Origin of the sequence: Pseudomonas sp. NPDC087690, from assembly GCF_044743175.1 — a bacterium.
Classification (GTDB): Bacteria; Pseudomonadota; Gammaproteobacteria; order Pseudomonadales; family Pseudomonadaceae; genus Aquipseudomonas.
On the sequence record NZ_JBIUVX010000020.1, the window covers coordinates 48,197 to 97,938 of the forward strand.

Here is a 49,742-nt window from a genome sequence, read left to right on the forward strand (position 1 = left end):
CACCGTGTGGCGGAAAGCCTCGGCGTCGAGCCGCGTGAAGTGCGCGAGATGGAAAGTCGCCTGACCGGCCATGACATGGCCTTCGACCCGGCTGCTGAAGCCGACGACGACAGCGCTTTCCAGTCGCCGGCCAATTACCTGGAAGACCACCGGTACGACCCGGCGCGTCAACTGGAAGATGCCGACTGGAGCGACAACTCCAACAGCAACCTGCACGAAGCACTGGAAGTGCTGGACGAACGCAGCCGCGACATCCTCTACCAGCGCTGGCTGGCAGAAGAGAAAGCCACGCTGCACGACCTGGCGCAGAAGTACAACGTGTCGGCCGAGCGGATCCGTCAGCTCGAGAAGAGCGCGATGAACAAGCTCAAGTTGTCGATCGCCGCCTAACCGGCGAGCAGGCAATAAAAAACGCCCCGATCAGCGATGATCGGGGCGTTTTCATTTCTGCTTCGCCACAAACCAATGTAGGAGTGAGCCTGCTCGCGATAGCGGTGTGACAGTCAGCATTGCCGTCACTGATGGACCGCTATCGCGAGCAGGCTCACTCCTACATTTAGATCCTCGGTGTTATCGAGACCAAGGCGCCCGCCGAGAATCATTCAGCCCCAGCAAATAACTATCCCCACCCAACTGACTCATCTGCTGCCGAATCCACCCGGCCCGACGCGACACATAAGCGGTCGGATGGCTGGCACTCCAGACGCGTGGGTTTGGCAGTACGGCAGCCAGATAACTCGCCTGCTGCCGGGACAGCGACTTCGCGCTCACGCCAAAGTGATGGCGGGCCGCAGCCTCGGCACCAAACACCCCGTCACCCCACTCGACGCTGTTCAGGTACACCTCAAGAATCCGCTGCTTGGGCCAGAACACTTCGATCAGCGCGGTAAACCACGCCTCCAGACCTTTACGCAGATAACTGCGACCGGCCCAGAGAAACAGGTTCTTCGACACTTGCTGACTCAAGGTGCTGGCGCCGCGAATTGAACCGCCGAGTTCGTTGTGGGCCAGCGCTGCCTGGATCGCACTGAAGTCAAAACCCCAGTGCTCAGGAAATTTCTGATCCTCGCCAGCCATCACCGCTACCTTGAGATCATCGGAGATCTCGTCCCACGGCTTCCAGGTTCGCTGCAGATCAATCGGCTCGCCATCGACCCAGGATTCGACCTTGCGCTCGACCATCAGCGCCGTGCCCGGCGGCGGCACGAAGCGAAACACCAGCACCAGCAATACGCTGCCGCCCGCGAACCAGAGCAGGGCCTTCGTGAGACGACGGAAAATAGTACGCAGCATAGAGATGGCTTGGCCGAACCCGTGGAGCGGGCCATTATACAGACCCTGCCGATCGAGTCTGACTGGAGTTCCCCATGCTGCGTGGCTTTTTGATGCTGGCCGCTTTTTTCGGTTTCACCGGAGTCGCTTTGGGCGCATTCGCTGCCCATGGTCTGAAAAACCGCCTGACGCCGGAGTATCTGGCGATTTTCCACACCGGCGTTACCTATCAATTGGTGCACACCCTGGCACTGTTCGGTGTGGCGCTGTTGGCCACGCAGATACAAGGGCGACTGGTTGCTTGGGCTGGCGTGTCGTTCGCCGCCGGCATCCTGCTGTTCTCCGGCAGCCTGTACGTGCTGACCATGACCGGTATCAGCAAGCTTGGCATCATCACCCCGTTCGGTGGCCTGGCATTTCTGGCCGGTTGGGTTTGCCTCGGGCTGGCCGCCTGGCGCTTGCAACCAACCGCTTGACGCTTGGTGCTGACCTTTAGGTCATGATCGGGCTAGAATGCCTGCCCCTAAAAATGATGGCGGCGTTGCGCATGCGCATTCAGTTGAACGGTGAATCCCTTGAACTGCCCGACGGCGAGACCGTTGCGGCCCTGATCACTCGTCTGGAACTGACCGGACGTCGAGTGGCAGTCGAACTCAATCTGGATATCGTCCCGCGCAGCCAGCATGCCGTCACCACGCTCAACGACGGCGACAACGTCGAAGTCGTGCACGCCATCGGCGGCGGCTGACCGGGCGGCCCGTACGGGCACAGAATTCTGCAAGACCCTCACCCCTAAAGAGGATTCCCCATGAGCATCGTTCGTAGCGACAAGCCTTTTGTTCTGGCCGGTCGTACTTACCAGTCGCGTTTGCTGGTTGGTACCGGCAAGTACCGTGACATGGAAGAAACCCGTCAGGCCATCGAAGCCTCGGGTGCCGAGATCGTCACCTTCGCCGTGCGCCGCACCAACCTGGGCCAGATCGAGGGCGAGCCGAACCTGCTCGATGTGCTGTCGCCGGAGCGCTACACCTTCCTGCCGAACACCGCCGGTTGCTACGACGCCATCGAAGCCGTGCGCACCTGCCGCCTGGCCCGTGAGCTGCTCGACGGCCACAACCTGGTGAAGCTGGAAGTGCTGGCTGACCAGAAGACCCTGTTCCCGAACGTCATCGAAACCCTCAAAGCCGCGGAAACGCTGGTCAAGGAAGGTTTTGACGTGATGGTCTACACCAGCGATGACCCGATCATCGCCCGGCAACTCGCGGAAATCGGCTGCATCGCAGTGATGCCGCTGGCCGGCCTGATCGGTTCCGGCCTAGGGATCTGCAATCCGTACAACCTGCAGATCATCCTCGAAGAAGCCAAGATTCCTGTGCTTGTCGATGCCGGTGTCGGTACTGCCTCCGACGCGACCATCGCCATGGAACTGGGTTGCGATGCGGTGCTGATGAACTCGGCCATCGCCCACGCCCAGCAGCCGGTGATGATGGCTGAAGCCATGAAACACGCCATCGTTGCAGGCCGTCTGGCCTACCTCGCTGGCCGTATGCCGAAAAAACTCTATGCCAGCGCCTCTTCGCCGCTGGATGGTCTGATCAAGTAAGAGCCATTGATGACTGAATCGAACGACACGCCTATCCAGACGGAAGAAGGCGACGAGCGCCAACACCGCCGCATCAAGAGTTTCGTGATGCGCGCCGGGCGCATGACCGAAGGCCAGCAACGCGGTCTGGATCAGGGCGCGCCGCTGTACGTGCTGCCGCTGGCCGACGCGCCGGTGGATTACGATCAAGTGTTCGGCCGTTCGGCACCGCGCTCGCTGGAGATCGGTTTCGGCATGGGCCACTCGCTGCTGGAAATGGCCGCGGCGGCACCGGAGCAGGATTTCATCGGCGTTGAAGTGCACCGTCCGGGTGTCGGCGCGCTGCTCAATGGCGTGCTGACTCAGGGCCTGACCAACCTGCGGGTCTACGATTGCGACGCGATCGAAGTGCTCAACCGCTGCATCGCCGACAACAGCCTCGATCGCCTGATGCTGTTTTTCCCGGACCCGTGGCACAAGAGCCGTCACCACAAGCGTCGTATCGTTCAGGCCTCGTTCGCTGAACTGGTGCGCAGCAAGTTGAAGGTCGGCGGCATTCTGCACATGGCCACCGACTGGGAACCGTACGCCGAATACATGCTGGAAGTGATGAACGTCGCCCCGGGCTACCGCAACCTCGCCGAAGACGGCAAGTGCGTACCGCGCCCGGCCGAACGCCCGATCACCAAGTTCGAACGCCGCGGCGAACGTCTTGGCCATGGCGTGTGGGATCTGAAGTTCGAAAAACAGTCCTGAGTCCTAGGCAATACCCCCCTGTAGGAGCTGCGGCACGCTGCGATTTTTTGATCCTGGTTTTCAAGATCAAAAGATCGCAGCGTGCCGCAGCTCCTACAGTTGTTTCTGGAGTTTGCTCAAGTTTGGCTATGATCCGCCGAAAGCTCGAGGCCCCCATTTGTAAAGGACGACAAATCTTGAAAGCCATTTTTGCCTGCACGCTGGTTCTGGGTCTCATTTGTTGCGCAGCGTGCGAACGGGTAGTCAGCCCCGAGGAATACTTCGCGAGTGCGCAGAGAACGGCGGCAAAGATCGAGCGCGACGCCAATGACCGGATCAAGCGTGAGGCCGCCGGGGAAAGCGTGCAATACACCCCTGAACAGTTGCGCGTTGCCGAAGGTGATCTCGAGGCTCTTGTGGACAACCTCAAGCATGCGTCGGGCGGCGGGCACACGCTGGCCACCTATGTTCTGGCCAGCCTGCAGGACAACCCGATGTTTTCCGAGCAGACGCGCTTACAGACCTGTGGTCTTTATCAGCGGGCCATGGATGATGGATTGTTAGCGGCTGCGGTGGGCTATTACCATTTGTGCGACAAAGCGTATGAACGATTTGATGCGCAAAATCCTGATCATTTGAAATTCTTGCAGTCTCTCGAGCAGTTGCTGCTCAAGCCTGATACGCATGCTGACGACTATCCGTTGCAGGCCAAACGTTCGCTGTGTTTCGAAGAACACGGGGCGCCTGCCGGCAAGGTCGGGCCGATGGCCGCCATGCGCGCCCGCGCAGCTGGCTTGGTATTGTCCGAAGACCAGTTTCGGGCTGAGGCCTACTACATACTCGCGTTGACTCGTGTGAACGGCAGCGATATGCGCGACAGCGGCAATATCGAACACTTCGATAAAGCGATAGCGCTGGGCTGCAAGGATTCCGTTGGCCTCAAGGCGATCCTTCAGGCGCAGAGCCGCTTATCGAAGAGTCATTGAACCAAGGCCCAATAGTGGGAGCGAGCCTGCTCGCGAAAGCGGTCTGACAATCAACGATGTTGTTGGATGTTAAGACGCCTTCGCGAACAGGTTCGCTCTCACAGTTGTTTGTGTATTAGGAGATTACAGGGGCGCAAGAAATCGAGCGGGCACCTGCTCTGTCAACCAGACGCCATTTTCGGCCTGATAGAACTTGAAGCCTTCTTCCTGCATCTGCTTGGTGGCGACTGCGAGGACCACTACGCTGCCGTAGCGTTGACCTACGGAAGTGGCAGTGGCGATCTCTTCCGAAAGATGCACGTGATGGCGTGATCCAGGGATCAAACCTTGTTCATTGATCGAATCGAGAAAACGCGTCGCGGTGCCGTGATACAGCGTTTGCGGTGGGGGTTTCTCGTCGAACTGCAACTCGACAGTCTTCGTCGAGTGGCCCTGAACAGCGCGGATGCACAAGCCGTCAGTAGAAATCGCAAAACGCTTTTTGTCGCTACTTGCCACCACCGTTTCAATCAAATCGCGATCGAGGTTACGACCGTCACGCGCAGCGCCATTAATCAGTGCGTCGATATCTGCCCAGCCATCCGAATCCAGCGTAAGACCAATCGCTTGAGGCTCGTGACGCAACACGAAGCTGAGAAACTTGCTTGTCTCGTCCAGCGTTTTTTTACTCATGAACGTCCCTGACTAACAGTAAAAAAGGAAGAACCACGCGCTGTAGGAGCTGCGGCACGCTGCGATCTTTTGATCTGATCGTTCCCACGCGAAGCGTAGGAACGCTCAATCGGCTGGCAAGTCAGCGGCGATCAGCAACCACGCCGATCAGCACCAGTACCACCAGCAGCACCGGCGCCAGGCTGTAGTTGTTGAACTGGCTCAAACCCTTGACCACCCACGGCGTGGCGTAGATCAGCGCCGCGCCGCTGCCGATCACGCACAGCAGCGACATCAGCGGTACGCGCAAGGCGCCGGCGATGCTGCCCAGGCGTTGCTCGACCCAGCCTTTGAAGTCAGCGCCGAACAGCACCAGCAGGCAGCCGACCAGCGCCAGGGCGATTTCCGAGAGGTTGCTGCGGCTCCAGCGGGAGACGGTGGCGAGCAGGTCGAGTATCAAATCCATGCGTTTTCCCTTAGCACTGAAATCAGTTCAGAAATTGTTGCAGCAAATCGTTGAGGAACAGCTGTCCGCGCTCGGTGGCCGCCAGACGTGACGGTTCGACCTGCAACAGACCGCTTTGTTCTGCCGCTGCCCGGCCCTCGGCGAGGCTTTCCAGTGACAGGCCAGTGCGCTGCGGATACAGGCGCGATTCGACGCCTGCGGTCAGGCGCAAAGCGTTCATCAGAAACTCGAACGGCATCTCGTCATTGCTCAGCGCTTTTTCGCCAGCCTGAAAGCTTTTCGCCGGATTCAGGTAGTCCTTTGGCAAACGGGTCTTCCAGGTACGCACGATGCGTCCGTCCGGATGGCTCAGCTTGCCATGCGCACCGGCGCCAATGCCGATGAAGTCGCCAAAACTCCAGTAATTGAGGTTATGCCGCGCCGGGCGCCCGGCCAGGGCATAAGCCGACACTTCGTATTGCGCGTAACCGTGCTCGGCCAGCAGCGCCTGCCCGGCTTCCTGAATGTCCCACAGCGTATCGTCCTCCGGCAGCACTGGCGGCTGGTTCCAGAACACGGTGTTCGGTTCCAGTGTCAGCTGATACCAGGAGATGTGCGTCGGATTCAGCGCGATGGCCTGACGCAGATCGCTCAAGGCATCGTCCAGCGATTGATCGGGCAAACCGTGCATCAAGTCGAGGTTGAAGTTATCGAACCCGGCCTGACGCGCCATGCCGGCCGCACGTACCGCTTCGTCACCGTTGTGAATCCGCCCCAGCGCCTTGAGTTTTTCCTGCTGGAAGCTCTGGATACCGATCGACAGGCGATTGATCCCCAGCTTGCGGTACGCGACGAACTTCTCCTGCTCGAAGGTGCCCGGATTGGCTTCCAGGGTGATTTCGATGTCACCGGCAAACGGAATGCGCTGCTCGACGCCTTCGAGTAAACGCCCAAGGGCTTCGGCGCTGAACAGGCTCGGCGTGCCGCCACCAAAGAAGATCGAGCTGATTTCGCGGCCGTAAACAGCGTGCAGATCCTGATCGAGGTCGGCCAGCAAGGCGTCGACGTATTCCTGCTCCGGCAACACCGGGCTGGCGGTGTGCGAGTTGAAATCGCAATACGGGCATTTGCGCACACACCACGGGATGTGGATGTACAACGCCAGGGGCGGTAGCGTCGGCAAGGGCGCCCGAGGCGAGGAGGCGGCGCCGCCGACAATCAGCGACGACGCAGAAGAGTCACGGGTCATTTCAAGCCCAGACGCTGGCGCAGCAGATCCATTGCTCGGGCGCGGTGGCTGATCTGGTTCTTGTCGGCCGGGCTCAGTTCGGCGCTGGACACATCGCGCTCCGGCACCCAGAACAGCGGGTCATAACCGAAACCGTGTTCGCCACTGGCAGCGGTCAGAATCCGTCCGTGCCACAGGCCTTCGCAGAGGATTGGCAGCGGATCATCGGCGTGGCGCACCAGCGCCAATACGCAGACGAACTGCGCGCCGCGTTCTGCTTCCGGGACGTCTTTCAAGGCATCGAGCAGTTTCGCGTTGTTCGCCGCATCGCCTTTGCCATCGGCATAGCGCGCCGAATAGATGCCCGGCGCACCGCCGAGGAAATCCACCGCCAGACCGGAATCATCGGCCAGCGCCGGCAAACCGGAAATGCGTGCGGCATTGCGCGCCTTGAGGATCGCGTTCTCGACGAACGACAAGCCGGTTTCTTCCGGCTCGACCTTGCTCCACTCGCCAATCGAGCGCAGTTGCACCGAGTCGCCGAGCATGGCCTGGAGTTCTTTGAGTTTGCCGGCGTTATGGCTGGCCAGTACGAGCTGCTTGATGTTCATCATTCGCCGGGAAAGAGTTCTTGGTTGAAATTGATGGTGTTGATCTTGTCGCCGTTCTGCACCTTGATTTCAAAGGTGCGGGTTTCCTGCTGTTCCACCGGATACTGGGCGATGTAGTAGATCGCGCCCTGTTCGGTGATCTGGCGGAAATTCAGCGGCACGCTGTTGCTGGTCAAGTCTTTGACCGTGCCGGTGACGTTGGCGATCAACGGTTTGCCGTCCTTGATTACCGAGACATTGATCACGCCCTGATGCTTGCTGCGGATCAGCTCCGCGGCCTTGGCGATGTCCGGTTGCAGGAACGTCGAGTTGAAGGTGTTGTAGTGCACCGTGACGTCGCCAAAGGTTTCCTTGCGTTCGCCCTTGATGACGTCGGCCGCCAGAGCGCTGGCGCTCAGGCAGGCAGTCAATAACAACAACGCTAAACGACCCATGATCGTCTCCTCGAAATGACGGGATTCAGACCGCGACTTTGTGGTCTGCAAGCTGCGGGCTGCTGACGCGGTAGATACCGATCTCACCTAACAGATTAGGCCATAGCTTACTGGCCCACCCGTGGCGGTGCTGTTGATCCACGGCAAGCCGATCAATGACCTTTGCATCACGTTCGCGGCAAAGTTCTTCAAAGTCTTCGAAGGTGCAGAAGTGGATGTTCGGCGTGTTGTACCAGGTGTACGGCAGAAACTCGGAGACCGGCATGCGGCCCTTGCTCGCCAGGTACCAGCGGCAGCGCCAGTGACCGAAGTTCGGGAAGGTGATGATGCATTGGCGACCGACCCGGAGCATTTCGTCGAGGATCTTGTCCGGGTAGTGCACGGCTTGCAGGGCCTGGGTCATGACGACGATGTCGAAACTGTTGCTGGCGAAGTTGCCCAACCCCTTGTCCAGATCCTGCTCGATAACGTTGACGCCTTTGGCCACGCACTCGGCGATGTTGTCGGCGTCGTTTTCCAGGCCATAACCGGTGACGTTCTTGTTGTCGCGCAACCAGGTCAGCAACTCGCCGTCACCGCAGCCCAAGTCGAGGACGCGGCTGCCGGCGGGGATCCATTCCTGGATGATTTCCAGATCAGCTCTCATGGCTTTCTCACAGCGTGATGCGGTTCATGTAATTGCCGAACGCCTGCAAGTAGCGCGGGATCGGAATCAGGAAGGCGTCGTGGCCCTGCGGCGCATCGATCTCCAGATAGCTGACGTCCTTGCGCGCCGCCATCAACGCATCCACCAGCTCCCGCGAGCGGGCCGGAGAGAAGCGCCAGTCGGTGGTGAACGACATCACGCAGAATTTGGCCGTGGCGTTTTCGAAGGTTTTTGCCAGGTTATCGTCGAAGTTCGCCGCCGGATCGAAGTAGTCCAGCGCCTTGGTCATCAACAGATAGGTGTTGGCGTCGAAGCGTCCGGAGAACTCTTCGCCCTGATAACGCAGGTAGCTTTCGACCTGGAATTCGACACTGTGGAAGTCGTAGTTGAGCTTCTCGCTCTTCAGGCCACGGCCGAATTTCTCGCCCATGGAATCGTCGGACAGGTAAGTGATGTGGCCGACCATGCGTGCGAGCATCAAACCGCGCTTGGGGATCACGCCGGCTTCCTGGAACGAACCGCCGTGGAATTCCGGGTCCGTCAGGATCGCCTGGCGGGCGACTTCGTTGAAGGCGATGTTCTGCGCCGACAGCTTCGGTGCCGAGGCGATGGCCAGGCAGTGCCGCACGCGATCCGGGTAAGTGATGGTCCATTGCAACGCCTGCATGCCGCCCAGGCTACCGCCGATCACCGCCGCCCACTGGCCGATGCCGAGCAGATCAGCGAGGCGAGCCTGGCTGTGCACCCAGTCTTCCACGGTGAGTACCGGGAAGTCGGCGCCGAACGGTTTGCCGGTCTCCGGGTTGATGCTGCTCGGGCCGGTGGAGCCGTTGCAGCCGCCCAGATTATTCAGGCTGACCACGAAGAACTTGTTGGTGTCGATCGGTTTGCCGGGGCCGATGCAGCTGTCCCACCAACCGGGTTTACGGTCGTCGACGCTGTGATAGCCAGCGGCGTGGTGGTGACCGGACAAGGCGTGGCAAATCAGTACGGCGTTGCTCGCTTGCGCGTTCAGCGTGCCGTAGGTTTCGTAGATCAGGTCATAGGCGGCCAGCGAACGGCCACAGGCCAGCGCTAGCGGTTCGCTGAAGTGCGCGGTTTGCGGCGTCACCAGACCAACAGAATCGGGGGGAAAGGCAGTTGGCATCGACCCTGCTCTCGTTGAAATGAGGCGTAAGTCTAAAGACCGGGGGGGTTAGCGGCAAGCGGCCCTCACCCTAGCCCTATCCCAGAGGTAGAGGGAACCGACCGAGGTGTTCTTTTGAGTTACGCCGACCTGATCTATCGAGTCGAACTCAGGCCTTGAAAACCACCAAAATCGGCTCCCTCTCACGGAGGAAGTGGGGGCTGACTGGGGTGGATGTTCGAGATACGCCGACGTGGGATATCGAGTCGAACTCAAGCTTTGAGAACAGCATAGATCGGCTCCCTCTCCAGGGGGAGAGGGCTGGGGTGAGGGGCACAGACGCCGCGAAACTCAAGACAAGCGCCCAACCAACCCAGGCAAATCCGGCAACTTCTTCGGCGAGCAGATCTTCACCCGCTTCTGCCGGTTCAACTCACCACTGAGCAAACTGACCTGGCTCTTCGAAACGCCAAATGCCTTGGCCAGAAAGCCCATCAGGTGAGCATTGGCCTTGCCCTCGACCGGCGGCGCAGTCAGCCGAATCTTCAGACGATCGCCGTGCAGCCCGGCGAAGTCATCGCTGCGGGCTGCCGGTTGCAGGTGACACTCGAGGATCAAGTCGTCACCGTCCCATCGAAACCAGCTCACATCAGCAGACGGAGGATTTCCGGCATCATCGTCATCGCCGCCAGATTGTTGATCACCAGCATGTCGATCAGCTTCAGCGCCAGGAAGGCGAAGATCGGCGACAGATCCAGACCGCCGAGATTCGGCAGGATTTTGCGGAACGGCGCCAATGCCGGTTCGCAGATCTGATTAACCAGTTCAGCCCCCGGATTGTGGCTGCCCGGCGCGACCCACGAGAGGATCACGCTGATGATCAGGGCGAAGAAGAAGATCTTCAGGAACAGCGCGGTCACCCCGATCAGCGACCAGATCACCAGTTGCAGCGGGTTACCGGTGGTGCCGTAAGTCAGCAGCAGGGTCAGCGCCATCAGCGCCAGTTGCACCAGAATCGCCAAGACCAGCGACGACATGTCGAGGCCGAACAGGCTCGGGATGATCCGGCGCAGTGGCTTGAGCAGCGGCTGGGTGGCTTTGACGATGAACTGGCACAGCGGGTTGTAGAAGTTCGCCCGTACCAGTTGCAGAACGAAGCGCAGCAGCACGATCAGCAAATACAGACTGCCGAGGGTTTGCAGCACGTAAACCGCTGCAGTGTTCAATCCAATCATGTAAGGCTCCTTATTTGCCCAGTTGTTCGGCCATTTCGGCCGAGCGGTGCGCGGCGGCGCCGAGTGCGGTTTCGACCAGGGCTTCAAAGCCATTGGCCTGGAATGATTTGATCGCGGCTTCGGTTGTGCCGTTTGGCGAAGTCACGCGACGGCGCAGTTCGGCGGCGTCGACATCGCTGGAAACCGCCATGTGTGCGGCGCCCAAGGCGGTCTGCAGAGTCAGTTGTTCAGCGATGTCCTTCGGCAGGCCGAGTTTGACGCCGGCAGCGGTCATGGCTTCGATCAGCAGGAAGAAGTACGCCGGGCCGGAACCGGAAACCGCAGTGACCGCGTCCAGTTGCTGTTCTTCATTCAGCCACAGGGCAATGCCCACGGCGGACAGCAGCTCTTCGGCTTGCTGACGTTGTTCGGCGGTCACTTCGCTGGTCGCATACAAACCGCTGACACCCTGACGCAGCAGCGCCGGGGTGTTCGGCATGCAGCGCACGATCGGCTGTTCGCCCAACCACGCGGTCATGCTCGCGCAGGTGATACCAGCGGCAATCGACACCACCAGTTGATTCGGTTTCAGGCTCGGGCGAATCGCTTCGCACACGGCTTTCATCGCCTGCGGCTTGACCGCCAGCACGATCACATCGACGCCGTCGATGGCCTGGGCGTTATCGGCAAAGGTTTCGATGCCGTGTTCGGCGCTGACTTTGGTGCGGGTTTCTTCACCGGGGTCGCTGGCACGGATCTGCCCGGCTTCCAGCCCCTTGGCACGGAGGCCGCCAATCAGACTGGCCGCCATGTTGCCCGCACCGATAAACGCAATACGTGTGTTGCTCATGTGTGGTCCTTATCTGGAATCGTTCAAGATTGGGAATAATCGCGGGCGCCGAACAGGGCCGTACCGATACGCACCCAAGTGGCGCCTTGGGCAATGGCCGACTCGAGGTCGTGGCTCATGCCCATGGAAAGTGTGTCGAGCGGCAGATCGAGGCTTGCCTGCAATTTCTGCACGGCGGCGAAGGCCGCGTCCTGCTCGGCGCGATCTTCGGTTGGCTCGGGAATTGCCATCAAGCCGCGCAGCTTCAGCCGAGGCAGGGCGCTGATGGCTTCGGCCAGCGCCGGCAGATCCGCCGGGGTGCAGCCGGATTTACTGGCTTCACCGCTGACATTGACCTGAATGCAGATGTTCAGCGGCGGCAGTTCAGCCGGGCGCTGTTCGGACAAGCGTTGAGCGATTTTCAGGCGATCCACGGAGTGCACCCAGTCGAAATGCTCGGCAATCGCACGAGTCTTGTTCGATTGAATGGGGCCGATGAAGTGCCAGATCAAGGGCAGGTCGGCCAGTTCGAGCTGTTTGCCCAAAGCTTCCTGCAGGTAGTTCTCACCAAAGTCACGCAGGCCGGCGGCATACGCTTCGCGCAACGCCTCGGCGGGTTTGGTTTTGCTCACGGCGAGCAACTGAATGCTGTTTTCGTCGCGGTTCGCAGCGTTGGCTGCTGCCTGGATGCGCGAACCAACCTGAAGAATGTTGTCTGCTATCGTGGACATCAAGAGGCGCCGGCGGTCTGAAGGTTCGCGGCATTCTACTGGAATTTGAGGAGCGCTATGGATATCACTGAACTGCTGGCCTTCAGCGCCAAACAGGGAGCTTCCGACCTGCACCTGTCGGCCGGTCTGCCGCCGATGATCCGTGTCGATGGCGATGTGCGGCGGATCAATCTGCCGGCGCTGGATCACAAGCAAGTGCACGAATTGATCTACGACATCATGAACGACACCCAGCGGGTCGACTTCGAGAAACATCTGGAAACCGACTTTTCTTTCGAAGTCCCCGGTGTCGCGCGTTTTCGAGTTAACGCTTTCAACCAGAACCGTGGTGCCGGCGCGGTGTTTCGGACCATTCCGTCGAAAGTGCTGAGCATGGACGACCTCGGCATGGGCGATGTCTTTCGCAAGATCACCGACGCCCCGCGCGGGCTGGTGCTGGTCACCGGGCCGACCGGTTCGGGCAAGTCGACCACGCTGGCGGCGATGATCGATTACCTCAATACCCACCGGCATCACCACATCCTCACCATTGAAGACCCGATCGAATTCGTTCACGAATCGCGCAGATGCCTGATCAATCAACGTGAAGTCCATCGTGATACCCGCAGTTTCGCCACCGCTTTGCGCTCGGCGCTACGTGAAGACCCGGATGTGATCCTGGTCGGCGAGATGCGTGACCTGGAAACCATTCGCCTGGCGTTGACCGCTGCGGAAACCGGGCATCTGGTGTTCGGCACGCTGCACACCACCTCAGCGGCGAAAACCATTGACCGGGTGGTCGACGTATTCCCCGGTGACGAGAAGTCGATGGTGCGTTCGATGCTGTCGGAGTCGCTACTGGCGGTAGTCTCGCAGACGCTGATCAAGAAGATCGGCGGCGGGCGCGTGGCGGCCCACGAGATCATGCTGGGGACGTCGGCGATCCGTAACCTGATCCGTGAGGACAAGGTCGCGCAGATGTATTCGGCAATTCAGACCGGTGGGTCGTTGGGCATGCAGACACTGGACATGTGCCTGAAGGATCTGGTGACCAAGGGCTTGATCAGCCGCGAGCATGCGCGGGAGAAGGCGCGTACACCGGATAATTTCTGAGGGAGTGATCGTTCCCACGCTCTGCGTGGGAATGCAGCCCGGGACGCTCTGCGTCCCTGCCGAAGCGGACGCGGAGCGTCCATTGAGGCATTCCCACGCGGAGCGTGGGAACGATCGGTTGGTGTTAGCGCTGAACCACGCGCAGCTGGCTCTGTTCTTTCGGCAACACACGCTTGGCCACCACGTAGTGCTGCTGCCAGTACGGCTTGTTCAGCGTGTCGATGCTCACCGCTTTGCCACGACGCGGTGCGTGGATGAAGCGGTCGTTGCCCAGGTAGATGGCAACGTGGTTGACCCGACGGCTCTTGATGTTGAAGAAAATCAGGTCGCCCGGCTTCAGATCCTTGCGTTCGACTTTCTCGCCGTGGCCGCTGGCCATGGCATTCGAGGTGCGTGGCAGGTCGAACGTGGCGTCGTTGAACGCGTATTTCACCAGACCGCTGCAATCGAAGCCTTTACTTGGGCTGCTGCCGCCCCAACGATAAGGCGTACCGAGGACGTTTACCGCACGGCTCAGCACGTTGCTGCTTTCCTTGCTCGCCATCGGTGGCACCAGCTTGTTGTGGCTCTTGCTGCTCAGCGTGGTGGTTTTGCTTTTGCTGCTTTTGCTCGATGGAGCCGAAGCATGGGATTTAGGAGTAAAGCCGTTAACGTTAGGAAGACGTTGCTCACGATTGGTGGCGTGGGCGGCCAGTGGCATTAATAGGCAGATGGTCAGCCATGTCTTGAAAAATGGTCGCATTAGGCGTGGCTCTTCAGTGATAGCGCGCAACTTTATAACAGAGTTTTTTTTCATTCCGAGTCCGTTGGTCGATTCAGTTGGCAGCCAACGGAACCAAATAAGCGGCAAATGGACGCAATTGTCGGACAGAAGTCAGGTGCTATAAGGCTTTGACGGTAGCAACGGTAACATTTGCCGTACGTCGGCTACCTGTAAAAAAGTCACAAAGAATTCAAGAATATTTATCTATCGTGTGAATCGAGGTCTTCATGAACCGCTATCAACAAATTGCACAGCCGCAAGATACACACAGCAAAGTCATCGGCTATCTGCTGTGGATTTTCGGTTTTACCGGCGCTCACCGCTTCTATTACGGCAAGCCAGTGACCGGGACGATCTGGTTCTTCACCTTCGGTCTGCTGGGGATTGGCTGGTTGATCGACCTGTTCCTGATCCCGGCGATGGATCGCGAGGCGGATCTGCGTTTTACCGCAGGGCCGATCGAATACAACGTGGCGTGGATTCTGCTGACGTTTCTCGGAGCATTGGGTGTGCACCGGATGTATCAGGGGAAATGGATCAGCGGACTGATTTATCTGCTGACGGGCGGGTTGTTCTTTCTGGGGGTGCTGTATGACTTCTGGACGCTGAATGATCAGGTGTCGGTGCGTAACGCTGAAGGCAGAGGCGCCTTCCAGTAAAGCTTCGCGAGCAGGCTCGCTCCCACAGGGGATTCGTGTCGTTCACAGATCCAATGTGGGAGGGAGCCTGCTCGCGATCGGCTCAACCCGGTATCAAGCCTGGTGACTGATCCGCCCATCCACCAGCGTGTAGCGAACCACACCCGGCAAAGTGTGCCCAATGAACGGGCAATTCTCACCCTTCGACAACCAGCCTTCACCGGCCACCGTCGAAGCCTGCGGATCGAACAGGACGATATCCGCCGCCCCTCCCACCGCCAGTTTGCCCGCCGGCAAGCGCAGCGCTTCAGCCGGGCCAGCGCTCAAACGCGCCAGCAAGGTCGGCAGATCCAGCAAGCCATCCTCCACCAGCGTCATCGCCAATGGCAGCAACAGCTCAACACTGCTGATGCCCGGTTCGGTCGCGCCGAACGGTGCCAATTTGGCGTCACGTTCGTGCGGCTGGTGATGGCTGGAAATCGCCGACACCACGCCGGACTTCACTGCTTCACGCAGGCCATCACGGTCAGCACGCGTACGCAGCGGCGGCTGCACGTGATACAGGCTGCTGAAGTCGATCAGCGCTTCGTCCGTCAGAATCAGCTGATACAACGCCACATCCGCCGTTACCTTCAAACCGCGAGCCTGCGCCTGCGCGATCAAGGCAACGCCGCGAGCGCTGGTCAATTGGCTGAAGTGCGCACGCACGCCGGTCTGCTCGACCAGCAGCAGATCACGGGCCAATGCCACGGTTTCAGCGGTTTCCGGAATCCCGGGCAAGCCGAGGAAACTGGCTACTGCGCCTTCATGGGCCAGACCACCCTCGGCCAGATCATGATCCTGCGAGTTGAAAATCACCGTCAGGTCGAAAGTCGCCGCGTATTCCAGCGCCCGGCACAGGGTGCGGGTGTTGCGGAAACTCTCCAGACCGTTGCCGAACGCCACACAACCGGCGTCGCGCAGCGCCACCAGTTCTGCCAGTTGCTCGCCGTCCAGACCTTTGCTCAGCGCACCAATCGGGAACACCTTGGTGTTGCCGGCTTCGCGCGCGCGGTCGAGGATCAGTTCGGCCACGGCGGAGGTGTCGAGCACCGGTTTGGTTTTCGGCGGGCAGCACAGGCTGGTCACGCCACCGGCCGCAGCAGCGCGGGTTTCGCTGATGATTGAGCCTTTGCGGCTGTAGCCCGGCTCGCGCAGGGCCACATTCAGATCGACGAGGCCCGGAGCAGCGACAAGGCCTTGGGCATCAATGGTTTCTACTGCCGTGAAACCCGCTGGGGCCGCGCCGAGGGCGACGATCTTGCAGGCTTCAACGTGAATGTCGGTGATTTGATCCAGGCCGCTGCTTGGATCGATGACGCGTGCGCCGAGAATGCTGAGCTTCACTGGGCGTTCTCCTGCTCGAATTGGCGCTGGGCCGTTTGCCCGCTCATGGCCATGGACAGCACAGCCATACGAATCGCGATGCCGTAGGTCACCTGATTGAGGATCACCGAGTGCGGGCCGTCGGCCACGGCGGACTCGATTTCCACCCCGCGGTTGATCGGCCCCGGGTGCATGACGATGCAATCGGGTTTGGCCCCGGCCAGACGCGCGGTGGTCAGGCCGAACAGGCGGTAGAACTCGCCCTCGCTCGGCAACAGGCCGCCGGTCATGCGCTCACGCTGCAGGCGCAGCATGATCACCACGTCGACGTCTTTCAGGCCTTCGGTCATGTCGGTGTAGACCTTCACGCCGTATTGCTCGATGCCGATCGGCAGCAGGGTTTTCGGCGCGATCACGCGGATGTCCGGGCAACCGAGGGTCTTCAGCGCGAGCATGTTCGAGCGCGCCACCCGCGAGTGCAGGATGTCGCCGACGATGGCCACCGAGAGGTTTTCGAAACCGCCCTTGTGCCGACGGATGGTGAGCATGTCGAGCATGCCCTGCGTCGGGTGAGCGTGACGGCCGTCGCCGCCGTTGATGATCGCCACTTGCGGGCAAACATGCTCGGCGATGAAGTGCGCTGCACCGGAATCACCGTGGCGCACGACGAACATGTCGGCGGCCATGGCTTCAAGGTTGCGCAAGGTGTCGAGCAGGGTTTCGCCCTTGCTTGCCGACGAGGTCGACACGTTCAGGGTGATCACGTCCGCCGACAGCCGCTGGGCCGCCAGTTCGAAGGTGGTGCGGGTGCGCGTGGAGTTTTCGAAGAACACGTTGCACACGGTTTTGCCGCGCAGCAACGGGACTTTCTTCACCGCCCGGGCACCGACTTCGAGGAACGAGTCGGCAGTGTCGAGGATTTCCGTCAACAACTCGCGGCGCAGGCCGTCGAGCGAGAGGAAGTGGCGCAGCTGGCCCTGATCATTGAGCTGCAGCGGGCGCTTGGTATCTAGAGGCGTCATCGCGAAGGGGACTCTCAATAGGGCGGATTAAAGGTTGAAGTCTTGCAGTTCGAGCGTCAGCGGCTCGGGGCCGGACAGCTTCACCCGCTCGTGGGCGGCCAGCGACAAGGTTGCGCCAACCACGTTCGGGCGGATCGGCAGCTCGCCGGCGTCGAGGTCCAGCAGGCAGACCAGGGTCACGCTGGCCGGGCGGCCGTAGTCGAACAATTCGTTCATGGCGGCGCGGATGGTGCGGCCGCTCATCAATACGTCGTCGATCAGCACCAGATGCTGGCCTTCGATCTCGAAGGGCAGGGCGGACGGGCGCACTTGCGGGTGCAGACCGTTCTGGCTGAAGTCGTCGCGGTAAAAGGACACATCGAGCGTGCCCAGTGGCGCGTCGCTGCCCAGTTCCTTGAGCAAGGCCTGCGCGACCCAGATGCCGCCAGTGCGAATGCCGATGTAACGCGGTTCAGTGATCTCACGCTGGGCAAGGTGCGCCTTGAGGCGGGTCGCCATCTGGCTGATCAGATCGGCGGGATTTGGCAGGCTCATGGTTGCTCCTTGTTGGGGGCGAGTAGGGTCCTTGGACACGACTCGGTTTTTCACTCAAAAGAAAAGCGCCGAAGCGCTTGTCAGGATTCAAACAATGCAGTGTTTTCATCGAGCCAGCCCTGCAACAGCAGAGCGGCAGCGATGGCGTCCACCGGGTTGTCGCGGTAACTGCCTTTCTGGCCGCCACGGGCCAGGCGCTCGCCTTTGGCCTCGAACGTGGTCAGGCGCTCGTCGTGGGTATAGAAGGGCAGGTTGAAGCGGCCATTGAGGCGGCGGGCGAATTTTTCTGCGCGTACGCACATGTCGCTTGGCGTGCCGTCCATGTTCAGCGGCAGGCCGACGACGACGGCGTCGGGTTTCCATTCTTTTATAAGAGCTTCGACCTGGTTCCAGTCCGGCACGCCGTTCTGTGCCTTCAAGGTGCACAGCTCGCGGGCTTGGCCGGTGATGACCTGGCCGACGGCAACGCCGATCTGTTTGGTGCCGTAGTCGAAGCCGAGAATCAGGCGCAGGGCCATCAGGCGTGTCCTGCCTGGCTGGTCAGCAGGCTGAGGTTGATCCCCAGGTGCTTGGCTGCGGCTTCGAGGCGCAATTCGCTGCTGGTGTTGAAGAGGATATCGGCGTCGTACGGGCAGTTCAGCCAGGCGTTGTCGGCGAGTTCCGCTTCCAGTTGCCCGGCTTCCCAACCGGCGTAACCGAGGGCAATCAGGCTTTTTGCCGGGCCGACGCCGTCAGCGATGGCGAACAGCACGTCCTGCGAGGTCGACAGAGCCAGATCGCCGTCCAGCTGCGCGGTGGCCTGGAAGGTCTTGCCCGTCGGGTGCAGGACAAAACCGCGATCGGTCTGCACCGGGCCGCCGATAAAGATCGGTACATGCTGGCACAGTGCTGGCGGGTCGATGTCCGGGCGCAGTTGCTCAAGAATGTCGGCCAGGTTCAGCTCTTGCGGCCTGTTGACCACAATTCCCATAGCGCCATTGGCCGTGTGCTCGACGATGTAGGTCAAGGTGTGGGCAAAGTTCGGGTCGGCCATGTGTGGCATGGCGATCAGGAATTGATGCTTGAGGTAGCTGGGGCTGACGTTTTTCATGTGCGCTAGTGTGGCGTTCGGGGGGCAAACTGACAAGCTGGAGATGTAAGCAACACACCGATCAACTGTAGGAGTGAGCCTGCTCGCGATAGCGGTGTGTCAGTCAAATGTTCAGGTTCTGACATACCGCTATCGCGAGCAGGCTCACTCCTACAGGGGGGCTGTGGTGTGTCAGTTGCTGGAGAGCTTGTCGCCCCGGGCGAATTTCCAGGTACGAATGATTTCCAGACGGTCGATATCCGACAAGTCCCCGGTAAACGGGGCAAACGGTGCCGCCAGTCGAACAATGCGCTGCGCCGCCTGATCCAGCAGCGGCTGGCCGGAAGACTCCAGCACCAGCACTTCATACAGCGAACCGTCGCGGTTGATCGAGACCATCAGGCGCAGATTGCCGTAGATCTGCTTGCGCCGTGCTTCTTCGGGGTAATTGAGGTTGCCGATACGTTCGACCTTCTTGCGCCAGTCATCCTTGTACCAGGCACCCTTGTCGCGCATGGTCGACGCCGCGCTCAAGCGGTGAATACGCGGACGCTTGGCGTACAGCTGTTGTTCCTTGGCCAGTTCGGCTTCGAGGCTGGCGATGTCGCTGGACAGCTGCGAGCTATCGAACTCCGGTGCGTCGACCGTCGGTTTGACCTCGGTCTTGGTTTCTTCTTTCTTGGTCGGTGCTTTTTTCGGCTTCGGCGCAACGGTGGTCACCGCAGCCTTGGGCGCGGCTTCCTGCACTTGCGGCTTGGCGGCCGGTGGCGGGGTGACTTTCTTGACCTGATTGTCCTGGAATGGCGCGACCTCGGTGGTCTTCGGAATCGCCTTCTTGTCCAGCGTGCCGCTGCCTTCCTGATGTTCTTGGGCGAGAAAGTCAGCCTTCTCCGGCTTCTTTTCGCTCTTGAAGGTGGCGAGGGTGATTTCCAGGGTTTTGCTGATTTGCTTGGGCTCGACCATCGTGAAGCCGATGCCGAGCAGCAGCGCCAAGTGGATCAGCGCCGCAAGAAACAGAGTAAATCCGAGGCGATCGGCCGGGCGCACGCCACGGTGGGCGAGTTCTGCGGGCAGATCGGACGGGAGGGTCATGACAAGAAAACCAACATCGCGTTTTTCAGAGGCTGCGCATGATAACGCAATGTTGGTTTCACGCCTTGGGCTTCACGCTTCAAGCGACAGACTGCATGTGACGTGCATCAAGCTTGTGGCATTTTGCCGGCGGCTTGCAGCTTCTTGGCGATCGCGTCCATCAACATGCCGCCAATGTCGGTGCCGAAGGCGTTGTCGATTTCACGGATGCAGGTCGGGCTGGTGACGTTGATTTCGGTGAGGCTTTCGCCGATCACATCGAGGCCAACGAACAGCAGACCTTTCTCACGCAAGGTCGGGCCGACCTGAGCAGCAATCCAGCGATCCTTGTCAGTCAGCGGGCGTGCTTCACCACGGCCACCGGCAGCCAGGTTGCCACGGGTTTCGCCCTGCGCCGGAATCCGCGCCAGGCAGTAATCCACCGGCTCGCCGTCGATCATCAGGATGCGTTTGTCGCCGTCCTTGATTGCTGGCAGGTAAGCCTGGCCCATGATCTGCTGGCCACCGAGGGCGGTCAGGGTTTCCAGAATCACCGACAGATTTGGATCACCGGCGCGGTGGCGGAAAATCGAAGTACCGCCCATGCCGTCCAGCGGCTTGAGGATCACGTCGCCGTGTTTGGCGGCGAATTCGCGCAGCACGTCGGCGCGGCGGCTGACGATGGTTGGCGGCGTGCACTGCGGGAACAGCGTGGCGAACAGCTTTTCATTGCAGTCGCGCAGGCTCTGCGGCTTGTTCACCACCAGTACGCCAGCGGTTTCAGCCTGTTCGAGCAGGTAGGTGGAGTAAACGAACTCCATGTCGAACGGGGGATCCTTGCGCATCAGGATCACGTCGAGATCGCTCAGCAGGTTGTCCTGCTCGGCGTCCAGTTCGAACCATTTTTCCGGGTTGGCGAAGACTTTCAGCGGCTTCATCCGCGCCCGGGCCTGACCTTCGCCCTGATACAGGTCGCGCTGTTCCATATAGAACAGTTCCCAGCCACGCTTCTGCGCGGCCAGCAGCATGGCCAGCGAGCTATCCTTTTTATAGGAGATGCTGGCGATAGGGTCCATGACAATCCCGACGCGAACGCTCATTGGGTTTTCCTCGAAAATTGGCTACCGGATCGGTATTGAAAAAGTGCCGCCAGAGTGGCGCCGGGCGGGTTTTCGGTCAAGGAAAAACCCGTCGATAGATTGCATCTGGAGACTGTGCTAAAAAGGCTGCCATGCCGTGCTGGCCCTTGAGCATCAAGGGTTTCCAGCCATCAGTCATCGCAAAACGGACAATTTGATTCGCTAAGGCGACGGTAGAGCCCTCTTATGGAACAGCAGTCCAGCGCCTTGAAGGTCATGGTGATCGACGACTCGAAAACGATTCGTCGCACCGCCGAAACATTGTTGAAGAATGTCGGTTGCGAAGTGATCACGGCGATCGACGGTTTCGACGCCCTGGCGAAGATCGCCGACAACCATCCCGGGATCATTTTTGTCGACATCATGATGCCGCGTCTGGATGGCTATCAGACCTGCGCTTTAATCAAGAACAACAGTGCGTTCAAGGCCACGCCGGTGATCATGCTGTCATCGCGTGACGGGCTGTTCGACAAGGCTAAGGGGCGGATTGTCGGTTCTGATCAATTTTTGACCAAGCCTTTCAGCAAGGAAGAACTGCTCAACGCGATTCAGGCCCATGTTCCGGGCTTCGCCGCCGTTTTGCCGCAGTAAGACACGTACAGTGACGCTCGGCCAGCGGGCCGCGCGTCGACAAGAAAAATGGGGAAAACCATGGCACGTATCCTGATCGTCGATGATTCGCCGACTGAAATGTACAAACTGACCGGCATGCTGGAAAAGCACGGTCATGAAGTGTTGAAGGCCGAAAACGGCGCCGATGGCGTGGCCCTGGCCCGTCAGGAAAAACCCGACGCCGTGCTGATGGACATCGTCATGCCCGGCCTCAACGGTTTTCAGGCGACCCGCCAGTTGACCAAGGATGCCGACACCAGCCACATCCCGGTGATCATCATCACCACCAAGGATCAGGAAACCGACAAGGTCTGGGGCACCCGTCAGGGCGCCAAGGACTACCTGACCAAACCGGTCGACGAAGACACCCTGATCAAGACCCTGAACAACGTACTCAAAGGCTGATCGCGCGACCATGAGCGAATCGCTGACCGCGTTCGAACTGCTCTGGCAAATCGACCAGCGCTGCCGCTTGCTGGCGGCGGACCTGCCGTCGCAACCGGCGCGGCAGGATCGCTGGAGCGGCATCGGCTTTCGCCTCGGCGAGCATTGGTATGTGGCGCCGATGGGCGAAGTCAGCGAAGTGCTGCACGAACCGCGCTTCACTCAGTTGCCCGGGGTCAAGCCGTGGGTCAAGGGCGTGGCTAACCTGCGCGGGCGGCTGCTGCCGATCATGGACCTGTGCGGTTTCTTCGGGCATGAGCTGTCGCCGTTGCGTAAACAGCGGCGGGTGTTGGTGGTAGAACATGGCGATGTGTTTGCCGGGCTGATGGTCGATGAGGTTATTGGCTTGCAACATTTCGAGCAGGACAGCTTCGAACCGATCTCGATCAGCAAGCGTCAGGGCTCCAAGGCCGAGTTCGTCAAAGGCTATTTCCGCCGTGAGCAGAACTGGCGGGTGTTCAGCTTGTTCGCGTTGGCGAAATCCCCGGTGTTCATGAGCGTCGCGATATAGCCGTTACAACAAAGATCCCTTGTAGGAGTGAGCCTGCTCGCGATTCAGGCACCGCGGTGTATCAAGTACACCGCGTTATCGTTCAATCGCGAGCAGGCTCACTCCTACAGGTTCTACCGGTGAGCTTCAAACAGGCGAGGACCGATGATAAAAGCAAAAACAGGCAAGCCGGCGGAAGGCTCGCGCAGTCGCTCGCAGATCATCGTGCTGTTCATCGCACTGATCGTGTTCATCATGCTGCTGTTCGCCAACTTCGCGTACCTCAACACCCAGGCGAACTACGACAAACAGTACATCGGCCACGCCGGTGAACTGCGCGTGCTCTCGCAACGTATTGCCAAGAACGCCACCGAAGCCGCCGCCGGCAAGGCTGCCGCATTCAAGCTGCTCAGCGATGCGCGCAACGATTTCGCCCAGCGCTGGGGTTACCTGAAAAAAGGTGATCCGGCCACTGGCCTGCCGCCAGCACCGGCCACCGTGCGCCCGGAAATGCGCGCCGTGCAGCTCGACTGGGAACGCCTGCTGAAAAATACCGACGCGATTCTCTCCAGCGAACAGACCGTGCTGTCGCTGCATCAGGTCGCCGCGACCCTGGCCGAAACCGTGCCGCAGTTGCAGATCGAATACGAAAAAGTCGTCGAAATCCTCCTTCAGCGTGGTGCACCGGCCGCGCAAGTGGCGATGGCCCAACGTCAGTCGTTGCTGGCTGAACGCATTCTCGGCGCGGTCAACACCGTGCTCGCCGGCGACGAAAACTCGCAGCAAGCCGCCGATGCCTTTGGCCGCGACGCCACCCGTTTCGGCCAAGTGCTCAACGGCATGCTGCAAGGCAACCCGACGCTGAAAATCAGCCAAGTGGAGGACCGTGATGCCCGTGCGCGCCTGAGTGAAATCTCCGAGCTGTTCCAGTTCGTTTCCGGCTCGGTGGATGAAATCCTCGAGACCTCGCCAGAGCTGTTCAAGGTGCGTGAATCGGCGAGCAACATTTTCAGCCTCTCGCAAACCCTGCTCGACGAAGCCTCGCACCTGGCCACTCGCTTTGAGAACCTTGCCGGCGGGCGCAACACCGACACCATCGGTGGCTACGTTTTGGGCTTGCTGGCGCTGGCCTCGATCATCCTCATCGGTCTGGTGATGGTCCGGGAAACCAATCGGCAACTGCGCGAAACCGCCGAGAAGAACGAGCGCAATCAGAATGCGATCATGCGTCTGCTCGATGAAATCGAAGACCTCGCCGATGGCGACCTCACCGTGACCGCCTCGGTGACCGAAGACTTCACCGGCACCATCGCCGACTCGATCAACTACTCCGTCGACCAACTGCGCGATCTGGTTGCGACCATCAACCTCACCGCCGGCCAGGTCGCCGCAGCGGTGCAGGAAACCCAGGCCACCGCGATGCACCTGGCCCAGGCCTCGGAGCATCAGGCCCAGCAGATTTCCGAAGCCTCGACGGCGATCAGCGACATGGCCGAGTCCATCGATCAGGTCTCGGCCAACGCCGCCGAATCTTCGGCAGTCGCCGAGCGCTCCGTGGAGATCGCCAACAAGGGCAACGAGGTGGTGCACAACACCATCCACGGTATGGACAACATTCGCGAACAGATCCAGGACACTGCCAAACGCATCAAGCGTCTCGGCGAGTCGTCGCAGGAAATCGGCGACATCGTCAGCCTGATCGACGACATCGCTGACCAGACCAACATCCTCGCCCTCAACGCGGCGATTCAGGCGTCGATGGCCGGTGATGCCGGGCGCGGGTTTGCCGTGGTCGCGGACGAAGTGCAGCGCCTTGCCGAACGCTCGTCTGCTGCCACGCGACAGATCGAAACTCTGGTGCGGGCGATTCAGACCGACACCAACGAAGCCGTGATTTCCATGGAGCAAACCACCACCGAAGTGGTGCGCGGCGCGCGACTGGCGCAGGATGCCGGTGTGGCCCTGGAAGAAATCGAAGGTGTGTCGAAGACCCTCGCGGCGCTGATTCAAAGCATCTCCAACGCGGCGCAGCAGCAAACGTCTTCCGCCGGGCAGATCTCGCTGACGATGAACGTGATCCAGCAGATCACCTCGCAGACCTCGTCCGGTTCCACGGCCACCGCCGAAAGCATCGGCAACCTGGCGAAGATGGCCAGTCAGCTGCGGCGCTCGGTGTCCGGATTCACCTTGCCGGCGGCGACAGATAAAGCGTGAGTGGAGTGGTTATGGGTGATCGGCACGACTATGTGGCCCTCGAATGGGTCAAAGGCGAAATTGCCGAAACGCTGAGGCTCGCGCATCAGGCGATTGAAGCCGTGCTCGATGATCCGCAGGCCTTTCCCGGGCTGGACGAGTGCCTGGATTACATCCATCAGGTCCACGGCAGCCTGCAGATGGTCGAGTTCTACGGCGCAGCCTTGCTCGCCGAAGAAATGGAACACCTGGTCGAAGCCTTGCAGCACGAGCGCGTCAGCCATCGCGACGAAGCGCTGCACCTGTTGCTGCAAGCCCTCGGGCAATTGCCGATCTACCTCGACCGCGTGCAGAGCGCTCGGCGTGATTTGCCGTTGGTGGTGCTGCCGCTGATCAACGATCTGCGCAGCGCCCGGGGCGAAAGCCTGCTCTCGGAAACCAGTCTGTTCAGCCCGCAGCTCCCCGAACTGGCGCCGCTGCGGGCCGACGAACTGGCACTGCTCGAACCGACGGAACTGCCGAACGTACTGCGCAAATTACGCCAGATGCTGCAAATGGCGCTGGTCGGTTTACTGCGCGAACAAGATGACCAGACGCACCTCGAATACTTGGCCAAAGTCTTCACCCGCCTCGAAGCGCTGAGCGGTGATTCGCCCCTGAGCCCGTTGTGGCAGGTCGCCTCGGCGCTGGTCGAAGGCATGCGCGAAGGCGTGATCGCCAACAGTCCGGCGCTGCGCAGCCTGTTCAAGGACGCCGACAAAGAACTCAAGCGCCTGCTTGAGCAAGGCCTGTCCGGCCTTAATCAACCGGCGCCGGCGGAGCTGCTGAAAAGCCTGTTGTTCTATATTGCCAAAGCCGAACATCCCACCGGGCAGATGCTGACCATGAAAGATCGCTACTCCCTGGACGACGCGTTGCCCGACAGCGCGATGGTCGACGAAGAACGCGCGCGCCTGGCCGGCCCCGACCGCGATGCGATGCGCTCGGTGCTGGCTGCACTGTGTGAGGAACTGGTGCGGGTCAAGGAACGCCTCGACCTGTTCGTGCGCAGCGACCGCCAGCACACTTCGGATCTGGAAAGCCTGCTCGCGCCATTAAGGCAGATCGCCGACACCCTCGCCGTGCTCGGTTTTGGTCAGCCGCGCAAAGTCATCATTGATCAATTGGCGGTGGTGCTCAGCCTTGCCCAAGGCCAGCGCGAACCGAACGACGCGATCCTGATGGATGTTGCCGGCGCGCTGCTCTACGTCGAAGCGACGCTGGCCGGAATGGTCGGCACCGTCGAGCCGGAAAATCCGGAAGACGCGCGCCTGCCAACCACAGACCTGACGCAGATTCACCAGATCGTGATCAAGGAAGCGCGCATCTGCCTGCAACAGGCCAAGGACATGATCGTCGATTACATCGACGCCGATTGGGATCGCCAGCAACTGCAACCGTTGCCGGCGCTGCTGACTCAGGTGCGCGGTGCGCTGGCGATGATTCCGTTGAATCGCGCGGCGAGTCTTGTCGAGGCGTGCAACGGTTTTATCCGCGAACATTTGCTAATCGATCCGCATGAGCCGGGCTGGGAGCAACTGGATCATCTGGCGGATGTCATCAGCAGCCTTGAGTATTACCTCGAACGCTTGAGCGACGATCCGCAGGCCCCCGGCGAACAACTGCTGGATGTCGCGCAGAAATCCCTCGCCAGTCTCGGTTTCTTTCCCGATGAACAGCCCGGCGCGCCGCATGTGCCAGTACTCGATGATGTCCTCAGCCCGAGCGAAGCGCTGGTGATGCAGGACATGCAGGCGCTGGATGACCCGGAAATCGTGCAGTCGCTGGCCGACGTTCTGGCCAGCCCGGTTTCAGCGCTCAACCCGCCGGCCCTGATCACCCCCGGCAGCCTGATGCCGCCGCCGGCCGATGAAGAACCGGTCGACGATGAACTGCGCGAAGTGTTCCTCGAAGAGACCGATGAGGTCCTCGAAGTTCTCCACGAATACCTGCCGCGCTGGATCGCCAATTCGCAGGATCGCGATGCGCTGACTGAACTGCGCCGCGCCTTCCACACCCTCAAGGGCAGCGGGCGCATGGTCCGCGCGCTGATTCTCGGCGAGTTGGCCTGGTCGGTGGAAAACCTGCTCAACCGTGTGCTTGAACAAAGTGTCGAGCCGGGCTCGGTGGTGCAGCAAGTGCTGACCGACACCGTGCTGTTGTTGCCCGAGTTGATCAGCGAATTCGCCACCAACAGCCAACGCCAGCGCAGCGATGTCGATCAACTCGCTGCCCGCGCTCACGCCTTGGCCAAGGGGGACGAGCCGCTGGCCGCCGAAGACGTCGACGATGTCGCAGCGCTCGATCCGCTGTTGCTGGAGATCTTCCGCAAGGAAGCCGAAACCCACCTCGCCAGCCTCAATCGCTTCCTTGATCAGGCCGCCGAGCATGTGCCGTTGCAGGCCAGCGACGAATTGCAGCGCGCCCTGCACACGCTCAAGGGCAGCGCGTCGATGGCAGGCGTGTTGCCGATTGCCGAACTGGCCGCATCGCTCGATCAATTGGCTCGGGAGTTCAAGGCGCATCAGTTGCCGCTGGACCTCGATGAAGTGGAATTGCTGCTGGAAGCCGAAGGCCTGTTTCGTATCGGCTTGCGCCAGCTCAAGCATGATCCGCTGGCGCCGATTGTCGGTGCGCAGTCGCTGATCAAACGCACCGACACACTGCTCGCCGAGCGCCTGGAAACCATCCTCAATGCGCCGAACACCGGCCTGCGGATCAAGCGTGATCCGCAACTGATCAACAACTTCCTCGCTCAAGGCATGGACATCCTCCTCGACGCCGAAAGCCTCTTGCAGCGCTGGCAGCAACACCCCGGCGAGCGTCAGGAACTCAGCGCCTTGCTGGATGAGTTGACCACCCTTGGCGAAGGCGCACACATGGCCGATCTGCTGCCGGTCGACGTGCTCTGTGAAGCCTTGCTCGACCTGTATGGCGCGGTGGAAGAAAGCAGCCTGGCGGTCAGCGAGCGGTTTTTCCAGGAGGCGCAAAACGCCCATGAAGCGCTGATCAACATGCTCGACGAGCTGGCCGCCGGGCAGGAAGTCACGCCGCAACCGGCGCGGATTCGGGCCCTGCATGACCTGCTCGATGAGAGTCTCGACCCGTCGTCGATGGGCCTGATTCGCAGCGATGGCAGCCGCACCCTGAGCATCCGTGAACTGGGCAGCGCCACCGCCGAGTTGCAGCAAAAGGCAACGGCGCTTGAACCCGATGATGAGATCGTCGAGATCTTCCTTGAAGAGGCCGTGGACATTCTCGACAGCTCAGGCCAAGCGTTGCAGCGCTGGCTGAGCGACCCGGACAACGTTGCGCCGCTGTCCTCGTTGCAGCGCGATTTGCATACGCTCAAGGGCGGCGCGCGGATGGCTGAAGTCGAGGCCATCGGCGATCTGGCTCAAGAGCTGGAAAGCCTTTACGAAGGTTTGGTCGATCGTCGTTATCACTACAGCGAAAGCCTGGGGCGCTTGCTGCTCAAGAGTCATGACCGCTTGGCGCTGTTGCTTGATCAGTTGCAAAACCATCAGCCGCTGACCCCGGCGCAGGATCTGATCGACGCGATTCGTCAGGTTCGCCAAGGCCCAATCGTCGCCGAAACGCCGCCAGCAACGATTGATCACGACAGCGCCGGCCACGACCCGGAGCTGCTGGAGATCTTCCTCGAAGAAGGTTTCGACATCATCGAAAACTCTGGCGCCGCATTGCTGCGCTGGCAGGCCGAGCCGGGCAATCGTCAGGAGGTGGAAACCCTGCTGCGCGATCTGCACACCCTCAAGGGTGGTGCGCGGATGGTCGAGATCGGCCCGATCGGCGACCTCGCCCATGAGCTGGAATACCTTTACGAAAGTCTTTCCAGCGGCGCGTTGCAGCCATCGGCGGAGCTGTTTGCGCTGGTGCAGCGCGGGCATGATCGCTTGGCGCAAATGCTCGATGGCGTGCGCGCCGGGCAACCGTGTCCGCCAGCGGATCGGCTGATCAACGCGATCCAGAATTTCAGCCATCCGGTGACGGTAGAAACGCCGCCAGTGCTACCTGTGCCGGTCAAGACTGATGCGGCGCCACCGACCTCCGAAGCGGGCGCAGACATGGTCAAGGTCTCCGCCGAACTGCTTGATGAACTGGTCAATCTGGCCGGCGAAACCTCGATCTTCCGTGGTCGTATCGAACAGCAAGTCAACGACGCACAGATCGCGCTGAACGAGATGGAAACCACCATCGAACGGATGCGCGATCAGTTGCGCCGTCTCGACACTGAAACTCAGGGGCGGATTCTCAGCCGTCAGCAAGTCGATGCCGAACGCCTCGGCTACGAAGAATTCGACCCGCTGGAAATGGACCGCCATTCGCAGTTGCAGCAATTGTCGCGAGCGCTGTTCGAATCGGCATCCGACTTGCTCGACCTCAAGGAAACCCTCGACCGCCGCAACCACGACGCCGAGAACCTGTTGCAGCAACAGGGCCGCATCAACACCGAATTGCAGGAAGGCCTGATGCGTACGCGCATGGTGCCGTTCGAGCGCATGTTGCCGCGCCTGAAACGCATCGTTCGCCAGGTCGCTGAAGAGCTGAATAAAGACGTCGCGTTTGTCGTCGGCAACGCCGAAGGCGAGATGGATCGCAATGTGCTCGAACGCATGGCGGCGCCGCTGGAACACATGCTGCGCAATGCCGTCGACCATGGTCTGGAGTCTGCCGAAGTGCGGCTGGCGGCGGGTAAACCGGCGCAAGGGCAGATCAGCCTCGACCTGTCCCGGGAGGGCGGCGACATCGTTTTCGACATTCGCGATGACGGCGCCGGGGTGCCGCTGGAAGCGGTGCGCAAGAAGGCGATCAAGCGCGGCATGCTCGCGCCGGAAGCCGAGATCAGCGACCGCGACGTGTTGCAGTTCATCCTTCAGCCGGGCTTTTCCACCGCGGAAAAGATCACGCAGATTTCCGGACGTGGCGTCGGTATGGACGTGGTGCACGAAGAGGTGCGGCAACTGGGCGGCAGCATGAGCATCGACTCGGTGCCGGGGCAGGGCGTGCATTTCCGCATTCGCCTGCCGTTCACCGTGTCGGTCAACCGTGCGCTGATGGTGCAGTGCGGTGAGGATCAATATGCGATCCCGCTGAACACCATCGAAGGCATCGTTCGCGTGTTGCCGAATGATCTGGAAGGACACTTCCGGGTTGATCCGCCGCGTTACCAGTACGGCGGCCAGACCTATGAACTGTGCTACCTCGGTGAACTGCTGAAAACCGCGCTACGGCCGAAACTGCTTGGCCAGAATCTGCCATTGCCGGTGCTGCTGGTGCACTACAACGACCGGCGCATCGCGGTGCTGGTGGATACCATGGCCGGCACCCGGGAGATCGTGGTCAAGAGCCTCGGCGCGCAATTCGCTGCGGTGCAGGGCGTGTCCGGGGCGACGATTCTTGGCGATGGCCGGGTGGTGCTGATTCTCGATCTGCTCGCGCCAATCCGCGCGATGCAGGCGCGAGTTGCGCAGACACCGACGCTGCCGGAGATCGACAGCGAACCACACAAACCGCTGCTGGTGATGGTGGTCGACGACTCGGTCACCGTGCGCAAGGTCACCAGCCGCTTGCTCGAACGCCACGGTATGAACGTGCTGACGGCCAAGGACGGTGTCGACGCCATGCTACTGCTGGAAGAACACATGCCTGACCTGATGCTGCTCGACATCGAAATGCCGCGCATGGACGGCTTCGAAGTCGCTACCCAGGTGCGCAACGACGAACGCCTGCAACACCTGCCGATCATCATGATCACCTCGCGTACCGGGCAGAAACACCGCGACCGCGCCATGGCGATTGGCGTCAACGACTACCTCGGCAAGCCGTATCAAGAGTCGGTGCTGCTTGAAAGCATTGCCCAGTGGAGCAAGAAACATGCATGAGCGCCGGCATAATCAGCGCAGCAGTCAGCTGACCGGGTTGCTGCTGCCGTTGGCGGATCGCAATTTGATTTTGCCTAACGTCGCTGTCGCTGAGTTGATTGACTATCAGGCCAGTGCCTTCGATCTCGATACGCCGCCTTGGTATCTGGGGCGAGTGAAGTGGCGCGAGCGGCAGATTCCGTTGCTGAGTTTTGAGTCGGCGTGCGGGCAGAAAATCGTCATTGGCGAGCGCGCGCGGATTGTCATCCTCAATGCCCTCGGCGGGTTGCCGGAGCTGAAGTTCATTGCGCTGCTGGTGCAGGGGATTCCGCGGTCGTACAAGCTCGACAGTCAGTTGAGTTATGTCGATGTGCCGTTGTGTGGGTTGGAGCAGGCGGCGGTGCAGGTCGGGGAACAGGTGGCGAAGGTGCCGGATTTGTTGGGGCTGGAGAAGTTGTTGGTGGATGCTGGGCTGGTTCACTGATCCAGAATTTTCATTGGCCTGACTGGCCTCATCGCGAGCAGGCTCACTCCTACATTTGGAATGCATTCCCCTGTAGGAGTGAGCCTGCTCGCGATAGCGCCTGCGGCATCCACCAAAATCCGACAGACAAATCCTCAATCCCCGCAGCGCAATAAACGCATCCAGGCACATCTGTTTAAAGACACCCGGTGTTACGGCTCCCTAACCTACAAATCCTTGCGCCGCTGCCTACGCATGTACCAGAATCCGCCGGCTTGTGCGCCTAGGGCTGGCTGCGTAACTTGATTCCGTCACTGATTCCCAGTGATCGGGTTTAGCAGCCCTGCTTTGTCCTTACCTCGGTTGTACAAGTCTCATCCAGTCAGGCATTCGCCTGCGCTTGATGGTGGCTGTGCGCATGGCACCTTCGGGTGCGCCGGGTTGGGGTTTGACCGGTCTGCTAACTTGCGCATAGCCGCCACCCTACCGTTTAGCAGCGAGATGGTGAGGCCTAATAGAGGTTCATCCCCATGTTCAAACCAACGCCTAACCCGCCGCCCACCGACCCGGCATCCCCCTACGAATCCCCCGATTCAAAGAAATTCCACGAAGCCGCCGAACGCGCCCTCGACCATTACCTCGGCCCGACCAACGCCGACCTCATGGCCACGCCCTACACCCCGAACACGCTGTACATGGCCAACCCCAACGCCGACACCGAATCCCTGCTGGCCGACGCCAGCGAAACCCTCGGATCGGCTACGGTGATGCTCAACAACCATGCGGCAATGGTGGAAGGTACACACCGCAAGACTGTGCAAGGTATTGCGCAGGTGGTGATGGTGGCGGAGATGGCCGTCAACCGTTTGTTGGACAGGTTGGTGCCGACGGAGTGACTTAAAAGCTGACCCTCACCCCAGCCCTCTCCCGGAGGGAGAGGGGGCCGACCGAGGTGTCTGGCGTCATACATCGACCTGAAAAACCGAGTCGATTATGGGTTTGGTAAACCGAGTCGATTATGGATTCGGTAAAGCACGATCAGGTCGGCGTATCCCTTGAGCATCCCCCAATCAGTCCCCTCTCCCTCCGGGAGAGGGCTAGGGTGAGGGCGGCTCTTGATCATTACCCTGAGCGTAACGATTCACCACCGCGCTTGATTGATGCCCCCACCCCACACGCCTACCTTAGCTCCACGACAGCGAACCCCGTGGAGTGAGCATGACAACAACAATTTCCCCCGACTCGCGCTGGACGCGGCGGCGCGATGAGAAGCAGCGCCGCCTCGACAAGGTGCGCGGGCTGGCCGACGGTGTGGTGTTGCCCACCGACAAGATCGTCGCCGCGCTCGAAGCGCTGATCCATCCCGGCGACCGCGTGGTACTCGAGGGCAACAACCAGAAGCAAGCGGATTTCCTCTCCCGTTCGCTGGCCAAAGCCGACCCGGAAAAGCTCCACGACCTGCACATGATCATGCCCAGCGTCGGTCGCTCCGAGCACCTCGACCTGTTCGAACGCGGCATCGCCCGTAAGCTCGATTTCTCCTTCGCCGGCACCCAGAGCCTGCGCATCAGCCAGTTGCTCGAAGATGGCTTGCTCGAAGTCGGCGCGATCCACACCTACATCGAACTCTACGCAAGGCTGGTGGTGGACCTGATTCCCAACGTCGTGCTCTCGGCCGGGTTCATGGCCGACCGCGCCGGCAACATCTACACCGGCCCGAGCACCGAAGACACCCCGGCACTGATCGAACCGGCCGCGTTCAGCGACGGCATTGTCATCGTCCAGGTCAACCAGTTGGTCGACGACGTCAGCGAACTGCCTCGCGTAGACATCCCCGCCTCATGGGTCGATTTCGTCGTGGTCGCCGACAAGCCGTTCTACATCGAACCGCTGTTCACCCGCGACCCACGGCACATCAAGCCCGTGCACGTGCTGATGGCGATGATGGCGATCCGTGGGATCTACGAAAAACACAACGTGCAATCGCTCAACCACGGCATCGGTTTCAACACCGCCGCTATCGAATTGATCCTGCCGACCTACGGCGAATCCCTCGGCCTCAAAGGCAAGATCTGCCGCAACTGGACGCTCAACCCGCACCCAACACTGATCCCGGCGATCGAGAGCGGTTGGGTCGAAAGCGTGCATTGCTTCGGCACCGAACTGGGCATGGAAAACTACATCGCCGCGCGCCCGGACGTGTTCTTCACCGGCCGCGACGGTTCGCTGCGTTCCAACCGGATGTTCTGCCAACTCGCCGGGCAGTACGCGGTGGATCTGTTCATCGGCGCGACGTTGCAGGTCGACGGCGACGGGCATTCCTCGACCGTAACCCGTGGTCGCCTCGCCGGTTTCGGCGGTGCGCCGAACATGGGCCACGACCCGCGCGGTCGGCGTCACGGCACCCCGGCGTGGCTGGACATGCGCCACGACGATGCGCAGCAACCGATGCTCGAACGCGGCAAGAAACTCGTGGTGCAAATGGTCGAGACGTTCCAGGAGGGCGGCAAACCGACCTTCGTCGAAACCCTCGACGCGGTAGAAGTGGCGAAGAAAAGCGGCATGCCACTCGCACCAATCATGATCTACGGCGACGACGTCACCCACCTGCTCACCGAAGAAGGCATCGCCTACCTGTACAAGGCGCGCTCGCTGGAAGAGCGCCAGGCGATGATCGCCGCCGTCGCGGGTGTCACCGCCATTGGCCTGCGCCACAACCCGAAAGACACCGAACGCATGCGCCGCGAAGGCCTGATCGCCTTGCCCGAAGACCTCGGTATCCGCCGCACCGACGCCACCCGCGAATTGCTCGCGGCGAAAAGCGTGGCCGATCTGGTCGAGTGGTCCGGCGGCCTGTACAACCCGCCTGCCAAATTCAGGAGCTGGTAATGCACGCATTTAACCTGCAAGCGAAACCAATATCTCTGGCTGATCGATTGGCCGATCTGGCGGTGGACGCGTTGATCGACGAAGCCGATCTGTCGCCGAAACCGGCACTGGTCGACCGTCGCGGCAATGGCGCGCACACCGATTTGCACTTGGGCCTGATGCACGCTTCGGCGCTGTCGTTGTGGCCGGCGTTCAAGGAAATGGCTGAAGCGGCGGTTGAAATCGGTGAAGTCGATTCAACGTTGCGCGAAGCGATTGGCCGCATCGGCCGTGAAGGTGAGCAAGCGATGCTCACCACCACCAACGGCGTGAACACGCATCGTGGGGCGATCTGGGCCTTGGGATTATTGGTGACCGCCGCTGCGCTGGAACCACAATCTTCCAGCGCCAATGCCGTGACCTTGCGCGCCGCACGCCTGGCCTTGTTGGACGATCGCCACGCACCAAAACCCTTGAGCCACGGCGCGCAAGTCGCCCTGCGTTACGGCGCACGCGGCGCGCGTGAAGAAGCACAACTCGGCTTCCCTTCGGTGCTGCAACGCGGCTTGCCACAACTCAAATGCAGCCGCGGCAACGGCCACGGCGAACAGAACGCCCGGCTCGACGCCTTGCTCGCGATCATGACCAATCTGGCCGACACCTGCGTGCTCTACCGCGCCGGCGAAGAGGGTTTGCAGGCCATGCAACTCGGCGCGCAAGCGGTGCTCGACGCCGGTGGCAGCGCTAGCCTCAGCGGTCGCCGCCGGCTGCACGAACTCGATCAACAACTCATCGCATTGAATGCCTCGCCCGGTGGCGCCGCCGACTTGCTCGCCGCCACGCTGCTGCTCGAACGCATCGAGCGCGACGGCATCCTTCAGGGAGCGTTTTGATGGAAACCCTATCGTTTGAATTCCCCGCCGGGCAGCCGCCACGCGGTCGCGCGCTGGTCGGTTGTGTCGGTTCGGGTGATCTGGAAGTGCTGATCGAACCGGGCTTGGCCGGCAAGCTGACGATCAGTGTGCAGACCTCGGTCAACGGCGCGCAACTGCGTTGGCAGCACCTGTTTGCGCGGATGTTCGACGGCACCACGCCGCCGGCCATGGCTATTGATATCCACGATTTCGGCGCGACGCCGGGGGTGGTGCGCTTGCGTCTGGAACAAGGTTTCGAGGAGATCGGCCATGACTGACAGCGCCGCGTTGCTCAACAAACACAGCTTCGTCGAACTCGGCGCGCGGCAACGGGCGAAAGCCTTGCTCGATGCCGGCAGCTTTCGCGAATTGCTCGACCCGTTTCAACGGGTGATGTCGCCGTGGCTTGAACGCCAGGGCGTGGTGCCGCAGGCCGATGACGGCGTGGTGATCGCTAAGGGCAACCTCGACGGTTTGCCTGTGGTCATCGCCGCGATTGAAGGCGCGTTTCAGGGTGGCAGCCTTGGCGAAGTCGGCGGGGCGAAGATTGCCGGCGCGCTGGAACTGGCGGCTGAGGACAACCGCAAAGGCATTCCGACCCGCGCGGTGCTGCTGCTGGAAACCGGTGGTGTGCGCTTGCAGGAAGCCAATCTCGGGCTGGCGGCGATTGCCGATATTCACGCAGCGATTGTCGATTTGCAGCAGTACCAACCGGTGGTCGGCGTGGTTGCGGGCAGCGTCGGTTGCTTCGGTGGTATGTCGATTGCGGCGGCGTTGTGCAGCTATTTGCTGGTGACTCAGGAAGCACGTCTCGGTTTGAACGGCCCGCAGGTGATCGAGCAGGAAGCGGGGATCGAAGAGTACGACTCGCGCGACCGGCCTTTTATCTGGAGCCTGACCGGAGGCGAGCAGCGTTATGCCAGTGGTCTGGTGGATCGTTATGTCGCTGATGACGTAGCGAAGATTCGTCAGCAGGTTGGCGAATTGCTGCAGCAAGGTTTGCCGACACAACCACGCAGCCAACGCGCCGAATGGTTCTTGCAACGCCTCGGCAGTCTGAACACTGACCCGCAAATCGAACCGTCGGTGGTTCGCGATCTGTATCAAGGAGAGCGCTCATGAGTGGCTATTCATTGCGCGGTTTGAACTGGTTCAACGCCTTGAGCGCGGGCGCTGTGGCTGTTGAAGGGCTGCCGGCCTCGTTGAAGGTTGCTGACGGTGAGCTGGGGCGTTTTATCGCGGTGGTCGCTGACCCGGACAATCGTTTTCCGCGTGCTCGCAATGGCGAGGTCGGATTGCTCGAAGGCTGGGGTCTGGCCAAGGCTGTGGATGACGTGATCACTGCTGATCGTGATAAAGCGCAGAAGCGTCCGATCATCGCCATCGTCGATGTGCCGAGCCAGGCTTATGGTCGGCGCGAAGAAGCGCTCGGTATTCATCAGGCGCTGGCCGGGGCGGCGGACAGTTATGCCCGCGCACGTTTGGCCGGGCATCCAGTGATTGCGTTGTTGGTCGGTAAGGCGATGTCCGGAGCGTTTCTGGCTCACGGTTATCAGGCCAATCGTTTGATTGCGCTGCGTGATCCGGGCGTGATGGTGCATGCGATGGGCAAGGCTTCGGCGGCGCGGGTGACGTTGCGCAGTGTTGAAGAGTTGGAAGCGCTGGCCGCCAGTGTGCCGCCAATGGCTTATGACATCGACAGTTATGCGAGCCTCGGTTTGCTCTGGGAAACCCTGTCGGTGCAGCAGATTGAGCAGCCAACCGCAGAGGATCTGGCGCGGGTGAAGGAATGCCTCAAGCAAGCCATCGGTGATATCACCGGTACTGACTTGAGCAATCGTCTCGGCGCGAAAAATCGTACTGCCTCCAGCAAGGTTCGCGAATTGCTGAGGGCACAGTGGTGAACACGCCTCTGGCCCACGATCTGCTCTGGGGCATGACCCCGGCGCAGTTGCCGGCGGATGCGTCGCTGTGGGCAGTCGAGTCGCTCGCCGCCGGGCAACCGGTGGTGGTGCGGCGGGCGTTGAGCGAGGAAGGTTTCGTCGCGGTCGGGGTGCGCGGTGTGCTGCGCGAGCAGCGGCTGGCGGCGTTTATGGCGGTCGATTCGATTGCCTGTCGGGTCAGTCCGGAAGCGCTGTGTCACGTCGACAGCGAGCGCGATCTGCCGGTCATGCAGGCGCTCAAACAACTGCGGCCAATGCTTGATGATTGCGGTTGGGTCTGGGGTGTCAGCGGCAGTGTCGGGTTTGAACTGGCCAGTGGTTCTACCGCGATGCACGCGGCCAGCGACCTCGATTTGATTCTGCGTACACCGCAACTGATCACCCGTAATCAGGCACGCAAATTTGTCGCGATTTTCGATCAAGCCGTGTGCCGGGTCGATATGCAATTGCAGACGCCGCTAGGCGCTGTGGCGTTGCGTGAATGGGCCAGCGGTTCGGCGCGCGTGTTGCTGAAAAATGCTCATCAGGCTTGCCTGGTGATTGATCCGTGGAACCCGCAGGAGCAGGCAGCGTGAGCAGTCTGCTGGTGTTCCCCGGCCAGGGCGCGCAGCAAGCGGGCATGCTTCAGCGCTTGCCTCGCGAAACCTTGGTCGAAGCCAGTGATGTGCTTGGTAAGGATGTTTTGCTGCTCGATTCCAGCGAAGCACTGCGCACGACAAGAGCGGTTCAACTCTGCCTGCTGATCGCTGGTGTCGCTGCTTCACGGCAGTTATTGCAGGACGGACTCACAGCGGATTACGTCGCCGGTCTTTCCATCGGCGCTTACCCGGCAGCGGTGGTTGCCGGTTCTTTGAGCTTCAGCGACGCGTTGCATCTGGTCAGCCTGCGCGGCGAACTGATGCAACAGGCTTATCCACAAGGCTACGGCATGACCGCGATCATCGGTCTGCAGTTATCCACAGTCGAAACGCTGCTGGCGCAGGTGCACAGCGAGGATTTGCCGGTGTATCTGGCCAACATCAACGCCGATAACCAAGTGGTGATTGCGGGTAGCGACAAGGCCATGCAAACCGTGGCCGAACTGGCGCGCAGTCGCGGCGCTGGTCTGGCAAAACGTTTGGCAGTGAGCGTGCCGTCGCACTGCCCATTGCTGGAAAAACCGGCGCAAACCCTCGCCGAAGCTTTCGCCAAAATTGAACTGAAAACCCCTCGGGTCGCCTACCTGAGCGGCAGTCGCGCACGCCCTGTGAGCAAAGTAGAAGCGCTGCGCGACGACCTCGCCTTCAACATGTGCCGCGTGGTGGACTGGCGCGGCACCGTGCAAAGCGCTTATGAGCGCGGCGTGCGTTTACAGATCGAACTGCCGCCCGGTGCGGTGCTGACCGGGCTGGCGCGCCGGGTGTTCGAGCAAGGCACGGTCACAGCCTTCGACAGTGCGCGTCTCGACACCTTGCAGGCGCTGTTGCGTGAGGAGGGTGGTCGCCAACCTTAAAACCGCCGACTCAAGCTTCGAACAACAAAAACAACATTCGACGATGCACTTTGAGGACTACAACAATGATTATTTACGGTGTGGCGCTGCTCGCGATCTGTACGCTGGCAGGGGTGATCATGGGTGACATGCTCGGCGTGTTGTTGGGCGTCAAATCCAATGTCGGCGGGGTCGGCATCGCCATGATCCTGTTGATCTGCGCGCGGTTGTGGATGCAGAAGCGCGGCGGCATGACCAAGGAATGCGAGATGGGCGTCGGCTTCTGGGGCGCGATGTACATTCCGGTGGTGGTCGCGATGGCGGCGCAACAGAACGTTGTCACTGCGCTGCACGGTGGCCCGGTGGCGGTGCTGGCGGCAATCGGTTCGGTGGTGGTTTGTGGCTGCACGATTGCCTTGATCAGCCGCACGCATAAAGGCGAGCCATTGCCCGACGAGCCGGCGGAAATCTCCCCGGTCGGCACGCCAGTAGGAGGCCGCTGATATGTGGGATCTCATCGAGAAAGGTCTGGAACATAACGGACTGGTCACTGCATTCGCTTTTGTCGGCGTGATCATGTGGGTGTCGGTGGTTCTGTCCAAACGCCTGACGTTCGGACGCATTCACGGCTCGGCGATTGCCATTGTTATTGGGCTGGTATTGGCGTGGGTCGGCGGCACCATGACCGGTGGCCAGAAAGGTCTGGCGGACCTGACGTTGTTCTCCGGCATCGGCCTGATGGGTGGGGCGATGCTGCGTGATTTTGCGATTGTGGCCACTGCGTTTGAAGTGCAGGCGACCGAGGCGAAGAAGGCCGGGTTGATTGGTGTGATTGCCTTGCTGCTCGGCACGATCCTGCCGTTCATTGTCGGCGCGTGCATGGCCTGGGCGTTCGGTTATCGCGATGCGGTGAGCATGACCACCATTGGCGCGGGCGCGGTGACTTATATCGTCGGGCCGGTGACCGGTGCGGCGATTGGCGCGACCTCGGATGTGATGGCGCTGTCGATTGCCACCGGGTTGATCAAGGCGATTCTGGTGATGGTCGGCACGCCGGTCGCGGCGCGCTGGATGGGCCTGGATAACCCGCGTTCGGCGATGGTGTTCGGTGGCTTGGCCGGGACAGTGAGCGGTGTGACGGCGGGGCTGGCGGCGACGGATCGGCGGTTGGTGCCTTATGGGGCGTTGACGGCTACGTTCCACACCGGGCTGGGGTGTTTGCTTGGGCCGTCGCTGTTGTTCTTCATTGTTCGCGGGATTGTGGGCTGAAAATCAAAAGCCCCTCACCCTAGCCCTCTCCCGGAGGGAGAGGGGACTGACCGAGGTGTTTTGGCGTTATACATCGACCTGAAAGTCCTGAGTCGAACTCAGGCTTTGAGACCCATGGAGATCTGCTCCCTCTACCCCTTGAGGGAGAGAGGACTGACCGAGGTGGATGTTGGAGGTACGCCGACCTGAAATTCCTGAGTCGAACTCAGGTTTTGAAAAGCCCCCGATCTGCTCCCTTTCCCCCTCGCCCCCTTGGGGGAGAGGGCTGGGGTGAGGGGGTAGGCTCTTGATCTGCTGTTAATCCACCAACTGCCGATTCGCATACATCCGACACTCCGCCAACAACGCCAGCAAATTCGGATCGCGCTCCTTGGCTTTCAAAAACACTACGCCAATGTGCTGCTGCAACCGATACTTCGCCTGCAACGGAATCAGCTTCACCCGATTCTCATACACCGCCGCAATCCTTCCTGGCAGCAACGCATAACCCACCCCCGAACTGACCATGCTCAACAGCGTGAAAATGTCATTCACCTGCATCGCCACCTTCGGCTCGAACCCCGCCTGCTTGAACACCCGGTTGCCGTCCTGATGCGTCGCAAAGCCCTGGGTCAGGGTAATGAAGGTTTCATCGCGCACTTCCGCCAGATCCACTTCACTGCGCTGGGCAAACTTTGAATCCGCCGGGGTGGCGAGGAAGATGTCGTCGGAGAACAACGCAATCTGCTCGCAATCCGGGTCGTTGATGCTGTCGTCCAGCGACACCAGTATCGCGTCGACTTCCATGTTCTTCAGCTTGTAGAGCAGGTCGATGTTCGAGCCGAGTATCAGGTCGATGTTGAGTTCGCTGCGGCGGATTTTCAGGCCCATGATCAGTTGCGGCACGGTTTTCACTGTCAGCGAATACAAGGATCCGAGTTTGAAGCGTTCGGCAGAGAACCCGGCAGCTTCGCGGGTCAGGCGTACGCTTTCGACGACGTCGTTGATCAGCTTCTGCGCGCGCTCCTCCAGCACATAAGCACTTTCCAGCGGTGTCAGGTTGCGGCCTTCGTGTTTGAACAGCGGGCAGCGCAGGGCGCTTTCCAGCGAGTGAATGGCGCGGTGCACGCTGACGTTGCTGGTCTGCAGCTCGGCAGCAGCACGGGCGAGGTTGCCGGTGCGCATGAAAGCGAGGAACACCTCGAGTTTTTTCAGGGTCAATTCTTCGTCGATCAGCATGGCGCGGACTCTTTTTGGAATGCGTCGATTGTGCCTTGAAGATCAAAAGATCGCAGCCTTCGGCAGCTCCTGCATTGGAATGCGTTCGAAGGTAGGAGCTGCCGAAGGCTGCGATCTTTTGATTGCGCTTTTACGCCCAAGGCCCGAGCCTTGCGCGCTGCGGTAATGAATATGAGGTAAGCAATACATGTATCACGGAGAACGATTGAACGCCTGGACCCATCTGGTCGGGGCGGTGGCGGCATTTATTGGTGGCGTGTGGATGTTGGTGATCGCCTGCCTCGACGGCAGCCCGTGGAAGATTGTCAGTGTGGCGATTTACGCGTTCACCTTGCTGGTGCTCTACAGCGCATCCACCGTGTACCACAGCGTGCGCGGGCGCAAGAAAGCGATCATGAAGAAGGTCGATCACTTTTCGATCTACCTGTTGATTGCCGGCAGTTACACGCCGTTCTGCCTGGTGACCCTGCGCGGGCCGTGGGGCTGGACGTTGTTCGGGATTGTCTGGGGGCTGGCGCTGATTGGCATCCTGCAAGAGATCAAACCGCGATCAGAGGCGCGGATTCTGTCGATCGTGATTTATGCGGTGATGGGCTGGATTGTGTTGGTGGCGGTGAAGCCGCTGATTGCGGCGCTGGGCACTACCGGGTTTGCCTGGCTGGCGTCAGGCGGGGTTTTGTACACGGTGGGGATTATCTTTTTTGCCCTGGATCACCGGCTGCGGCACGCGCATGGGATCTGGCATCTGTTCGTGATTGCCGGGAGCTTGCTGCACTTTGTCGCGATTCTGTTTTATGTCCTCTAGAGACGCCACCATCCCCCTGTAGGAGTGAGCCTGCTCGCGATAGCGTCCTGTCAGTCGACAGCGTTTGTGGCTGATCCACCGCTATCGCGAGCAGGCTCACTCCTACAGGGGAACGTATTCCAATTGTGGATTAGAAATCCCCCCAAAGCTGCTGGGCCACTGCCAGTGCAACCACCGGCGCCGTCTCGGTACGCAAGACCCGCGGGCCGAGGCGAGCGGCGTGGAAGCCGTTGCCCTTGGCCTGCTCGACTTCGGCGTCCGTCAAACCACCTTCAGGCCCGATCAGGAACGCCAGCGTCGCCGGTTTGGCATGACTCACCAACGGCTCCGCGACCGGGTGCAGCACCAGTTTCAACTCGGCTTCGGTCTGCTTGATCCAGTCTGCCAACAACACCGGCGGATGAATCACCGGCACCCGCGAACGACCACATTGCTCGCACGCGCTGATCGCCACCTGACGCCAGTGCAGCAGGCGTTTGTCGGCGCGTTCGTCCTTGAGGCGGACTTCACAGCGATCACTGAAGATCGGCGTGATTTCATTCACGCCCAGCTCGGTGGCTTTCTGAATCGCCCAGTCCATGCGCTCGCCACGGGATAAACCCTGGCCGAGGTGAATGTGCAGCGGCGATTCGACCTGACCGGCGAATTGCTCGTCGATCTGCACGGTCACGCGCTTCTTGCCGACTTCCAGCAGAGCGCCGCGAAACTCATGGCCAGATCCGTCGAACAACTGCACCGCATCGCCCTCGGCCATGCGCAGCACGCGGCTGATGTAATGCGCCTGGGCCTCCGGCAATTCGTGTTCGCCGGTGCTCAGGGGGGCGTCGATAAAGAAGCGGGACAGTCTCATTTCGGGTCTCTCAGATTAGATCGTTCCCACGCTCTGCGTGGGAATGCCTCAATGGACGCTCTGCGTCCGCTTTGGGATGCGGAGCGTCCCGGGCTGCATGCCCACGCGGAACGTGGGAACGAGCGGTCACGTTAGCCCGGATCACGGAAGCCGGGATGGAAGTCTTTCGGCACGGCGACGCTGACGCTGTCGCGCGTAGCAATGTCGATACCCTCGCTAGCGACTTCGGCGAGGAAGTCGATCTGCTCCGGGGTGATTACGTACGGCGGCAGGAAATACACCACGCTGCCGAGCGGGCGCAGCAACGCACCACGCTCCAGCGCATGCTGGAACACCTTCAAACCGCGGCGCTCCTGCCAAGGGTAGGCCTCTTTGGTGGCTTTATCCTTGACCATCTCGATGGCCAGAACCATGCCGGTCTGGCGCACTTCGGAGACGTTCGGGTGATCGACCAGATGCGCCGTCGCCGAGGCCATGCGCTGGGCCAGTGCCTTGTTGTTTTCGATAACGTTGTCCTGCTCGAAGATATCCAGCGTCGCCAGTGCCGCCGCACACGCCAGCGGGTTTCCGGTGTAGCTGTGCGAGTGCAGGAAGGCGCGCAGGGTCGGATAGTCATCGTAGAACGCGCTGTAAACCTCGTCGGTGGTCAGGCACGCCGCCAGTGGCAGGTAGCCGCCGGTCAGGGCCTTCGACAGACAGAGGAAGTCCGGGCGAATGCCGGCCTGCTCACAGGCAAACATCGTCCCGGTGCGACCGAAACCAACGGCGATTTCGTCGAGGATCAGGTGCACGCCGTAGCGATCACAGGCTTCGCGCAGCAACGTCAGATACACCGGGTGATACATGCGCATGCCGCCGGCGCCCTGAATCAACGGCTCGACAATCACTGCCGCGACGCTGTCATGATTCTCGGCCAGAGTCTGTTCCATGGCGGCGAACATGTTGCGCGAGTGTTCTTCCCAGCTCATGCCTTCGGGGCGCCCATAGCAATCCGGGCTCGGCACTTTGAGGGTGTCCATCAATAGCGCTTTGTAGGTTTCGGTGAACAGCGGCACGTCGCCGACGGCCATCGCCGCCATGGTCTCGCCGTGGTAGCTGTTGGTCAGGGTGACGAAGCGCTTTTTGTTCGGTTGGCCGCGATTGAGCCAGTAGTGAAAGCTCATTTTCAGCGCGACTTCGATACAGGACGAACCGTTATCGGCGTAGAACACCCGGTTCAGCCCTTCCGGCGTCATCTTCACCAGACGCTCGGACAACTCGATCACCGGTTGATGGCTGAAACCGGCCAGAATCACGTGTTCCAGTTGATCGACCTGATCCTTGATGCGCTGGTTGATGCGCGGGTTGGCATGACCGAACACGTTGACCCACCACGAGCTGACCGCATCGAGGTAGCGCTTGCCTTCGAAGTCTTCGAGCCAGACGCCTTCGCCGCGCTTGATCGGGATCAGCGGCAGCTGTTCGTGGTCTTTCATCTGGGTGCAGGGATGCCACAACACCGCGAGGTCGCGTTGCATCCACTGGTTATTCAGGCCCATTTACAGTCTCCTCGAGGCGGCTCGCGACAGGCGCGGGCAAACAATCGCGCAAGCCTATGCAATGCGTCGCGCGGGGACAACCCATTGTGTCGATTGAGCTACTTTGTATGAGCCGATAGACGTCGCTGGCGGCGTTTTGATGGCTAACGTATTCTTCGCGGTTCTTTGGGTTGTCTGACCCGCACAACTGCTTTTTTCTGTGTTATTTCCGGAGTTCGCTGAATGTCTGTCGGTTGGCTGCGCGCCTGTGCGCTGGTGATGTTGGGGCTGTTCAGCGTTACGGCGCTGGCCAAGGATAAAACTGCAATCGTGATCGGCGGCGGCCTGTCGGGCCTGACCGCCGCTTACGAACTGCAAAACAAAGGCTGGCAGGTCACGTTGCTCGAAGCCAAGCCGAGCCTGGGCGGTCGCTCCGGCATGGCCACCAGCGAGTGGATTGGCAACGACAAGACGCAGCCGGTGCTGAACAAGTACGTTTCGACATTCAAGCTGGGCACCACGCCGGCTCCGGAATTCGTACGTACCCCGGGTTATCTGATCGACGGCGAGTATTTCTCCGCCGCTGATCTGGCGACCAAGCAACCGGCCACCGCCGATGCCTTGAAGCGCTACCAGAAAACCCTCGACGATCTGGCTCGCTCGATCGACGACCCGCAGAACCCGGCGGCGACCAGCACGCTGCACGCGCTGGACCAGATCACCGTATCGAGCTGGCTCGACAAGCAGAATCTGCCGGCCACCGCGCGCCAGCTGATCAACCAGGACATCCGCACTCACTACGACGAACCTTCGCGTCTGTCGTTGCTGTATTTCGCTCAGCAGAACCGCGTGTATCGTGGCGTTTCCGACCGTGACCTGCGCGCTTCGCGTCTGGTTGGCGGCAGCCAGGTGCTGGCGCAGGCGTTCGTCAAACAGATCAAGACCATCAAGACCAACTCGCCGGTGTCGGCGATCAATCAGGACAAGGACGGCGTGACCGTCAAGGTCGGCAGTGTTGGCTACCAGGCTGATTACGTCGTACTGGCCGTGCCATTGCGCGCACTGAACAAGATTGCGCTGACCCCGGCACTGGATGCTCAGCATCTGGCCGCGATCAAAGGCACCAACTACGGCTGGCGCGACCAGATCATGCTGAAGTTCAAGACGCCGGTGTGGGAAAGCAAGGCGCGCATGTCCGGCGAGATCTACAGCAACACCGGTCTCGGCATGTTGTGGATCGAACCTGCGCTGAAGGGCGGCGCCAACGTGGTGATCAACCTGTCCGGCGACAACGCCCGCGTGATGCAGGCGTTCGGCGACAAGCAGATGGTCGATCAGGTGCTGATTCGTCTGCACGCGTTTTATCCACAGGCCCGTGGCTCGTTCACCGGTTATGAAATCCGTCGCTACAGCACCGACCCGTCGATGGGCGGCGCTTACCTGGCTTATGGCCCGGGCCAGATCAGCAAATTCTGGCGCCTGTGGGAACGTCCGCTGCAACGCGTGACCTTCGCCGGCGAACACACCGACACCTTGTACCCGGGCACGCTGGAAGGCGCATTGCGCACCGGCCAGCGGGCGGCGAGTCAGGTTGAAGACCTGGCGGCTGGCAAATCGTTTGAACCGGCGAAAGTGGTTCCGGCTGCAGCAGCGGCAGGCGCGGCGGGTGCCGTGGCGGCGAAGAAGGGCAACTTCTTCAGCAACCTGTTCGGCGGTTCGGATGACGACAAGAAGCCTGAGCCTGTGAAGGCGCCAGAGCCGGCTCCAGCTCCGGTCGCGCCAGCACCTGCGCCGACTCCGGCACCTGTGCCAGCTCCGGTGGAAGCACCGAAGCCTGCGGCACCAGTGAAAGCTGCACCGGCGAAGAAAGCGGCGGCCAAGCCTGCGGCGAAGAAGCCGGCGGCTAAAACCGAAGCGAAAAAGCCTGCGGCGAAACCGGCAGCGAAGAAGGCTGAACCGGCGAAGAAGCCAGCGGCCAAGCCAGCGGCAACGACCGAGACCAAGGCGCAGTAAGCCTTGCGGTGAATGAAGAAGCGCGGCGTGTATGCCGCGCTTTTTTTTGCCTGTGAGGGCCCCATCGCTGGCAAGCCAGCTCCCACAGGTTTCTGAGGTGAACGCAGTATTTGTGAACGCCACCGACCACTGTGGGAGCGGGCTTGCCCGCGATGAGGCCTGTCCAGACAGCGCATCATCAGGATCTGCCACCTAACATCCCGCCACACTTTCCCCGTTAATCTTTCCTTAACACGCCACTTACAGACTCTTGATCGTATTTCTCGATATTTCAAAGCGAAATTTTCCGCTTTAATTCGATAGATAACTCGCTAGTCTTGGTTCGCAGTTCTCACAGGATTTGGGCAATGCAGCTACGTAACTCTTCTTCGCGCTATGGTTGGGTCAGCATCTTCATGCACTGGGGCGTGGCGCTGGTGGTCTTCGGGCTGTTCGCGCTGGGCTTGTGGATGGTCGGGCTGGATTACTACAGCAGCTGGCGCAAAGAAGCGCCGGATCTGCACAAGAGTATTGGCCTGGTGTTGCTGGCCGTGATGGTGTTGCGGGTGCTGTGGCGCTTTATCAGCCCACCACCGCCGACGCTGCAGAGCTACAGCCGGATTACCCGCATCGGCGCCAAGTTCGGCCACGGGTTTCTGTATCTGGCGCTGTTCGCTGTGATGCTTGCCGGTTACCTGATTTCCACCGCAGACGGTGTCGGGATCCCGGTGTTTGGCCTGTTTGAAGTTCCTGCACTGGTTTCCGGACTACCGGATCAGGCAGATACCGCCGGGGTGATTCATCTCTGGCTGGCGTGGGCGCTGGTAATTTTTTCCGGTCTCCATGCGTTGGCAGCATTGAAGCACCACTTTATCGATCGTGATGCGACCCTGACACGAATGCTCGGTCGCAAAGCCTGAAATTCAACCTCGACTCAAAGGAAAAGAAAGCATGTTGAAAAAGACTCTGGCCGCTCTGGCAATCGGTTCTGCACTGCTCTCGGCTCAGGCCATGGCAGCGGACTACAAAATCGACAAGGAAGGTCAGCACGCCTTCGTTGACTGGAAAATCAGCCACCTGGGCTACAGCTTCATCCACGGTACTTTCAAGGATTTCGACGGTACGTTCTCGTGGGATTCGGCCAAGCCTGAAGCCAGCAAGATCTCGGTTGATGTGAAAACCGCCAGCCTGTGGTCGAACCACGCTGAACGTGACAAGCACATCGCCAGCAAAGACTTCCTCGACGTTGGCAAGTTTGCTGATGCCAAGTTCGTCTCCACCGCGGTTAAGTCGACCGGTGAAAAGACGGCTGACGTGACCGGCGACCTGACCCTGCACGGCGTGACCAAGCCTGTGACCTTCAAGGCTACGTTCAACGGCGAAGGCAAGGATCCATGGGGCGGCGAGCGTGCTGGCTTCAACGCCAAGACCACCCTCAACCTGAACGATTTCGGGATCAAGGGCCCAGGTCCTACTTCGCAAACTGCGGATCTGGACATCTCGCTGGAAGGTGTGAAAGTTAAATAACTTTCGCTCGCCACAGAAAAACGCCCCCGGTCGAAAGGCCGGGGGCGTTTTTTATTGTCTGCGACACACACACATCCCCTGTGGGAGCGAGCCTGCTCGCGAAAGCAGTCATTCAGGCAACATCATTGCTGACTGACCCGGCGCCTTCGCGAGCAGGCTCGCTCCCACAGGGGATATGCGGTGATTCAGGGGTATTTGTGGCGCCATAAAAAATGCCCCGGCTCTTGCGAGGCGGGGCATCTTTTATGGCGGTGTTAACTCAGCGATTGCGGGTCAGCAAGGCTGGTTTTTCACCACGCGGACGGCTTGGCAGTTGATCGAGCTGCTCAGGCGTCGGGAAGCGGTCGGCTTTCGATTCCTTGTGCATGATCTTTGGGCCATTGCTGCGCGGGTTCTGTACGGCTGGCTCGCTGCGTGGCTGATCGTCACGGGCCGGACGACGGTTGCGCGAGGACGAGGCGGAATCGTCGCGACGACCCGACTGACCATCACGCGGTGCGCCGTTGCGCGGGCCGCTGCGTTTGGCTGGCGGGGTGCCGGTGCTTGAACCGTTGCTGTTGCGCGGGCCGTTCTGGCGACCTTGCGACTGACCGCCGCGTGGTGCGCCCGAACCTGCGCCAGCACCTTGAGCCGGTGCGCCTGGACGACGACCACGGCCGCCAGCAGGAGCCGGCTTCGGCACGTAATCAACGCGGTTACCGAAGTTATCGATATCGTCGTCGAGGAACTCGTCCGGTGCGCGATCGGCAGCAGCACGCGGCGGCTGGCTCGGACGCTGTTCACGGGCCGGAGTGCCTTCGCGCGGTTTCTGCTGACGGGCAGGGCGCTCGCCACGTTCACCGGCCGGCTTGTCTTTGCCCTTGTCCTTGCCTTTGTCTTTACGACCGCCACCACCGCCGCCGCCATTCGGCCCGTCGCCGCGTGGGCCACGTGGATTGCGCGGGTTGCGCACGTCCGGACGCTCGCGCACTTCCGGCTTCTCGGCTTCAATGGTGCTCGAATCGAAGCCCATCAGGTCGCCGTCGGCGATTTTCTGCTTGGTCATGCGTTCGATGCTTTTCAGCAGTTTTTCTTCGTCCGGGGCAACCAGCGAGATCGCTTCGCCCGAACGACCGGCACGGCCCGTACGGCCGATACGGTGAACGTAATCTTCATCGACGTTCGGCAGTTCGAAGTTGACCACGTGTGGCAACTGATCGATGTCCAGGCCGCGCGCGGCGATGTCGGTGGCGACCAGGATGCGTACCTGGTTGGCCTTGAAGTCGGCCAGCGCTTTGGTGCGCGCGTTCTGGCTCTTGTTACCGTGGATCGCCACAGCCGGCAGGCCGTGCTTGTCCAGGTACTCGGCCAGACGGTTGGCGCCGTGCTTGGTGCGGGTAAACACCAGCACCTGTTCCCACGCGCCGGCGGTGATCAAGTGCGCCAGCAGCGCACGCTTGTGGCTGGCCGGCAGACGGAAGACGCGTTGTTCGATGCGCTCGACCGTGGTGTTCGGCGGCGTCACTTCGATGCGTTCCGGGTTGTGCAGCAGCTTGCCGGCCAGATCGGTGATGTCCTTGGAGAACGTCGCCGAGAACAGCAGGTTCTGACGCTTGGACGGCAGACGCGCGAGAACTTTCTTCACGTCGTGCACGAAACCCATGTCGAGCATGCGGTCGGCTTCGTCGAGGACGAGGATTTCCACGTGGGACAGGTCAACGCTGCCCTGGCCGCACAGATCGAGCAAGCGACCCGGGCAGGCAACGAGCACGTCGACGCCACGGGACATGGCCTGAACCTGGGGGTTCATGCCGACGCCGCCGAAGATGCAGGCGCTGACGAATTTCAGGTCACGGGCGTAGATCTTGAAGCTCTCGTGAACCTGGGCCGCGAGTTCGCGGGTCGGGGTCAGGACCAGTACGCGCGGTTGGCGCGGGCCATGACGCTGGGATTTGTCCGGGTGACCGTTGGGGAACAACCGCTCCAGGATCGGAAGGGCGAAACCGCCGGTTTTACCGGTACCTGTCTGTGCCGCATCCATCAGGTCGCGACCTTGCAACTCGGCGGGAAAGGCCCGCTGTAG

General features: G+C 60.7%; 52 protein-coding genes. 28 read left to right on the forward strand and 24 right to left on the reverse strand.

Annotated elements, in window-relative coordinates:
* Positions 1 to 390, forward strand: a 390-nt coding sequence (locus ACIPIZ_RS18610) for a sigma-70 family RNA polymerase sigma factor (protein WP_401166611.1), incomplete at its 5' end; no start/stop codon positions are given.
* A gap of 180 nt (positions 391 to 570) precedes the next feature.
* Here the strand turns inward: ACIPIZ_RS18610 and mtgA are convergent.
* Positions 571 to 1,293, reverse strand: coding sequence for a monofunctional biosynthetic peptidoglycan transglycosylase (gene mtgA, locus ACIPIZ_RS18615; protein WP_401166614.1), 723 nt, complete (start codon positions 1,291 to 1,293; stop codon positions 571 to 573).
* Positions 1,294 to 1,367: 74 nt separating this feature from the next.
* On the opposite strand from mtgA, the gene ACIPIZ_RS18620 reads away from it, so the two are divergent.
* The 5 genes from ACIPIZ_RS18620 (at position 1,368) to ACIPIZ_RS18640 (ending at position 4,575) form a co-directional block, all read left to right on the forward strand.
* Positions 1,368 to 1,748 (forward strand): DUF423 domain-containing protein, encoded by a 381-nt coding sequence (locus tag ACIPIZ_RS18620; RefSeq protein WP_064388068.1) that lies wholly within the window; start codon positions 1,368 to 1,370, stop codon positions 1,746 to 1,748.
* 71 nt (positions 1,749 to 1,819) lie between these two features.
* Positions 1,820 to 2,020: a sulfur carrier protein ThiS gene (gene thiS, locus ACIPIZ_RS18625; protein WP_161806642.1), complete on the forward strand. Its 201-nt coding sequence runs from the start codon at positions 1,820 to 1,822 to the stop codon at positions 2,018 to 2,020.
* Positions 2,021 to 2,080: 60 nt separating this feature from the next.
* On the forward strand, positions 2,081 to 2,875 hold the full coding sequence (locus tag ACIPIZ_RS18630) for a thiazole synthase (RefSeq protein WP_007913621.1): 795 nt from the start codon (positions 2,081 to 2,083) through the stop codon (positions 2,873 to 2,875).
* A 9-nt stretch (positions 2,876 to 2,884) separates the two neighbouring features.
* Positions 2,885 to 3,610 (forward strand): tRNA (guanosine(46)-N7)-methyltransferase TrmB, encoded by a 726-nt coding sequence (gene trmB / locus ACIPIZ_RS18635; RefSeq protein WP_064388069.1) that lies wholly within the window; start codon positions 2,885 to 2,887, stop codon positions 3,608 to 3,610.
* A 176-nt stretch (positions 3,611 to 3,786) separates the two neighbouring features.
* Complete coding sequence (locus ACIPIZ_RS18640; protein ID WP_401166619.1) at positions 3,787 to 4,575, forward strand: hypothetical protein; 789 nt, start codon at positions 3,787 to 3,789, stop codon at positions 4,573 to 4,575.
* 123 nt (positions 4,576 to 4,698) lie between these two features.
* On the opposite strand, the gene ACIPIZ_RS18645 is transcribed toward ACIPIZ_RS18640, so the two are convergent.
* The 11 genes from ACIPIZ_RS18645 to ACIPIZ_RS18695 all read right to left on the reverse strand — a co-directional run bounded on the left by ACIPIZ_RS18645 (position 4,699) and on the right by ACIPIZ_RS18695 (position 12,490).
* A complete protein-coding gene (locus ACIPIZ_RS18645; protein ID WP_253481493.1) occupies positions 4,699 to 5,247 on the reverse strand; it encodes an RNA 2'-phosphotransferase in 549 nt (182 codons plus the stop codon).
* A gap of 121 nt (positions 5,248 to 5,368) precedes the next feature.
* Positions 5,369 to 5,692, reverse strand: coding sequence for a DUF3392 domain-containing protein (locus ACIPIZ_RS18650; RefSeq protein ID WP_064116274.1), 324 nt, complete (start codon positions 5,690 to 5,692; stop codon positions 5,369 to 5,371).
* A gap of 22 nt (positions 5,693 to 5,714) precedes the next feature.
* On the reverse strand, positions 5,715 to 6,920 hold the full coding sequence (gene hemW / locus ACIPIZ_RS18655; RefSeq protein ID WP_401166623.1) for a radical SAM family heme chaperone HemW: 1,206 nt from the start codon (positions 6,918 to 6,920) through the stop codon (positions 5,715 to 5,717).
* Positions 6,917 to 7,513 (reverse strand): RdgB/HAM1 family non-canonical purine NTP pyrophosphatase, encoded by a 597-nt coding sequence (gene rdgB / locus ACIPIZ_RS18660; protein ID WP_064116272.1) that lies wholly within the window; start codon positions 7,511 to 7,513, stop codon positions 6,917 to 6,919. The genes hemW and rdgB overlap by 4 nt, the downstream gene beginning before the upstream one ends.
* A complete protein-coding gene (locus tag ACIPIZ_RS18665) occupies positions 7,510 to 7,944 on the reverse strand; it encodes a DUF4426 domain-containing protein (RefSeq protein WP_064388074.1) in 435 nt (144 codons plus the stop codon). The genes rdgB and ACIPIZ_RS18665 overlap by 4 nt, the downstream gene beginning before the upstream one ends.
* A gap of 25 nt (positions 7,945 to 7,969) precedes the next feature.
* Positions 7,970 to 8,590: a methionine biosynthesis protein MetW gene (metW, locus tag ACIPIZ_RS18670; RefSeq protein WP_095121520.1), complete on the reverse strand. Its 621-nt coding sequence runs from the start codon at positions 8,588 to 8,590 to the stop codon at positions 7,970 to 7,972.
* Positions 8,591 to 8,597: 7 nt separating this feature from the next.
* A complete protein-coding gene (locus tag ACIPIZ_RS18675) occupies positions 8,598 to 9,737 on the reverse strand; it encodes a homoserine O-acetyltransferase (RefSeq protein ID WP_007913641.1) in 1,140 nt (379 codons plus the stop codon).
* A gap of 330 nt (positions 9,738 to 10,067) precedes the next feature.
* Complete coding sequence (locus ACIPIZ_RS18680) at positions 10,068 to 10,364, reverse strand: DUF167 domain-containing protein (RefSeq protein ID WP_401166628.1); 297 nt, start codon at positions 10,362 to 10,364, stop codon at positions 10,068 to 10,070.
* Entirely contained in the window at positions 10,361 to 10,951 is a 591-nt protein-coding gene (locus tag ACIPIZ_RS18685) for a YggT family protein (protein WP_064388077.1), read from the reverse strand. Before ACIPIZ_RS18685 ends, ACIPIZ_RS18680 begins: the two co-directional genes overlap by 4 nt.
* Before the next feature lie 10 nt (positions 10,952 to 10,961).
* Positions 10,962 to 11,780 carry a pyrroline-5-carboxylate reductase gene (gene proC / locus ACIPIZ_RS18690; protein ID WP_064388078.1) on the reverse strand — a complete coding sequence of 273 codons (819 nt, stop codon included), beginning with the start codon at positions 11,778 to 11,780 and terminating at the stop codon, positions 10,962 to 10,964.
* A gap of 23 nt (positions 11,781 to 11,803) precedes the next feature.
* Positions 11,804 to 12,490 carry a YggS family pyridoxal phosphate-dependent enzyme gene (locus ACIPIZ_RS18695; protein ID WP_105704576.1) on the reverse strand — a complete coding sequence of 229 codons (687 nt, stop codon included), beginning with the start codon at positions 12,488 to 12,490 and terminating at the stop codon, positions 11,804 to 11,806.
* Positions 12,491 to 12,547: 57 nt separating this feature from the next.
* Here ACIPIZ_RS18695 and ACIPIZ_RS18700 point away from each other — a divergent pair, with 57 nt between their 5' ends.
* Complete coding sequence (locus ACIPIZ_RS18700) at positions 12,548 to 13,582, forward strand: type IV pilus twitching motility protein PilT (RefSeq protein WP_105704575.1); 1,035 nt, start codon at positions 12,548 to 12,550, stop codon at positions 13,580 to 13,582.
* Between the two features lie 124 nt (positions 13,583 to 13,706).
* Here the strand turns inward: ACIPIZ_RS18700 and ACIPIZ_RS18705 are convergent, their stop codons facing one another.
* Positions 13,707 to 14,324: a C40 family peptidase gene (locus ACIPIZ_RS18705; RefSeq protein ID WP_253481499.1), complete on the reverse strand. Its 618-nt coding sequence runs from the start codon at positions 14,322 to 14,324 to the stop codon at positions 13,707 to 13,709.
* Between the two features lie 266 nt (positions 14,325 to 14,590).
* Here ACIPIZ_RS18705 and ACIPIZ_RS18710 point away from each other — a divergent pair, with 266 nt between their 5' ends.
* A complete protein-coding gene (locus ACIPIZ_RS18710) occupies positions 14,591 to 15,004 on the forward strand; it encodes a TM2 domain-containing protein (protein ID WP_161806643.1) in 414 nt (137 codons plus the stop codon).
* Between the two features lie 93 nt (positions 15,005 to 15,097).
* Here the strand turns inward: ACIPIZ_RS18710 and ACIPIZ_RS18715 are convergent, their stop codons facing one another.
* The 7 genes from ACIPIZ_RS18715 to gshB all read right to left on the reverse strand — a co-directional run bounded on the left by ACIPIZ_RS18715 (position 15,098) and on the right by gshB (position 21,144).
* Positions 15,098 to 16,369 (reverse strand): dihydroorotase, encoded by a 1,272-nt coding sequence (locus ACIPIZ_RS18715; RefSeq protein WP_102901326.1) that lies wholly within the window; start codon positions 16,367 to 16,369, stop codon positions 15,098 to 15,100.
* Entirely contained in the window at positions 16,366 to 17,370 is a 1,005-nt protein-coding gene (locus ACIPIZ_RS18720) for an aspartate carbamoyltransferase catalytic subunit (RefSeq protein ID WP_007913665.1), read from the reverse strand. The genes ACIPIZ_RS18715 and ACIPIZ_RS18720 overlap by 4 nt, the downstream gene beginning before the upstream one ends.
* 27 nt (positions 17,371 to 17,397) lie before the next feature.
* Complete coding sequence (pyrR, locus tag ACIPIZ_RS18725; protein ID WP_034153653.1) at positions 17,398 to 17,904, reverse strand: bifunctional pyr operon transcriptional regulator/uracil phosphoribosyltransferase PyrR; 507 nt, start codon at positions 17,902 to 17,904, stop codon at positions 17,398 to 17,400.
* Between the two features lie 80 nt (positions 17,905 to 17,984).
* On the reverse strand, positions 17,985 to 18,422 hold the full coding sequence (gene ruvX, locus ACIPIZ_RS18730; protein ID WP_064589634.1) for a Holliday junction resolvase RuvX: 438 nt from the start codon (positions 18,420 to 18,422) through the stop codon (positions 17,985 to 17,987).
* On the reverse strand, positions 18,422 to 18,994 hold the full coding sequence (locus tag ACIPIZ_RS18735) for a YqgE/AlgH family protein (protein ID WP_105704571.1): 573 nt from the start codon (positions 18,992 to 18,994) through the stop codon (positions 18,422 to 18,424). Before ACIPIZ_RS18735 ends, ruvX begins: the two co-directional genes overlap by 1 nt.
* Positions 18,995 to 19,165: 171 nt before the next feature.
* On the reverse strand, positions 19,166 to 20,065 hold the full coding sequence (locus ACIPIZ_RS18740; RefSeq protein ID WP_122855240.1) for an energy transducer TonB: 900 nt from the start codon (positions 20,063 to 20,065) through the stop codon (positions 19,166 to 19,168).
* Between the two features lie 107 nt (positions 20,066 to 20,172).
* Complete coding sequence (gene gshB / locus ACIPIZ_RS18745) at positions 20,173 to 21,144, reverse strand: glutathione synthase (protein ID WP_038358804.1); 972 nt, start codon at positions 21,142 to 21,144, stop codon at positions 20,173 to 20,175.
* A 225-nt stretch (positions 21,145 to 21,369) separates the two neighbouring features.
* On the opposite strand from gshB, the gene pilG reads away from it, so the two are divergent.
* The 16 genes from pilG (at position 21,370) to madM (ending at position 39,771) form a co-directional block, all read left to right on the forward strand.
* Positions 21,370 to 21,774, forward strand: coding sequence for a twitching motility response regulator PilG (gene pilG, locus ACIPIZ_RS18750; protein WP_007913673.1), 405 nt, complete (start codon positions 21,370 to 21,372; stop codon positions 21,772 to 21,774).
* Positions 21,775 to 21,834: 60 nt separating this feature from the next.
* On the forward strand, positions 21,835 to 22,200 hold the full coding sequence (gene pilH / locus ACIPIZ_RS18755) for a twitching motility response regulator PilH (RefSeq protein WP_007913674.1): 366 nt from the start codon (positions 21,835 to 21,837) through the stop codon (positions 22,198 to 22,200).
* Positions 22,201 to 22,210: 10 nt separating this feature from the next.
* The gene (locus ACIPIZ_RS18760; protein ID WP_007913675.1) at positions 22,211 to 22,750 is read left to right on the forward strand and encodes a chemotaxis protein CheW; all 540 of its coding nucleotides are present in this window, start codon (positions 22,211 to 22,213) and stop codon (positions 22,748 to 22,750) included.
* Between the two features lie 144 nt (positions 22,751 to 22,894).
* Complete coding sequence (locus tag ACIPIZ_RS18765; protein ID WP_401166636.1) at positions 22,895 to 24,943, forward strand: methyl-accepting chemotaxis protein; 2,049 nt, start codon at positions 22,895 to 22,897, stop codon at positions 24,941 to 24,943.
* 11 nt (positions 24,944 to 24,954) lie between these two features.
* Complete coding sequence (locus ACIPIZ_RS18770; protein WP_401166639.1) at positions 24,955 to 30,864, forward strand: Hpt domain-containing protein; 5,910 nt, start codon at positions 24,955 to 24,957, stop codon at positions 30,862 to 30,864.
* Positions 30,857 to 31,327 carry a chemotaxis protein CheW gene (locus ACIPIZ_RS18775; RefSeq protein ID WP_038358796.1) on the forward strand — a complete coding sequence of 157 codons (471 nt, stop codon included), beginning with the start codon at positions 30,857 to 30,859 and terminating at the stop codon, positions 31,325 to 31,327. The genes ACIPIZ_RS18770 and ACIPIZ_RS18775 overlap by 8 nt, the downstream gene beginning before the upstream one ends.
* A gap of 509 nt (positions 31,328 to 31,836) precedes the next feature.
* Positions 31,837 to 32,202 (forward strand): DUF6124 family protein, encoded by a 366-nt coding sequence (locus ACIPIZ_RS18780; RefSeq protein ID WP_122855237.1) that lies wholly within the window; start codon positions 31,837 to 31,839, stop codon positions 32,200 to 32,202.
* A 322-nt stretch (positions 32,203 to 32,524) separates the two neighbouring features.
* Entirely contained in the window at positions 32,525 to 34,195 is a 1,671-nt protein-coding gene (gene mdcA / locus ACIPIZ_RS18785; protein ID WP_038358792.1) for a malonate decarboxylase subunit alpha, read from the forward strand.
* Positions 34,195 to 35,067 (forward strand): triphosphoribosyl-dephospho-CoA synthase, encoded by an 873-nt coding sequence (locus ACIPIZ_RS18790; protein WP_401166644.1) that lies wholly within the window; start codon positions 34,195 to 34,197, stop codon positions 35,065 to 35,067. The genes mdcA and ACIPIZ_RS18790 overlap by 1 nt, the downstream gene beginning before the upstream one ends.
* Positions 35,067 to 35,366 (forward strand): malonate decarboxylase subunit delta, encoded by a 300-nt coding sequence (locus ACIPIZ_RS18795; RefSeq protein WP_401166647.1) that lies wholly within the window; start codon positions 35,067 to 35,069, stop codon positions 35,364 to 35,366. The genes ACIPIZ_RS18790 and ACIPIZ_RS18795 overlap by 1 nt, the downstream gene beginning before the upstream one ends.
* A complete protein-coding gene (locus ACIPIZ_RS18800) occupies positions 35,359 to 36,210 on the forward strand; it encodes a biotin-independent malonate decarboxylase subunit beta (protein ID WP_401166650.1) in 852 nt (283 codons plus the stop codon). Before ACIPIZ_RS18795 ends, ACIPIZ_RS18800 begins: the two co-directional genes overlap by 8 nt.
* Positions 36,207 to 36,992 carry a biotin-independent malonate decarboxylase subunit gamma gene (mdcE, locus tag ACIPIZ_RS18805; protein ID WP_401166652.1) on the forward strand — a complete coding sequence of 262 codons (786 nt, stop codon included), beginning with the start codon at positions 36,207 to 36,209 and terminating at the stop codon, positions 36,990 to 36,992. Before ACIPIZ_RS18800 ends, mdcE begins: the two co-directional genes overlap by 4 nt.
* Entirely contained in the window at positions 36,986 to 37,606 is a 621-nt protein-coding gene (locus ACIPIZ_RS18810) for a malonate decarboxylase holo-ACP synthase (RefSeq protein ID WP_122660162.1), read from the forward strand. Before mdcE ends, ACIPIZ_RS18810 begins: the two co-directional genes overlap by 7 nt.
* The gene (gene mdcH / locus ACIPIZ_RS18815; RefSeq protein WP_401166655.1) at positions 37,603 to 38,523 is read left to right on the forward strand and encodes a malonate decarboxylase subunit epsilon; all 921 of its coding nucleotides are present in this window, start codon (positions 37,603 to 37,605) and stop codon (positions 38,521 to 38,523) included. Before ACIPIZ_RS18810 ends, mdcH begins: the two co-directional genes overlap by 4 nt.
* A gap of 65 nt (positions 38,524 to 38,588) precedes the next feature.
* A complete protein-coding gene (gene madL, locus ACIPIZ_RS18820) occupies positions 38,589 to 39,005 on the forward strand; it encodes a malonate transporter subunit MadL (RefSeq protein ID WP_038358777.1) in 417 nt (138 codons plus the stop codon).
* Position 39,006: 1 nt separating this feature from the next.
* Entirely contained in the window at positions 39,007 to 39,771 is a 765-nt protein-coding gene (gene madM / locus ACIPIZ_RS18825) for a malonate transporter subunit MadM (protein WP_007913704.1), read from the forward strand.
* A 297-nt stretch (positions 39,772 to 40,068) separates the two neighbouring features.
* On the opposite strand, the gene ACIPIZ_RS18830 is transcribed toward madM, so the two are convergent.
* Entirely contained in the window at positions 40,069 to 40,989 is a 921-nt protein-coding gene (locus ACIPIZ_RS18830; protein ID WP_105709341.1) for a LysR substrate-binding domain-containing protein, read from the reverse strand.
* Positions 40,990 to 41,176: 187 nt separating this feature from the next.
* Here ACIPIZ_RS18830 and ACIPIZ_RS18835 point away from each other — a divergent pair, with 187 nt between their 5' ends.
* Positions 41,177 to 41,794 (forward strand): hemolysin III family protein, encoded by a 618-nt coding sequence (locus tag ACIPIZ_RS18835; RefSeq protein WP_038358773.1) that lies wholly within the window; start codon positions 41,177 to 41,179, stop codon positions 41,792 to 41,794.
* Between the two features lie 130 nt (positions 41,795 to 41,924).
* Here ACIPIZ_RS18835 and ACIPIZ_RS18840 read toward each other — a convergent pair whose 3' ends face one another.
* Together ACIPIZ_RS18840 and ACIPIZ_RS18845 are read right to left on the reverse strand one after the other, a co-directional pair.
* Positions 41,925 to 42,644, reverse strand: coding sequence for a 16S rRNA (uracil(1498)-N(3))-methyltransferase (locus tag ACIPIZ_RS18840; RefSeq protein ID WP_007913710.1), 720 nt, complete (start codon positions 42,642 to 42,644; stop codon positions 41,925 to 41,927).
* A 131-nt stretch (positions 42,645 to 42,775) separates the two neighbouring features.
* Positions 42,776 to 44,182, reverse strand: coding sequence for an adenosylmethionine--8-amino-7-oxononanoate transaminase (locus ACIPIZ_RS18845; protein ID WP_105709342.1), 1,407 nt, complete (start codon positions 44,180 to 44,182; stop codon positions 42,776 to 42,778).
* Positions 44,183 to 44,404: 222 nt separating this feature from the next.
* Here ACIPIZ_RS18845 and ACIPIZ_RS18850 point away from each other — a divergent pair, with 222 nt between their 5' ends.
* From ACIPIZ_RS18850 to ACIPIZ_RS18860, 3 genes are all read left to right on the forward strand, one after another.
* A complete protein-coding gene (locus ACIPIZ_RS18850; protein ID WP_401166662.1) occupies positions 44,405 to 46,174 on the forward strand; it encodes a flavin monoamine oxidase family protein in 1,770 nt (589 codons plus the stop codon).
* Between the two features lie 347 nt (positions 46,175 to 46,521).
* A complete protein-coding gene (locus ACIPIZ_RS18855) occupies positions 46,522 to 47,073 on the forward strand; it encodes a cytochrome b (RefSeq protein WP_401166665.1) in 552 nt (183 codons plus the stop codon).
* Between the two features lie 31 nt (positions 47,074 to 47,104).
* Positions 47,105 to 47,680, forward strand: coding sequence for a YceI family protein (locus ACIPIZ_RS18860; protein ID WP_007913714.1), 576 nt, complete (start codon positions 47,105 to 47,107; stop codon positions 47,678 to 47,680).
* A gap of 259 nt (positions 47,681 to 47,939) precedes the next feature.
* Here the strand turns inward: ACIPIZ_RS18860 and ACIPIZ_RS18865 are convergent.
* A partial coding sequence (locus tag ACIPIZ_RS18865) for a DEAD/DEAH box helicase (protein WP_401166668.1) occupies positions 47,940 to 49,742 on the reverse strand: 1,803 nt, incomplete at its 5' end.

Excerpts from the sequence above, each read along its gene's own strand:
- ACIPIZ_RS18850 (WP_401166662.1), top strand. The coding sequence starts at position 44,405 with ATGTCTGTCGGTTGGCTGCGCGCCTGTGCGCTGGTGATGTTGGGGCTG.
- ACIPIZ_RS18675 (WP_007913641.1), bottom strand. The coding sequence starts at position 9,737 with ATGCCAACTGCCTTTCCCCCCGATTCTGTTGGTCTGGTGACGCCGCAA.
- pyrR (WP_034153653.1), bottom strand. The coding sequence starts at position 17,904 with ATGAGCCTGCCAAATCCCGCCGATCTGATCAGCCAGATGGCGACCCGC.
- mtgA (WP_401166614.1), bottom strand. The coding sequence starts at position 1,293 with ATGCTGCGTACTATTTTCCGTCGTCTCACGAAGGCCCTGCTCTGGTTC.
- ACIPIZ_RS18760 (WP_007913675.1), top strand. The coding sequence starts at position 22,211 with ATGAGCGAATCGCTGACCGCGTTCGAACTGCTCTGGCAAATCGACCAG.
- ACIPIZ_RS18685 (WP_064388077.1), bottom strand. The coding sequence starts at position 10,951 with ATGATTGGATTGAACACTGCAGCGGTTTACGTGCTGCAAACCCTCGGC.
- thiS (WP_161806642.1), top strand. The coding sequence starts at position 1,820 with ATGCGCATTCAGTTGAACGGTGAATCCCTTGAACTGCCCGACGGCGAG.
- mdcE (WP_401166652.1), top strand. The coding sequence starts at position 36,207 with ATGAGTGGCTATTCATTGCGCGGTTTGAACTGGTTCAACGCCTTGAGC.
- madL (WP_038358777.1), top strand. The coding sequence starts at position 38,589 with ATGATTATTTACGGTGTGGCGCTGCTCGCGATCTGTACGCTGGCAGGG.
- madM (WP_007913704.1), top strand. The coding sequence starts at position 39,007 with ATGTGGGATCTCATCGAGAAAGGTCTGGAACATAACGGACTGGTCACT.
- hemW (WP_401166623.1), bottom strand. The coding sequence starts at position 6,920 with ATGACCCGTGACTCTTCTGCGTCGTCGCTGATTGTCGGCGGCGCCGCC.
- ACIPIZ_RS18735 (WP_105704571.1), bottom strand. The coding sequence starts at position 18,994 with ATGAAAAACGTCAGCCCCAGCTACCTCAAGCATCAATTCCTGATCGCC.
- rdgB (WP_064116272.1), bottom strand. The coding sequence starts at position 7,513 with ATGATGAACATCAAGCAGCTCGTACTGGCCAGCCATAACGCCGGCAAA.
- gshB (WP_038358804.1), bottom strand. The coding sequence starts at position 21,144 with ATGAGCGTTCGCGTCGGGATTGTCATGGACCCTATCGCCAGCATCTCC.
- ACIPIZ_RS18845 (WP_105709342.1), bottom strand. The coding sequence starts at position 44,182 with ATGGGCCTGAATAACCAGTGGATGCAACGCGACCTCGCGGTGTTGTGG.
- ACIPIZ_RS18835 (WP_038358773.1), top strand. The coding sequence starts at position 41,177 with ATGTATCACGGAGAACGATTGAACGCCTGGACCCATCTGGTCGGGGCG.
- ACIPIZ_RS18620 (WP_064388068.1), top strand. The coding sequence starts at position 1,368 with ATGCTGCGTGGCTTTTTGATGCTGGCCGCTTTTTTCGGTTTCACCGGA.
- proC (WP_064388078.1), bottom strand. The coding sequence starts at position 11,780 with ATGAGCAACACACGTATTGCGTTTATCGGTGCGGGCAACATGGCGGCC.
- ACIPIZ_RS18795 (WP_401166647.1), top strand. The coding sequence starts at position 35,067 with ATGGAAACCCTATCGTTTGAATTCCCCGCCGGGCAGCCGCCACGCGGT.
- ACIPIZ_RS18700 (WP_105704575.1), top strand. The coding sequence starts at position 12,548 with ATGGATATCACTGAACTGCTGGCCTTCAGCGCCAAACAGGGAGCTTCC.
- ACIPIZ_RS18775 (WP_038358796.1), top strand. The coding sequence starts at position 30,857 with ATGCATGAGCGCCGGCATAATCAGCGCAGCAGTCAGCTGACCGGGTTG.
- ACIPIZ_RS18830 (WP_105709341.1), bottom strand. The coding sequence starts at position 40,989 with ATGCTGATCGACGAAGAATTGACCCTGAAAAAACTCGAGGTGTTCCTC.
- ACIPIZ_RS18790 (WP_401166644.1), top strand. The coding sequence starts at position 34,195 with ATGCACGCATTTAACCTGCAAGCGAAACCAATATCTCTGGCTGATCGA.
- trmB (WP_064388069.1), top strand. The coding sequence starts at position 2,885 with ATGACTGAATCGAACGACACGCCTATCCAGACGGAAGAAGGCGACGAG.
- metW (WP_095121520.1), bottom strand. The coding sequence starts at position 8,590 with ATGAGAGCTGATCTGGAAATCATCCAGGAATGGATCCCCGCCGGCAGC.
- pilH (WP_007913674.1), top strand. The coding sequence starts at position 21,835 with ATGGCACGTATCCTGATCGTCGATGATTCGCCGACTGAAATGTACAAA.
- ACIPIZ_RS18800 (WP_401166650.1), top strand. The coding sequence starts at position 35,359 with ATGACTGACAGCGCCGCGTTGCTCAACAAACACAGCTTCGTCGAACTC.
- ACIPIZ_RS18630 (WP_007913621.1), top strand. The coding sequence starts at position 2,081 with ATGAGCATCGTTCGTAGCGACAAGCCTTTTGTTCTGGCCGGTCGTACT.
- ACIPIZ_RS18740 (WP_122855240.1), bottom strand. The coding sequence starts at position 20,065 with ATGACCCTCCCGTCCGATCTGCCCGCAGAACTCGCCCACCGTGGCGTG.
- ACIPIZ_RS18840 (WP_007913710.1), bottom strand. The coding sequence starts at position 42,644 with ATGAGACTGTCCCGCTTCTTTATCGACGCCCCCCTGAGCACCGGCGAA.
- mdcA (WP_038358792.1), top strand. The coding sequence starts at position 32,525 with ATGACAACAACAATTTCCCCCGACTCGCGCTGGACGCGGCGGCGCGAT.
- ruvX (WP_064589634.1), bottom strand. The coding sequence starts at position 18,422 with ATGGCCCTGCGCCTGATTCTCGGCTTCGACTACGGCACCAAACAGATC.
- ACIPIZ_RS18705 (WP_253481499.1), bottom strand. The coding sequence starts at position 14,324 with ATGCGACCATTTTTCAAGACATGGCTGACCATCTGCCTATTAATGCCA.
- ACIPIZ_RS18860 (WP_007913714.1), top strand. The coding sequence starts at position 47,105 with ATGTTGAAAAAGACTCTGGCCGCTCTGGCAATCGGTTCTGCACTGCTC.
- ACIPIZ_RS18765 (WP_401166636.1), top strand. The coding sequence starts at position 22,895 with ATGATAAAAGCAAAAACAGGCAAGCCGGCGGAAGGCTCGCGCAGTCGC.
- ACIPIZ_RS18645 (WP_253481493.1), bottom strand. The coding sequence starts at position 5,247 with ATGAGTAAAAAAACGCTGGACGAGACAAGCAAGTTTCTCAGCTTCGTG.
- ACIPIZ_RS18770 (WP_401166639.1), top strand. The coding sequence starts at position 24,955 with ATGGGTGATCGGCACGACTATGTGGCCCTCGAATGGGTCAAAGGCGAA.
- ACIPIZ_RS18695 (WP_105704576.1), bottom strand. The coding sequence starts at position 12,490 with ATGTCCACGATAGCAGACAACATTCTTCAGGTTGGTTCGCGCATCCAG.
- ACIPIZ_RS18720 (WP_007913665.1), bottom strand. The coding sequence starts at position 17,370 with ATGACGCCTCTAGATACCAAGCGCCCGCTGCAGCTCAATGATCAGGGC.
- ACIPIZ_RS18665 (WP_064388074.1), bottom strand. The coding sequence starts at position 7,944 with ATGGGTCGTTTAGCGTTGTTGTTATTGACTGCCTGCCTGAGCGCCAGC.
- ACIPIZ_RS18650 (WP_064116274.1), bottom strand. The coding sequence starts at position 5,692 with ATGGATTTGATACTCGACCTGCTCGCCACCGTCTCCCGCTGGAGCCGC.
- ACIPIZ_RS18780 (WP_122855237.1), top strand. The coding sequence starts at position 31,837 with ATGTTCAAACCAACGCCTAACCCGCCGCCCACCGACCCGGCATCCCCC.
- pilG (WP_007913673.1), top strand. The coding sequence starts at position 21,370 with ATGGAACAGCAGTCCAGCGCCTTGAAGGTCATGGTGATCGACGACTCG.
- ACIPIZ_RS18855 (WP_401166665.1), top strand. The coding sequence starts at position 46,522 with ATGCAGCTACGTAACTCTTCTTCGCGCTATGGTTGGGTCAGCATCTTC.